General features: G+C 73.2%; 20 protein-coding genes (2 of these 20 cut by a window edge). 13 read left to right on the top strand and 7 right to left on the bottom strand.

Going from position 1 to position 57,671, the window contains the following annotated elements; translation table 11 throughout:
* Positions 1 to 939: the 5' portion of a ParB N-terminal domain-containing protein gene (locus amrb99_RS20475; protein WP_190858269.1), read on the bottom strand. Its footprint begins 207 nt before the window's first position; 939 of the gene's 1,146 nt are visible here — the first part of the coding sequence; its start codon is at positions 937 to 939; its stop codon lies beyond the left edge, outside the window.
* A gap of 1,006 nt (positions 940 to 1,945) precedes the next feature.
* On the opposite strand from amrb99_RS20475, the gene amrb99_RS20470 reads away from it, so the two are divergent.
* Positions 1,946 to 3,865, top strand: coding sequence for a BTAD domain-containing putative transcriptional regulator (locus tag amrb99_RS20470; RefSeq protein ID WP_206700025.1), 1,920 nt, complete (start codon positions 1,946 to 1,948; stop codon positions 3,863 to 3,865).
* 239 nt (positions 3,866 to 4,104) lie between these two features.
* Positions 4,105 to 6,033 (top strand): molecular chaperone HtpG, encoded by a 1,929-nt coding sequence (gene htpG, locus amrb99_RS20465; RefSeq protein ID WP_190858256.1) that lies wholly within the window; start codon positions 4,105 to 4,107, stop codon positions 6,031 to 6,033.
* A 115-nt stretch (positions 6,034 to 6,148) separates the two neighbouring features.
* On the opposite strand, the gene amrb99_RS20460 is transcribed toward htpG, so the two are convergent.
* On the bottom strand, positions 6,149 to 7,651 hold the full coding sequence (locus amrb99_RS20460) for a tryptophan 7-halogenase (RefSeq protein ID WP_190858252.1): 1,503 nt from the start codon (positions 7,649 to 7,651) through the stop codon (positions 6,149 to 6,151).
* A 212-nt stretch (positions 7,652 to 7,863) separates the two neighbouring features.
* On the opposite strand from amrb99_RS20460, the gene amrb99_RS20455 reads away from it, so the two are divergent.
* The 10 genes from amrb99_RS20455 (at position 7,864) to amrb99_RS20410 (ending at position 17,035) form a co-directional block, all read left to right on the top strand.
* Positions 7,864 to 8,100 (top strand): MbtH family NRPS accessory protein, encoded by a 237-nt coding sequence (locus amrb99_RS20455; protein WP_190858249.1) that lies wholly within the window; start codon positions 7,864 to 7,866, stop codon positions 8,098 to 8,100.
* 18 nt (positions 8,101 to 8,118) lie between these two features.
* A complete protein-coding gene (locus tag amrb99_RS20450; protein WP_190858241.1) occupies positions 8,119 to 8,433 on the top strand; it encodes a hypothetical protein in 315 nt (104 codons plus the stop codon).
* Positions 8,434 to 8,609: 176 nt separating this feature from the next.
* Positions 8,610 to 9,296, top strand: coding sequence for a response regulator transcription factor (locus tag amrb99_RS20445; protein WP_190858239.1), 687 nt, complete (start codon positions 8,610 to 8,612; stop codon positions 9,294 to 9,296).
* Between the two features lie 28 nt (positions 9,297 to 9,324).
* Positions 9,325 to 10,632 (top strand): sensor histidine kinase, encoded by a 1,308-nt coding sequence (locus amrb99_RS20440; protein ID WP_190858237.1) that lies wholly within the window; start codon positions 9,325 to 9,327, stop codon positions 10,630 to 10,632.
* A gap of 35 nt (positions 10,633 to 10,667) precedes the next feature.
* Positions 10,668 to 11,600, top strand: coding sequence for an ATP-binding cassette domain-containing protein (locus tag amrb99_RS20435; RefSeq protein WP_190858235.1), 933 nt, complete (start codon positions 10,668 to 10,670; stop codon positions 11,598 to 11,600).
* Entirely contained in the window at positions 11,597 to 13,180 is a 1,584-nt protein-coding gene (locus tag amrb99_RS20430) for an ABC transporter permease subunit (protein WP_190858233.1), read from the top strand. The genes amrb99_RS20435 and amrb99_RS20430 overlap by 4 nt, the downstream gene beginning before the upstream one ends.
* Positions 13,177 to 13,953, top strand: a complete 777-nt coding sequence (locus amrb99_RS20425) for an ABC transporter permease (protein ID WP_190858230.1) — start codon at positions 13,177 to 13,179, stop codon at positions 13,951 to 13,953. The genes amrb99_RS20430 and amrb99_RS20425 overlap by 4 nt, the downstream gene beginning before the upstream one ends.
* A 16-nt stretch (positions 13,954 to 13,969) precedes the next feature.
* Entirely contained in the window at positions 13,970 to 15,223 is a 1,254-nt protein-coding gene (locus amrb99_RS20420) for a DUF2092 domain-containing protein (protein ID WP_190858228.1), read from the top strand.
* Between the two features lie 14 nt (positions 15,224 to 15,237).
* The gene (locus amrb99_RS20415; protein ID WP_190858226.1) at positions 15,238 to 16,173 is read left to right on the top strand and encodes an ABC transporter ATP-binding protein; all 936 of its coding nucleotides are present in this window, start codon (positions 15,238 to 15,240) and stop codon (positions 16,171 to 16,173) included.
* On the top strand, positions 16,166 to 17,035 hold the full coding sequence (locus amrb99_RS20410) for an ABC transporter permease (RefSeq protein WP_190858224.1): 870 nt from the start codon (positions 16,166 to 16,168) through the stop codon (positions 17,033 to 17,035). Before amrb99_RS20415 ends, amrb99_RS20410 begins: the two co-directional genes overlap by 8 nt.
* Positions 17,036 to 17,038: 3 nt before the next feature.
* Here the strand turns inward: amrb99_RS20410 and amrb99_RS20405 are convergent, their stop codons facing one another.
* On the bottom strand, positions 17,039 to 38,944 hold the full coding sequence (locus amrb99_RS20405; RefSeq protein ID WP_190858222.1) for a non-ribosomal peptide synthase/polyketide synthase: 21,906 nt from the start codon (positions 38,942 to 38,944) through the stop codon (positions 17,039 to 17,041).
* A 333-nt stretch (positions 38,945 to 39,277) separates the two neighbouring features.
* Here amrb99_RS20405 and amrb99_RS20400 point away from each other — a divergent pair, with 333 nt between their 5' ends.
* Positions 39,278 to 40,093, top strand: coding sequence for a phenylalanine 4-monooxygenase (locus amrb99_RS20400; RefSeq protein ID WP_190858220.1), 816 nt, complete (start codon positions 39,278 to 39,280; stop codon positions 40,091 to 40,093).
* Positions 40,094 to 40,113: 20 nt separating this feature from the next.
* Here amrb99_RS20400 and amrb99_RS53235 read toward each other — a convergent pair whose 3' ends face one another.
* The 4 genes from amrb99_RS53235 to amrb99_RS20380 all read right to left on the bottom strand — a co-directional run.
* The gene (locus amrb99_RS53235) at positions 40,114 to 41,325 is read right to left on the bottom strand and encodes a cytochrome P450 (RefSeq protein WP_206700024.1); all 1,212 of its coding nucleotides are present in this window, start codon (positions 41,323 to 41,325) and stop codon (positions 40,114 to 40,116) included.
* A gap of 36 nt (positions 41,326 to 41,361) precedes the next feature.
* Positions 41,362 to 42,162 carry an alpha/beta hydrolase gene (locus tag amrb99_RS20390; protein ID WP_190858216.1) on the bottom strand — a complete coding sequence of 267 codons (801 nt, stop codon included), beginning with the start codon at positions 42,160 to 42,162 and terminating at the stop codon, positions 41,362 to 41,364.
* A 16-nt stretch (positions 42,163 to 42,178) separates the two neighbouring features.
* Entirely contained in the window at positions 42,179 to 43,765 is a 1,587-nt protein-coding gene (locus tag amrb99_RS20385) for an MBL fold metallo-hydrolase (RefSeq protein WP_190858214.1), read from the bottom strand.
* 126 nt (positions 43,766 to 43,891) lie between these two features.
* A protein-coding gene (locus tag amrb99_RS20380) for a non-ribosomal peptide synthase/polyketide synthase (protein ID WP_190858212.1) crosses the window boundary here: on the bottom strand, positions 43,892 to 57,671 show its final stretch. It continues 16,106 nt past the right edge of the window; the window shows 13,780 of its 29,886 coding nt (coding positions 16,107-29,886); the start codon falls outside the window, past its right edge — the gene reads right to left on this strand; its stop codon occupies positions 43,892 to 43,894.

Raw genomic sequence — 57,671 nt, 5'->3', positions numbered from 1 at the left:
GGACGGATCGCGCATCAGCTTCTCGACGACACCGCGCGAATCGTCGAGGACGGCGCGCAGGCGCTGGAGCGGCACGGCCGGCCGGACCGCGGCGGCGTCCACCGACACGAGCTGCGGCGCCGGAGGCACCTCACCGCCGTCGCCGACACGGCCGACGGTGACCCCACCGGCGGCGTTGTCGTTCCTGGCCGCCACGCTCCCGCTCCGCCTCTTGCGCGCGGCCGGCCTTTCCGGGACCGGCGAGTCGCCGCGAGCGAGGCGCTTGCGCACGTCGAGGACCGTCGCCGGTGAGATGCCGGCCGCGCGCGCCACCTCGCGGAGCGACGCCTCGGGCTGCTGGGTCAGCAGTTCCGCGGCGCGCCGCCGCGCGTCCCCGCTGTCCAGCGGCCGGACCCTCCCGTCCCTCCCGACACGCGCGTTCGACTGTGGTAAGTGCTCACTCGAACGTTTCCGGATGCTGGCGACGGCCCTCGCCGCCAGGCCGGAGGCCTGCCCGATGGCCCGGTCGGACATGTGCGGGTGGGAGGCGATGATGCGCTCCGCCGCGGCCCGCCGGTCGGCCTGGGACAGCGGGAGCCCGTGGGCGACGTTCTCCTGCACTGCCCGCAGGAACACGTCGGCCTCGGTGCCGTCGAAGAAGATGACGTCGATCATGTCCTTGCCGCGGAGCGACGCGGCCATGAGGCGGTGCATGCCGTCGATGACCCGCATGGTGCGCCGGTCCACCAGGATCGGCGGCAGCGGTGTCTCGGTATCGGCGAGTTGCGCGATGTGCGCCTTGTCCTCCCCGTTGAGCCGCGGCGAGTCGCCCGCGCGCAGGGACAGGACGGGAACCGAGACGACCTCGTTTCCGATTCTCGGGAGCTGGCCGTCCTGACTCGGCTTGACGGCTTCGGATCTGATGGATAGCTGAACCCGCTGACCCTCTGGCTGATTCATGCTTCTCCTTGCTCGCTACGCGGCTCGGACCTGGACCCGGCCGTCATCTTCCACGAGCAAGCTGTCGCGCTGCTTACGGACGGGTTGCCGTACCCGCCGCCTCGGCTCGTGCGGCCCGGGCGAGCCGCCGTGCGTCCTCGCGGACGCCGGTTCCCCCGGCCGCGGGCCGCGTGCGAGCCGGCTCCGCGACGGGTTCCGCACGGGCTCTGCCTGGGGATCGGCCTTCAACGGCCCGCGATTCGGCGGTCCACGCGGCGGGGCCGCCATTGCCTGTTTGTCAGATCGTGCCCCGAGTGTAAATATTCGCCCCGCATGCATTGAGGTAGGACTTGATCGCGTTGCGTGACGACCGGAAGTGTCTTTTCGTGAATTTTCGAGAGTGGACTCCGGCACCCGGAGTCTGGCCCTGCGGTTGAACGCCGGCCCGAGCCGTTCATGTGGACCAAAGGTCGTCGAAGGGATCCCCGAGCCCCGCGTTCGATATGCACGGCGGATTCCAGGTACGGAACTCATGGTGATCATCGAGCACCGCTCGCGTTCGCACACCGTACCGGCCGCAGAGGGCGTTCCGCCGCCCGTCGCAACGGTAAGTACTTACTTTGGTGGACGGTCATGCAGCGCGAAACCGCTGATCAACCAGCATGTCCACACCGGGCCCCGCCCTGGGCGACTCCCGGCCCGGCGAATTCAGGTCGACATGAATCCCACATCAAAACCGGCCGCGTCACCGGATCGGCCGCCGCGGCGCCAGCGAACCACCAGCCGCTGACCACTCGGACACCGCGCATTTTGTACCGCCAGGCCGGCGTGAGCCTCCACCCGGCCTCCTGCATCCCTACATTCCTGCAGGTCACCGATCCAACCTTGCCGAATGGCCGTAACGATCGGATCATGTGGGGCGGGTGCGCGGTGCGTTCGCGTTGCGACGGGAACTTCGACCCGTGGGAAATGACATCGATTTGAGGTAGGGCCGAAATAGCCTCGACGGCGTAGCGTAAGGGACACCATGGGGGAAGAGGGTTTCAGGCCAGGTCCCGGCCTCCGGGACGTGCTCCGCGCCTTGCGGGCGGAGGCCGGTCTGACGCAGCAGGAACTGGCATCCCTGGCAGGCCTCAGCCTCGCCGCCGTCAGAGATCTGGAGCAGGGCCGTCGCACCCGCCCGCGCCGCCGCTCGCTGGCCGCGCTGGCCGGCGCCCTGGGTCTGGACTCCGATCGGACGTCGGACCTGGCGGAGGCGGCTTCCAGCCGGGTCGCCACGGTCGAGGCACGGGCTCCCGGCGCCGAATGGAATTCGCCTGAGCGGCGGGACAGGCGGGGACTGTGGCTGGCGGCGCTCGGGCCGCTGGAGGTCTGGCGTGACGGCGCCCCGCTGCGTCTGGGACCGCCGGCACGGCGGGCGGTGCTCGGCATGCTGGCGGCGAACGCGGACACCCCGGTGCACCGGGACGTGATCATCGACACGGTCTGGGGATACGAGCGGCCGCCCACCGCGGTGAACCTGGTACAGGTCCACGTCAGCAGGCTTCGCCGGCTCCTTGTTCCCGGTGCCGGGAAGGACACGACCGGAGCTCCGTCGATCATCTTCGCCAACGGCTCCTACCGGCTCAGCCTGGAACCGGGGCAGATAGACGTGCAGGTTTTCAAGGACCTTGTGCGGCAAGCCGATATGGCGCGGAACCTGGGAATGCTCAGGACGGCGTATTCAATTTATGAGCGGGCGGCGGAGCTGTGCCGGGGGAATCCGTTCGCCGATCTCGTCATGCTCCACGAAGAGCCCGCGGTCGCACAACTCAGACGGTGGCTGGTCGATGTCCATCTGCAATACGCCGAGGTCGCCTGCGGTCTCGGGCTGCATAATCAGGTGCTTCCCAGGCTGCACGCCCTTGCCGCGGCCGATCCGTTGAACGAACGCGTTCACGCCCATCTGCTCATCGCATTGGCCGGCTCGGGGCAGCAGGCTACCGCACTTTCCGTCTATGCCGCGCTGCGTTCCCGTTTGGCCCGGGAACTGGGGATATCTCCGAGCGAAGTGCTCGAACAGGCGCACATGCGGGTGCTGCGCCAGCAGGTCCCGGTGGTGCACCTCGGCGAGGACGAGGCCGCCGCGCCGCCCCAAGCCCCGGTCGCGCCCGCGCAGATACCCGCCTATCCCAGCTATTTCACCGGGCGGCGCGCCGAACTGGACGCTCTGACCGACCTGCTGGACCGGCCGGACCACGGCGAGGACGGCAGGCCGCTCGTCACCCTGACCGGCCGGGCCGGTGTCGGCAAGACCGCGCTCGCCGTCCACTGGGCGCACCGCTTCGCGGGGCGCTTTCCGGCCGGGCAGCTGTTCGCCGACCTTCAGGGCGACACCTCCGAGCCGAGGACCGGCGAGATCCTGCACCGCTTCCTGCGGGCTCTCGGCGTGCCGGCCTCGATGATCCCACCGGACACCGGGGATCGGATCGTCCTCTACCGGCGGCTTCTGGCAGGCCGCGACATGCTGATCCTGCTGGACAACGCCGGGACGGCGGAGCAGGTCCGCCCGCTGCTACCGGACGGACCCGGCAGCATGGTGCTGGTGACCAGCAGGAAGAGCCTCGACGAGCTGGCGGTGTCGGAGGGGGCGCGCCGGATCCGGCTCGATGTCCTGACGCGGGCGGAAGCGCACCAACTGCTGGCCGAGATCGTGGGCGGCGAACGGATGCGGGCCGATCGGTCCGCGGCCCACGACCTGATCACGCTGTGCGGGTGCCTGCCGTCCGCCCTGTGCGGCGCCGCGGCGCGGATCGCCGGGAAGCCCGAGTTGACGATCCCCGCGCTGGTGGCCACGATGCGCGCGGAGTCGGGCCGGTCGGGGAACACGCCGACCGGCAACCGGCTCTCCTTCGATCCCGTCGGAGTTCTCGATACGGAACCGCCCCGGATCCTGCGGGGAATCTGAGAAAGGCTCCGATTTCCGCGATTCAAAACGGATCGCCGTTTCCTGAACGGCGCGCATCTCGCGCTGTATCGATACTTACGGGCGCCATGCGCTGCCCGCGCACGCCCTTGCCCGCCCGCGATTCATACGGGAATCGAGTTGCCGGAGAATTGGCGCCGCCGGCCGAAGCCATGCTGGCGGCGAACACACCGGAGAGTTACACTCGGCGCGTCATTGGCGGGCTGCGGACGGAGGCGGAAATGACGGTGGCGGCGGAACGGTCCGGGCAAGAGGTGTTCAGCTTCCAGGCGGAGGCCGTGCAGATCCTGGATCTGATGACCCATTCGCTGTACAGCAACAAGGAGATCTTCCTGCGCGAACTGATCTCGAACGCCTCGGACGCGATCGACCGGCTCCGCCTGGAACTGCTGGCGGCGGGCGAATCACCCGAGGCCCAGGGGCCGGCGCGGATCCGGGTCGGCCATGACAAGGACGCGGGCACGATCACGATCGCGGACAACGGCATCGGGATGAGCCGGGACGAGGTGATCGAGAACATCGGGACGATCGCCAGGTCCGGCTCCCAGGAGTTCCTGCGGTCGCTGACCGGCGACCAGCGCAAGGACGCCGCGCTGATCGGCCGGTTCGGGGTGGGCTTCTACTCGGCGTTCATCGTGGCGGAGAAGGTGGTGCTGACCACGCGGCGGTCCGGGCTGGAAGCCGGCGAGGCGGTGCGGTGGACGTCGGACGGGAAGGGCGAGTACTCGCTGGAGACGATCGAGCGCGCCGACCGGGGCACCACGATCGTGCTGCACCTCAAGGACGGCGAGGAGGACCTGCTGAACGGCTGGCGGCTCCGGTCGATCATAGAGAAGTACTCCGACCACATCAGCGTGCCGATCCTCATGCCCGGCGAGTCCGGTGAAAAGGAGGACGGAGACGAGGCCGGACCGCGGCCGGATGTGACGATCAACAAGGCATCGGCGCTTTGGGCCCGGCCCAAGGACGAATTGGCCGACCATGACTACACCGAGTTCTATCGGCACATCTCCGGCGACGCCTCCGACCCGCTCGCCTGGGTGCACGCCAAGATCGAGGGAATCTACGAGTACACGCTGCTGCTTTTCATCCCGGGCACGGCGCCGTACGACCTGTGGGTGCAGAATTCCCGGAACGGGGTCCGGCTGCATGTGCAGCGGGTGTTCATCATGGAGGACACCGGGCAGATCCTGCCCAAGTACCTGCGCTTCGTCCGGGGCGTGATCGACTCCGCCGACCTCCCGCTGAACGTGTCCCGGGAGATCCTGCAGGGCAGCCGGGCGGTCGACAACATCCGGGTCAACGCCGTGAAGAAGGTCCTGCGGCGGCTGGCGGACATGGCCGATCGCGAGCCCGAGAAGTACGCGGTGTTCTGGAAGGAGTTCGGCGCCACGCTCAAGGAGGGCGTCGCCGACGACTACTCCAACCGGGACGACATCGCGAAGCTGCTGCGGTTCACCTCGACCAGGTCCGCGGCCGACGGCGCGGACGTCTCGCTGGCCGACTACGTGGCGCGGATGAAGGACGGGCAGGAGCACATCTACTACCTGCTCGCGCCGTCGCCGGCCGCGGCCAAGGCGAGCCCCCATCTCGAGGCGTTCCGGTCCAAGGGGGTGGAAGTGCTGCTGCTGGGCGAAGGCGTCGACAACTGGGTGGTCTCCAGCCTGCACGACTTCGACGGCAGGAGGTTCCAGTCCGTGGCGCAGGGCGCCGGGGACCTGGGCGCGCTGGCGGACGAGGAGGAGAAGCAGGAGAAGGAGCAGGCGGACGCGGAGTACGCGGCGCTGCTGGGCAGGTTCAAGGCCTACCTGTCCGGGCTGGCGTTCGACGTGCGGCTGTCCACCAGGCTCACCACCTCGCCCGCGTGCATCGTGAGCAACGAGCCGGAGATCGACGTCAACCTGATGCACCGGCTCCGCGGTGCCGGGCTGCCCCGCCAGGCGGTGCTGGAGCTCAACCCGAAGCATCCGCTGATCCAGAGGCTCAACGAGAGGCTGGACGACGACCGGATGGCCGACTGGGCACACGTCCTGTTCAACCAGGGGGTGCTCACCTTCGGTGCCCGGATCGAGGATCCTGCCGCATTCGTCGGCCGGCTGACCGACCTGCTCACCGCGCTCACCGACGGCTCCGGTGGAGCGGACGGCTGATGGGCGCCGTGTAAGGAACGCCGCGGGCACGAACGGCCACCGCCCGCATGGCCGCGGATGCGGGCCATGCGGGCGGTGGCCGTCCGCACCGTGGTGCGGGCCTTCGTGCCGGCGGCTACGGCGCCGGCTTGCTTTCCGGGACGACCCAGAACATCCCGTCGCCGGACGGTACGAGCCCGCCCTCGAAGACCGGCGGTTCGCCCTCGACGTCCTCGCCGAGGATGGCGTGCGACTGGACCTGCCCGCCCTCGCGCATCGCCTGGCGGACGACCGACGACCGGAAGAGCGGGAGCATGCTCTGGCCCTTGTTGGCGATGATCTCGTCCACGGCGCCCGCGAACTCGCGTGACTCGCCCTTGAACCGCTTCGCGAGGACGTCGGCGTTGGAGAGCGCGGCCTCACCGGAGGACACGCCCCCCACCAGGTCGACGAACGACTCCAGTTCGGACGACGTCGTCTTGGTTATCTTCTTGGCGGCCCAGAAGTACGAGTCCTCGCTCTCGTGCAGGTCGTAGAACGACATCAGGAACTCGTAGAAGACGCTGAACTCCCGCCGGTACCGCAGCTCGAACTCCCGGAACGCGGTCGCCTCGTCCAGGGTCCCGGCCAGCACGCTGTTGATCGATCGCGCGGCCAGCAGGGCGCTGTAGGTGGCCAGGTGCACTCCCGAGGAGAACACCGGGTCGATGAAGCAGGCGGCGTCGCCCACGAGCACCATGCCGGGACGCCAGACCTTCGTGTTGTGGTACGAGTAGTCCTTGCGGATCCGGATCTCGCCGTACCGGCCCTCGGTGACCCGCGTGGCGTCGCTCAGGTACTCGCTGATCAGCGGGCACTGGGCGATCAGGGCGGACAGCGACTCCTCCGGGTCCCCCTGGACCTGGTCCGCCAGCTCCCGGCGCACCACGGCGCCGACGCTGGTCAGCGAGTCGCTCAGCGGGATGTACCAGAACCAGCCCCCGTCGAACGCGACGCTCAGGATGTTCCCCGAGCTCGGCGCCGGCAGGCGCTTGCCGCCCTCGAAGTACCCGAAGATCGCGAGATTGCGGAAGAACTCCGAGTACTCCCGGGTGCCGACGTCCCGGTACAGCCGGCTCTTGTTCCCCGACGCGTCCACCACGTACTTGGCCCGGACGCTTCTCTCCGCGCCGTCCGGATCCGTGTACGTGACCCCGGACACCCGGTCGCCGGTGGTGAGCACCCCGGTGACGGCGCAGTTCTCCCGCACGACGGCGCCCAGCTCGCGCGCGTGGTCGAGCAGGATCTTGTCGAACGTGCTTCGCTCCACCTGGTAGGCGTGCGAGGTCTCACCGGTCATCTTCGGCGAGACCCCGAAGGCGAACGTCCACGGCTCGGGGTTGGACCCCCACTTGAACGTTCCGCCCAGCTTGTGGGTGAAGCCGGCCTTGGCGAGCTTCTCGTTGACCCCCGTCAGCCGGCACACGCCGTGGATCGTCGACGGAAGCAGGGACTCCCCTATCTGGTAACGGGGGAAGGTCTCCTTTTCCAGAACCAGTACGCGGGTACCTTGCATCGCAATCAGCGACGCCAATGTCGAACCGCCGGGCCCGCCGCCGACGACCACGACATCGACCTCTTCGGCGTTTGCAGGGATCATGTCTCACCTTTCGGCTACGGATTGCCGAACTCGGCCATCCCGGGGCCAGATGATAACATCGCGACTTGTTACCTAAAAATGGCGCCGACCGCGCCGTTCAACTGCTGCGGCGCGCTGGTTGAACGGCGCGGCACCATCCGGGCGGTCTTACTATTGCGGCGGGAAATAAACCGCATTTCCACGCGGGGCCGAGCAGAAAGCAGGGAGGTCAGGTGCGGACAGTCAGCTTCGACTTCGATTCGCCGGAGGCCCGGTTCAAGGTCCTGATCAACCACGAGGAGCAGTACTCGCTGTGGCCGGCGGACCTCGATGTCCCGGGCGGCTGGGACGAGACGGGCGTGTGCGCCTCGAAAGAGGAGTGCGACAGCTACATCGAGGAGAATTGGACCGACATGCGGCCCAAGAGCCTCCGTTTCGCCATGGACGGCGAGCAAGCGAACGCCGAGTGACCGGAGGTGCCGTAGGAGATGAAGAAGTATTGCAAGCTTTATCAGCTGGGTGAGCTGCGCCAGTTCCCCGGCTGGGCGGACGCGGCGGCCCCGGAGGAGCGGGACATGCCCGACGACGCGTCGGTGTTCCTCTGCGACGAGCTGACGGTGCTGCTCAGCCCGGTCGGCAAGGACAAGGACAAGCGGCTCTTCACGCTGGTCACCCCGGAATGGGAGGACTTCTGCACGGACACGCTGAAGTTCGCCATTCCCGAGGACTTGGCGTTCGCCTATGCCGAGCCGGAGCCGTCCGCACCGGCCCTGGAGGCGGGAACGCAGGCGGAGTCCGCGTAACCGGTCCCGCCGGCCGGCCCGGACCGCGCGGCGGCCCGGGCCGGCCTCGTGCGCGGCCCGACCGGCTCGTGCGCGGCCCGGGCCGGCTTCGTGCGGGGCCCGTCGATCGGGCGGGCGCCACGGTATCGTTGCCTCAGGTGATCCGCTGCGACGGTACGTGAGGGTGGCGCCAGGGCATGGATGAGCCGCGTTCGGCCGTGCGGATCTTCATCGCCGACGACCAGGCCGTGGTGCGCGCGGGGTTCTCCGCGCTGATGGGCACCCAGCCGGACTTCGAGGTCATCGGCACGGCCGGCGACGGCGCCGAGACGGTGCGGCTCTGCCGGCAGCTGCGGCCGGACGTCATCGTGATGGACATCCGGATGCCCGGCATGGACGGGATCGAGGCCACCCAGCAGCTCGCCTCCGCCGCCAACGCCCCGCGCATCCTCATCATCACGACGTTCGACCTCGACGAGTACGTGTACGAGGCACTGCGGGCCGGAGCCAGCGGCTTCCTGCTCAAGGACGTGACGGCCGAGCGGCTCTTCGACGCGGTGCGGGTGATCGCGGCCGGCGAGGCGCTGCTCGCGCCGGCCATCACCCGCCGCCTGATCGACGAGTTCAGCCGGCTGCGCCCCCAGGCGCCCGCCGGGTCCGGGGCGTTCGCGGCGCTGACACCGCGCGAGACCGAGGTGCTGCGGCTGGTCGCCGAGGGCCTGTCCAACCCGGAGATCGCCGCCCAGCTGGTCGTCACCGAGGAGACGGTGAAGACGCACGTCAGCCGGATACTGAGCAAGCTCGGGCTGCGCGACCGCACCCAGGCGGTGATCGCCGCGTACGAGAACGGGCTGATCGTCCCGGGCTCGTCCGGAACGGCGTAGCCGCCGCGGCGGTGGCGATAATGGCCGCATGAGCACGGAGGGTTCCCGGCGCGTCCCGGCGGTCCGGGCCGCCGCGGCGAGGGCCGCCGCCTGGCCGCATGCCGTCCCGGCCGCCGGACTGCTGCTCGGGCTGGCCGCCGTGGCCGAGGCGGGCGTGCGCTTCGCGCTCACCCATCCGGACTACCACGCGCAGTTGTTCGTCCTCGTCGCGGCGGTCGGGCTCGCGCTCGGCACCACGCTGCCGGTCGCGTTCCTCCCGCCCGCCGCGGCCGCCGCGGCCTGCTACGCCGCGGCCGTGCTGTCACTCACCGCGTTCCGCACGCTGACCGGCGCCGGCGCATGCGCGACCCTGATCGCCCTGTACCGGCTGGGCAGGCGCCTGCCGCCGCGGCCCTGGACGCGGCTCGCCGCGTCGGCCGTGGCCGTTCCGTTCGCCGTGACCGCGATCGCCGCGGACGGGGCGGGGGTCACCGAGGTCCGGGTCCTGGCGGTGCTGCTCGCCTCGCTGGGACCGGCCGCCGCGTGGGCCGGCATCGCGGACCGGGCGCAGGGCGAGGCGCGGCGGTACGACGCCGCCCGGAAGGTCATCGCCGAGACCATGGTCGCGCACACGGCCAGGGGCGAGCGCGCGCGGATCGCCCGCGAGCTGCACGACGTCGTCGCGCACCACATCTCGATGGTCGTCGTGCGCGCCGAGACGGCCCGCCTCACCACCCCGGGCATGCCCCCCGCCGGGGCGGAGCGGCTGATGGAGATCAGCGAGGCCGCCCGGACCGGCCTCACCGAGATGCGGCGCCTGCTCGGGGTCCTGCGCGAGGACTCCGCCGACGCCCCCGAGCGCCATCCCCAGCCGGGCCTGCAGGACCTCAACACGCTCGTGGACGATGCCAGGAGCGCCTCCGGGGCGGGCACCCGCCTGATCGTCTCCGGGCCGCCCGCCGCGCTCGAACCCGGCACCGAGCTGGCCGCCTACCGCATCGTCCAGGAGGCGCTGACCAACGCGCGGCGGCACGCGCCCGGAGCGGCCGTCGATGTGGAGCTGCGCTACACCGGCGACATGCTGCGGCTCCGCGTCCGCGACGACGGCCCCGGGCTCGTCGGGGGCGGCCGGGCGGGCGGCCACGGGCTGCACGGCATGCGCGAGCGGGCCGCGTCCGTCGGCGGCGAGCTGCGCCTCGGCAGTGCCGGCAGCGGCGGCCTGCTGATCGAGGCCGATCTGCCCGTCAAGCCCGGCGCCGATCCGCCCGTCGAGCCCGGTGGGGTCCCCCTTGTGGGGGACGAGAACGCCGCGGCCGTCCCTCCCGCCAGCCACGGCGAAGGCCGCTCGCCCGCGTGACGATCTGAGCGCCCCGCGTCCGTAGCGTTGCCGTCATGGAAGCAACCATCGAGATCGCCGGGCTGCACAAGCGGTTCGGGTCGACCGTGGCGCTGGACGGGGTCACGTTCACGGTGCGGCCGGGCGAGGTCACCGGCTTCATCGGGCCGAACGGAGCCGGCAAGTCGACCACGATGCGGTCCGTCCTGGGCCTCGACACCCCCGACTCCGGCACCGCCCTGATCGGGGGCAAGCCCTACGCGAGCCTGGAGCGGCCGCTCACCAAGGTCGGGTCGCTGCTGGACGCGGGGGCGCTGCAGCCCAGCCGCTCGGCACGCAACCATCTGCTCTGGCTGGCCCACTCGCAGGGCCTGAACGCGAGCCAGGTCGACGCCGCGCTCGAGCGGACCGGGCTGGGCTCGGCCGCCAAGCGGAAGGCCGGCACGTTCTCGCTCGGCATGCGCCAGCGTCTCGGCATCGCGGCGGCGCTGCTCGGCGACCCGCCGATCCTGATCCTCGACGAGCCGTTCAACGGCATGGACCCCGAGGGCATCGTGTGGATGCGCGGGTTCCTCCGTTCGCTGGCCGCGCAGGGCCGGGCGGTGCTGGTCTCCAGCCACCTGATGAGCGAGCTGGAGGACACGGCGCACCATCTCGTGGTGATCGGCCGCGGCAAGGTCATCGCCGACACGAGCGTGGCCGCCCTGATCGCGTCCGCGTCCGCGGGCCGGGTGACGCTGCGGACCAGCGCGCGCGGCGAGGCGATGAACGTGCTCACCGACGCCGGGGGCACGGTGGCGGTCACCGACCGGGACGTCCTGACCGTGTCCGGGCTGCCCGCCGAGCGCATCGCGGCGCTGCTCAGCGGCAACGCGGTGCCCTTCTCCGAGATCTCCTCGCACCGGGCCTCGCTGGAGGAGGCCTACATGGAGCTGACCCGCGAGGCGGTCGACTACCGTGCCGAGCCGGCCACGGAGGCACGCCGATGACCGCCCCCGTGATCCCCCACCGCTCGGCCGCTCCGGCCGGGCACGCCGGCTTCGCGCAGCTGCTGCGGGCCGAGCTGACCAAGTACCGGACCGTCCGCGGCTGGGTCGTCACCATCGCGGTCGCGATCCTGGTGACCGTGCTGATCGGGATCATGACCGGGCTCAACAGCCAGAACGGCTGCGGCGAGGGCGTGTGCCACCCGACGGTCCCGACCGGGCCCGGCGGCCAGGGCGTGACGGACAGCTACTACTTCCTGCGCCAGCGGTTGAGCGGCGACGGCAGCATCACCGTCCGGGTGTCCTCGCTGACCGGCGTCCGGCAGTCGGGCCTGAGCGTCCAGGGGACGCCGCGGACGGTCCCGTCGCTGCAGACATGGTCCAAGGCCGGGCTGCTCGTCGCCGCGAGCACCAAGCCGGGCGCGCCGTACGCCGCGGTCATGGCCACCGGCGGCAAGGGCGTGCGGATGCAGTACGACTACACCCACGACATCGCCGGCAGGCCGGGCAAGGTCTCCGCGTCGTCGCCGGGGTGGCTGCGGCTGACGCGCTCCGGCAACACCCTGACCGGCTACGACTCCGCCGACGGCGCCACCTGGTCCAAGATCGGCACGACCCGGCTCGCCGGGCTCGGGTCGACGGTGGAGGCCGGGCTGTTCGTCACCTCCCCCGAGTTCACGCCACCGGGGAACCAGCAGCTGCTGTCCGGATCCGGTTCGACCGACCCCACGGCGGCGACCGCCGAGTTCGACCGGGTGGGGCTGGCCGGCGGCTGGTCCGGCGGCAACTGGAGCGGGACGTTCGTCGGCGAGAAGACCCAGGCGTACCCGATCGCGCACCTGGGCGGGCACAGGCCGACCGCCGGCGGCGGCTACACCGTGACCGGCTCCGGGGACATCGCCCCGGCCGTCAGCGGGTCCGGCAACGTGGGCGTCCAGTCCATCAACAGCATCCTGCAGGGCGTGTTCGCCGGGATGATCGCGATGGTCGTGATCGGCGCGCTGTTCATCACGACCGAGTACCGGCGCGGTCTGATCAGGCTGACCGTCGCCGCGAGCCCCCGGCGCGGCCGGATCCTGGCCGCCAAGGCGATCGTGATCGGCGCCGTCGCGTTCGTCGCGGGGCTGGTCGCCGTGGGCATCACGGTGCCGATCGGCGAGAGCCTGCTGCACGGCAACGGCTATTCGGTCATCCCGATGACGGCCGGCACCGAGGCGCGCGTGCTGGTGGGAACGGCCGCGCTGCTGGCGGTCGCCACCGTCTTCGCCGTCGGCGTCGGCGCCGTCATCCGGCACAGCGCGGGAACGGTCACCGTGGTCATCGCGACGGTGATCCTGCCCTACGTCCTCGCGATGACGTCGGTCCTGCCGGTCGGCGCAGCCCGGTGGCTCCTGCGGGTCACCCCGGCCGCTGGCTTCGCCATCCAGCAGGCGATCCCGCAGTACGACCAGGTGCGCACCGCCTACACACCACAGTGGGGCTACTACCCGCTGGCGCCATGGGCCGGTTTCGCCGTCCTCTGCGCCTGGGCCGCGCTCGCGCTGGTCGTCGGGACCGTCCTGATGCGCAGGAGAGACGCGTGAAGAACGCGCTGCACGCCGAGTGGACGAAGCTGCGGACCATCCCCAGCAATGCCTGGCTGCTGCTCGCCGCCGCCGCGCTCACCGTGGTGATAGGCGCGACGGCCGGAGCGGCCGTCAAGTGCCCCACCGGGAACTGCACCGAGGACCCCGCCAAGATCAGCCTCACCGGGATCTACCTGAGCCAGGCGGTCGTCGCGGTCGTGGCGGTGATGGCGGTCAGCGGGGAGTACGGCACCGGAATGATCCGCCTCACGCTGGCGGCGATGCCGCACCGGCTCACCGTGCTGGCCGCCAAGGCCGCCATCGTCACGGGGCCGGTCCTGGCCACCGGTGCGGTCGCCGTCCTGGGGTCGCTGCTCGCCGGGCGGCTGATCCTGCCCGGGAACGGCATCGGTCCCGCCCACGGCTACCCGTCCCTGTCCCTGAGCGACGGCCCGGTCCTGCGCGCGGCCTGCGGGTCGGTGCTCTATCTCGCGCTGATCGCGCTGCTCAGCATCGGTGTCGCCGCCGCCGTGCGCGAGGCCGCCGCGGCGATCGGCGTCGTCCTCGGGCTGCTCTACCTCTTCCCCATCCTCAGCGCGGCCCTCGGGAACACCTCGGCGTCGCGCCACATCCAGGAGATCGGGCCGATGACCGCCGGAATGAACATCGAGGCCACCGTCGGGCTGAGCGGTCTTCCGATGAGTCCCTGGGCGGGCCTCGGCGTGCTCACCGCCTGGGCCTGCGGGGCGCTCATCACCGGCGGGCTGGTGCTCCGCCTGCGGGACGCATGAAAGCGAGGAGGACGAGATGACACGGCCACCGCACCCGTCACGGCATGCCAGGTGGGCGGTTCCCGCCGCGGTCGTCGCGATGCTCGGCGGGACGCTGGCGCCGGCCGCCCTCTCCGCGGCCGCGCCACCGCCGCCGCGGCTGCCGGCGCGCACGGCGGGGCAACTCCTCGCCGCGGTCGCCGACCGGGCGTCCGTGCCGCCGCTGTACGGGACGATCAGCGAGACGGCGTCGCTGGGCCTTCCATCGCCGCCACCGGCGGCCGGCGCGTCCCCGCTCCAGTCGCTGCTCGCCGGATCGAACACGATCCGCGTCTGGTACGCGGATCCGGCGCACTACCGGCTCGAACTGCCGCAGCGCATGAAGGAGTTCGACCTGATCAGGAACGGCGGCAGCCTGTGGCTGTGGGACAGCGCCGCCAACCAGGCCGTCCACGCGGCACTGCCGGCCGACGCGCAGGCGCCGCCCGCCACGCCCCTGCCGGTCACGCCGCAGCAGGCCGCCGAGCAGGCGCTCGCCAAGGCCGGCCCGACCACGACGGTGACCACCGCCGCGCCGGTGACGGTCGCGGGCCGCCCCGCCTACCAGCTCGTGCTGGCGCCGAAGAGCGGCGGCTCGCTGATCGGCACGGTGCGCATCGCCATCGACAGCGCCCGCAACGTGCCCCTGCGGGTGCAGGTGTACGGGAAGAACGCGACCGCCCCGGCCTTCAGCGTCGGCTACAGCTCGGTCTCGTTCGCCCGGCCGTCCACGCGCTTCGCCTTCCGCCCGCCCGCCGGGGCGACCGTCCTGCAGGGGCAGGACCGGCGCAGCGGGAAGGCCGGTTCCGGCAAGGGCACCGCCGACGCCACCCAGGGCGTCCCCCTCCTGGGCGGGACGGGCCTGATCGGCAGCGGCTGGCTGGCCGTCGCCGACCTGCCCGAGTCGTCCGTGCCCGCGGCGGCCCGCAACGCGTCCAAGGGCGGGCGCGCACCGTTCAGCGGTTCCGACAAGGCGTCGGTCAAGGCGCCCGCGAACGGGCCCGCGGCGTCGCCCGACCTGGACCCGGGAACGGTGCTGAGCTCGCTGGAGCGGTTCGCCGAGCCGGTGCGCGGAGCGTGGGGCAGCGGTCGTCTGCTGCGGACCGGCGTGCTCTCCGTCCTGTTCACCGGCAACGGGCACGTCCTGGCCGGCGCGGTCGCACCCGACGTCCTCTACCAGGCGGTCGGGCGGATCGGCAAGGCCGAGTCGCAGCCTTGGCGGCACGTGGCGACCCCGGCCCCCGGCAAGTGACCGGACCATCCGGCATGGACACGTGGGCGATCGCATCGGACGGGCTCACCAAGCGGTTCGGCAACGGCCAGGTCGCCGTCGACCACCTCGACCTGGCCGTACCGAGCGGCTCGGTGTACGGGTTCCTCGGCCCGAACGGATCGGGGAAGACGACCACGATCCGGATGATGCTCGGGCTGGTCTTCCCCACCGGCGGCACGGTCACGCTGCTCGGCTCCCCCATGCCCGCCGCGGCGCCCGCGGTGCTGCCGCGGGTCGGTTCGCTGATCGACGGCCCCGCGTTCTACCCGTTCCTGACCGGCCGCGACAACCTCCTGCGGTACGACGCGGCCGGCCGGACGGCCGATCCCCGGACCGCGTCCGCGCGGGTCGGCGAGGCGCTCGACAGGGTCGGCCTGACGGCCGCGGCGAGGAAGAGGTACCGGCACTACTCGCTCGGGATGAGACAGCGGCTGGCGATCGCCGCCGCGCTGCTGCGGCCCCGGGACCTGCTCGTCCTGGACGAGCCGACGAACGGCCTGGACCCGCAGGGCACCCGTGAGGTCCGGGCCCTGATCAGGGACATCGCGGCCGGCGGGGTCACCGTCTTCGTCTCCTCGCACCTGCTCGCCGAGGTCGAGCAGGTCTGCACCCACGTCGGCGTCATGCGCGCGGGCGGGCTGGCCTTCCAGGGCTCGCTGGCGGACCTGCGCGCCACGAGCGCGGTGCGGGTCCGGGTGGAGACCGCCCGTCCCGCGGCGGCGGAGGCGGTGCTCACCCGGCTCGGCCTGCCCGGCGTGCGGACCGCCGGCGACGAGGTGTCGGCGGACCTCGCGGACGACAAGCCCGAGCGGATCTGCGCCGAGCTGGTCGCCGCCGGGGTCGGCGTCCGCGGCTTCGGCGTCACCGCGCCCGCGCTCGAGGACCTGTTCGTCGGGCTCACCGGGGAGGGGTTCGAGGTCGATGACTGAGGTCACGACGCCCGCGGCGGGGGCGCCGGCGCCGGTTCGCGCCTGGCTCCGCCTGTTCCGCTCCGAGCTGCGGCTGGTGTTCGGGCGGCGCCGCAATCAGCTGCTCCTCGCGGTGGTCGCCGCCTTCCCGGTCGCCATCGGCATCGGGATGCGCGCGCAGGCACCGCCGCCGGGCGCCACCGGGGGGCCGAACGTGGCGTTCTTCGGCCAGCTCACCGGAAACGGGATCTTCCTCGGCTTCATGGCGCTGGCCCTGCTGGTCACCCTGATCATGCCCTTCGCGGTCGCCGTGGTCGCCGGGGACTCGATCGCCGGGGAGAGCGGCTCCGGCACGCTGCGGTACCTGCTCGCGGTGCCGGCCGGGCGCACCCGGCTGCTCACCGTCAAGTACGCCGTGATCGTCGTGTTCGGCACCGCCGTCACGTTCGCCGTGACGGCGGTGGCGCTGGCCACCGGCGCGCTGCTGTTCCCGCTGGGGCCGGTGACGCTGCTGTCGGGGACCTCCGTGCCGCTGGTCGAGGGGATCCTCCGGCTGCTGCTCGTCACGCTGTACGTGGCGGCGGGGATGGCGTCGCTCGGCGCGATCGGCCTGGCCGTCTCCACCTTCACCGAGCACGCGATCGGCGCCGTCGCCGCCGTCACCGTCCTGGTCGTCGCCAGCGAGGTCGCCGACAACGTGCTGCAGTTCGCCGCGATCCGCCCGTACCTGCCGACCCACTGGTGGACCTCGTTCGACGCGCTGCTGCGGGAGCCGGCCGACACGGCGGGCGTCCTGCACGGGCTGCTCTCGTTCGGGGCGTACCTGGTGCTGTTCTGCTCGATCGCATGGGCCAGGTTCAGCACCGCCGACGCGACGGGCTGACCACTACAGCTCGAACTCCTCGTAGTCGGCGCCGTCGCCGTCGACGACCAGGGCGAGCTGGGCGATGGTGGGCTTGTCGAACACCTCCGCGATCGGGACGTCGACCCCGAACGCCTCACGGATCCGGGAGATCAGCTGGATGGCGAGGAGCGAATGGCCCCCCAGGTCGAAGAAGTTGTCGTGCACGCCCACCCGGTCCTGGTTCAGGATCGCGGCCCAGATCCCGGCGAGTTCGGTCTCGGTCGGGCTGGACGGCTCGGCGCCGCCGGTGGCGGGACGCAGCCGGCCGTCCTGCGGGCCGGGCAGCGCCGCCTGGTCGAGCTTGCCGGTGGGGGTCAGCGGCACCGCCGGGATCTCGGTGAACAGCGCCGGGACCATGAACTCCGGAAGCCGTCCGCGCAGATGCTCGCGCAGCTCCTCCACGGTCGGCGGGCCGCCGGCGTCCGCGGCCACCAGGTAGGCGGCGAGGAGCCGCTCGCCGCCCTCGCCGCGGGCGACCACGACGGCCGAGCGCACCCGCGGGTGCGCGGTCAGGGCGGCTTCGACCTCCCCCGGCTCGATCCGGTGGCCGCGCACCTTCACCTGGCGGTCGGCCCGTCCCAGGAACTCCAGCACGCCGCCGGGCCGCCACCGCGCCCGGTCGCCGGTCCGGTAGACGCGGCCGCCGTCGGCGGCGACGGGATCGGCGACGAACCGCTCGGCGGTCAGGGCGGGCTGCCGGGCGTACCCGCGGGCGACCTGCGCGCCGCCGATGAACAGCTCGCCCACCACACCGGCGGGCACCGGGTTCAGGTCGGCGTCGAGCACGTACACCCGGGTGTTGGCGACCGGGGATCCGATCGGGACGGTTCCGCCGTCCAGATGCCCGGCCGACAGCCGCAGCGTGACCACGCCGATGGTGGTCTCGGTCGGCCCGTAGTGGTTCACGATGTCCCGGGCGCCCGCCGCCGCCAGCACGTCGGCGACCCAGGCGGCCGGGGCGCCCTCGCCGCCCAGCACCAGCGACCGCGCCGGAAGCAGCCGGGCGGGTCCGCCGTCCGAGGCCAGCGCGGCCAGGTGCGAGGGCACCGCCTTGAGCCCGTCGATGCCGTGCGCCCGGACGAACCAGGCCACCGCGGCGGGATCGGTGGCCGCGCCGGCGTCCATGACGTGCAGCGCCGCGCCGGCCACCAGGCTGGTGAAGATCACGGTGTTGCCGAGGTCGGTGACGGCCGGCTGCAGCAGCGCGTACCGGTGTCCCGGTTCGCCGAGCCCGGTCCGGCGGGGCGCCCAGCTCACATAGTTGACCAGCCCGCGATGGGTGACCTCCACGCCCTTGGGGGCGCCGGTGGAGCCGGAGGTGTAGATCACGTAGGCGAGCTGGTCCGGGTGGACCTCCACCCGCGGAGCGGGCGGGTCGCCGGCCAGTGCCGCCCGCACCGCCGGGCCGTCGATCTCGATCATGCGCGACCGGACCGCGGGCAGGTTCTCCAGCGTCTCGGCCGTGCCCACCACCATGCTGGCCTTGCTGGCGGCCAGCATGTGGCCCAGCCGGTCCGGCGGAAACTCGGGGTCGAGCGGCAGGTAGGCACCGCCGGCCTGCCACACCGCCAGCATCGCCACGATCATGTCGATGCCGCGGTCCAGGCACAGGCCGACCACGGTCTCGCGGCCGGCTCCGGCGTCGCGCAGGTAGCCGGCCAGCCCGGCCGCCCGGCCGGTCAGCCGCCGGTAGGTCAGCTGCCGGTCGCCGAACGCGACCGCCACCGCGTCCGGGCGCTCCCCGGCCCGCTCGGCGATCAGCTGGTGCAGCCCGCTCGCCGCGGGGACCGGAGCGGAGGTGTCGTTCCGCCCGCGCAGCAGCTGGTCGCGTTCGGCGTTGGACAGCAGCGGCAGCCGCGACAGCGGGGTGCCCGGGCGGGCCGCGACATCGGCCAGCAGGACGCCCAGGTTGCCCGCCATCCGGCGGATCGTGTCGGCGCCGAACAGCGCCGTGCTGTAGTGCAGCGCGCCGGTCAGGGAACCGCCGGGCTCCTCCCCCAGCATCAGCCGCAGGTCGAACTTGGCGACCATGCCGGCGGCGATGCCGTCGTCCGGCCGCGCCGCCCCTGCGCCGGGGCCGCCGTCACGGCCGGCGTCGCGGCGACCGGGTTCGGCGGTGAGCGCGACATAGTTGAGCAGCACCTGGAACAGCGGGGTGCGGGAGCGGTCCCGTTCGGTGACCAGCTCGTCGACGAGTTGCTCGAACGGCAGGTCCTGGTGGGCGTAAGCGTCCAGAGCGGTACCCCTGACCTGCTCCAGCAACTCGGCGAACGTCGGGTCGCCGGACAAGTCCGCCCGCATCACCAGCGTGTTCACGAAGAACCCGATCAGCCCCTCGGTCTCGGCCCGGTCCCGGTTCGCCACCGGAGTCCCCACGACCACGTCGTCCTGACCGGTGTACCTGCGCAGCAGGACCATGAAGGCCGTCAGGAGCGTCATGAACATCGTCGCGCCACCCGTACGGGCGACCGCGCGCAGGCCGCCGGTCACCTCGGCCGGCACGGTGAACCGGATGAACTCGCCCTCCGGGGACCGCACCGGCGGGCGGGGCCTGTCGGTCGGCAGGTCCAGCACCGGAACGCCGGCCAGCCGCTCCCGCCAGTAGGCCAGCTGGGAGTCCACCACCTCACCGGTCAGCCACCCCCGCTGCCACACCGCGTAGTCCGCGTACTGCACCGGCAGCGGCGGCAGCGGATCCGGCTCGCCGCGCCGGAACGCCTCGTACAGCGCACCCAGCTCGCGCCGCAGCACCGGCCCCGACCACTCGTCGAACGCCACATGGTGCACCGACACGGCCAGCAGATGCCGGTCCGCGGCGAGCCGCACCAGGCACGCCCGGAAGACCAGGCCGGCCGCCAGGTCGAACGGGTCGGACATTCCCTCGGCCAGCAGGTCCCGCGCCGCCGCGTCCGGCTCGGCGGCGCCCGAGACGTCCAGCACGGGCAGCGGCACCGGCACCGGCGGACCGGCCTCCTGGTACGGCACCCCGTCCGGCCCGGCGGCCAGCCGCGTCCGCAGGACGTCGTGCCTGCGGGCCACCGCGGACAGGGCCGCGCCGAGCGCCGCCACGTCCGGCTCGCCGCCCAGCAGCACCGGCATCGTGATGTTGTACTCGATCGAGCCGGGCTCCATCCGGTCCAGGAACCACAGCCGCTGCTGACCGAACGACAGCGGCGAGCGTCCTCCGTTCCGGGCGGGCACGAGCGGCGGCGCCACCGTGCGCCCGGCCATCGTCTCGACCGCCGCCGCCAGGCCCGCCACGGTCGGGTGGTCGAAGAGGACGGCCACCGGCACCTCGGCCCGGCACACCTCGCGCACCCGCGCGATCACCTGCATCGCCAGGAGCGAATGCCCGCCCAGTTCGAAGAAGTCGTCCTGCGCGCCGACCCGGTCCAGGCCGAGCACCTCCGCCCACACCCCGGCCAGCAGCTCCTCGGCCGGCGTGGCGGGCGGCACGTACGAGCCGGCCAGATCGGGACGCGACGCGTCCACGGGCGGCAGGGCGGCCCGGTCCAGCTTCTGGTTGGGGGTGAGGGGCAGCGACGACAGCTCCGTGAACACCGACGGGACCATGAAGTCGGGCAGCCGCCCGGCCAGGAACCGCCGCAGCTCGCCGGCGGCCGGCAGTCCCGCGGCCGGATCCGCGGGCACCAGCCAGGCGGCCAGCCGCGCCCCGGTCTGGGTCCCGAACGCGTCGACGACCGCCGAGGCCACCGCGGGATGCGCCGCGAGCGCCACCTCTACCTCGCCCGGTTCGATCCGGAATCCGCGCACCTTGAGCTGGTTGTCGGTCCGGCCGAGGATCTCCAGTACGCCGTCGGCCCGCCGCCGTACCCGGTCCCCGGTCCGGTACAGCCGCTCGCCGCGACCGGTGAACGGGTCGGCGACGAACCGCTCCGCGGTGAGAGGCGCGCGCCCGTGATAGCCGCGCGCGACCCCGGCACCGCCGATGAACAGCTCGCCCGCTACCCCCACCGGCACCGGATTCAGCTGCCCGTCGAGCACGTACACCCGGGTGTTCCAGATCGGCCGCCCGATCGCGACCACGCCCGTCGTCGGCGGTTCGCCCGCACCGATCGGGTGGTCGGTGCTGCCGACCGTGGTCTCGGTCGGGCCGTAGTGCGCCACCACCTCCACGCCGGGGTGGCGATCCCGCCACAGCTGGACGTCCTTGCCGCGCACCAGGTCCCCGCCGACCATCAGCTGCACCGAGGGAGAGCACTCGGCGGGCAGCTGCGTCAGCACGGTCAGCAGGGCGGGCGTCACCTTCACGAAGGTGTAGTCGCCCGCGCCCACCCGTTCCCTGAGCGCCGGCAGATCCTCGTCCAGCGCCGCCACGTGGACGCAGCCGCCCGCGGCCAGGGCCCCGTGCAGCGGCGTCACCACCGCGTCGAACGCGAGCGGCGCGTGCACCAGCGACAGCCCCCGCACTCCCGGGTACGCCTCCCGGCACCGCGCCACGTAGTTGAGCACCGAGCCGTGGCTGACCTGCACTCCCTTGGGCACGCCGGTCGACCCGGACGTATAGATCACGTACGCGAGCTGGTCCGGGTGGACCCGCGGCGCGTCCCCCGGCCGCGTCGCGGCGAGCCGGTCCGAGGTCGCCGGGTCGTCGAGCCACACGGTCACCGGCGGCAGCGCGTCCGCCGGCAGCACGGCCGCCGCGGACCGGTGCCCCACCAGCACCCGGGCACCGCTGTCGGTGACGAAGAACGACAGCCGCGCGGCGGGGTACGCGGGGTCCAGCGGGAGGTACGCCCCGCCCGCCTTCCAGACCGCCAGCACCGCCACGACCATGTCCGCGCCGGGTGTGAGGCACAGCGCGACGACGGTCTCCGTGCTCACGCCCGCCTCGCGCAGGTACCGTGCCAGCCGGTCCGACCGGTCTTCCAGCTCCGCGTACGTCAGCGACCCGTCGGCGGCCAACACCGCCGGCGCTTCCGGGGACTCGGCCGCGCGCACACTGACCAGTTCGTGGACGCCGCCGGCCCGCGGGAGCGGAACCGCCGTGTCGTTGGAGGTCACCAGGAGTTCCCGGCGCTCGGCCTCCGTCAGCAGCGGGAGATCGCTCACCCGCGCGTCAGGGTCGGCCGCCACCGCGCCCAGCAGGACCACCAGGTGGCCCGCCAGCCGGTCGACCGTGGCCGCGTCGTACAGCGCGGTGCTGTACTGGATCTCCCCGGTGAGCTCCGCTCCCCGGTCCACCGCCGTCAGCGTGAGGTCGAACTTCACCGCCCGCGCGTCGTGCCGCCCTGGGGCGCCGGAGCTGGCGCGGCGTGCCGCGGTGCCGGAGGCCGGGACGCCCTGCCCGCCGCCGGCGCCGGCCGGGCCTGCGGCCACGTAGTTGAACAGCACCTCGAACAACGGGGTGCGGGACCGGTCCCGCACGGTCACCAGCTCGTCCACGAGCTGCTCGAACGGCAGGTCCTGGTGCGCGTACGCACCGAGCGCGGCCTGCCGCACCCGGTCCAGCAGCTCGCCGAACGTGGGGTCCGCCGCGGTGCTGGCGCGCATCACCAGGGTGTTGACGAAGAACCCGATGAGGTCCTCGGTCTCGGGCCGGCCGCGGCCAGCGACCGGGGTCCCCACCACGATGTCGTCCCGGCCCGCATGCCGGCCGAGGACGGCCATGAACGCCGCCAGCAGCGTCATGAACATCGTCGCGCCGCTCTCGCGGGCCACCGCCCGCAGCCCCTCCGCGGTGGCCGCGGGGATGGCGAACCGGGTCACGGCGCCGGCGTTCGACCGCACCGGCGGACGCGGCCGGTCGGCCGGCAGTTCGAGCAGCGGGAGGTCCGCCAGCCGCTCCCGCCAGTAGGCGAGCTGGCCCTCCAGCACCTGCCCGGTCAGCCACCGGCGCTGCCACACCGCGTAGTCCGCGTACTGCACCCGCAGCGGCGGCAGCGGGTCCGGCTCACCCGCGCGCAGCGCCGCGTACAGCGCCTCCAGCTCGCGCCGGAAGATCGGCACCGACCACTCGTCGAAGACGACGTGGTGCATGCACAGCGCCAGCAGGTGCCGGTCCGCGCCCAGCCGGACCAGGCAGCCGCGCACCAGCGGCCCGGCCAGGTCGAACGGCGCCATGGCGCCGGCCTCCAGCAGGTCCGCCGCCGCACGCCGCGGATCGGCGGCGCCGGAGACGTCGACGACCGGGAGCGCGAACGGCGCCGGCGGGTCGACCACCTGGTACGGCACCCCGTCGTCGCCGGTCACCAGCCGGGTGCGGAGGACCTCGTGCCGCGCCGTCACGGCGGCCATCGCGGCCCCGAGCACCGCCACGTCGACGCCGCCGAACTCGACCGGGACCGCCAGCACGTACTCCGGGGACCCGGGCTCCAGCTGGCCGACGAACCACAGCCGCTGCTGCCCGAACGACAGCGGCAGCCGGCCGTCCCGGCCGACCGGCACGACCGGCGGCGCGGGCGCCTCCGCCCCGCCGCCGGTGATCACCTGGGCCAGCCCGGCCACCGTCGGGTGCTCGAACACCGCGGTCACCGGCACGTCGACCCCGAGCGCCGCGCCGATCCGGAAGGCGACGCGCGTCGCCAGCAGCGAATGGCCGCCGAGAGCGAAGAAGCCGTCCTGCGCGCCGACCCGGTCGACGCCGAGCACCTCGGCCCAGATCCCCGCGAGCAGCCGTTCCAGATCGCCGCGCGGCGCCACGTACGTACCGCCCGGCTCCGGGCGGGTCAGGTCCGGTGCGGGCAGCGCGGCCCGGTCCGCCTTCCCGCTGGGCGTCAGCGGCAGGGCGGACATCTCGGTGTAGACGGCCGGGATCATGAACTCCGGCAGCCGCGCGGCCGTGTGCGCGCGCAGCTCGCCGGCCGGGGGGATCCCGGCGGCGGCATCGGCCGGCACCAGCCACGCCCCCAGCCGCGCCTCCGCTCCCTGCCCGACCGGGGCCGCCACCGCCGCGGCCACGCCCGGATGGGCGGCCAGCACCGCCTCCACCTCACCCGGCTCGATCCGGAATCCCCGCACCTTCAGCTGCTCGTCCACCCGCCCGGCGAACTCCAGCACCCCGTCCGGCCGCCAGGCCGCCCGGTCCCCGGTCCGGTACAGCCGCGACCCGTCCGCCGCGAACGGGTCGGCGACGAACCGCCGCGCGGTGAGGGCCGGCTGCCCGCCGTAGCCGCGCGCCACGCCCGCGCCGCCGAGGAACAGCTCCCCGGTGACCCCGGCCGGCACCGGGCGCAGCCGCTCGTCGAGCACGTACGCCCGCACGTTGGCCACCGGGCGCCCGATCGGCACCGTCGCCCCGTCATCCGGGCCCGGCACCCCGGTGACGCACATGACGGTCGCCTCCGTCGGCCCGTAGCCGTTGACCAGCCGCAGGCCCTCGCGTCCCCACCGCCGCGCGACCTCGGTGTCGAACCGCTCGCCCGCGCCCACCAGCGTGCGCAGCCCGGGGAGGCCGTCCGGACCCAGCACCGACAGCAGCGACACCGGCAGCGTCGCCACGTCGACGCCGCCCGCCCGGATCAACCCGGCCAGCGCCCGCGGGTCGGACCGCTCCGCCGCCCCCGCGACCACCAGCGTCCCGCCGGCCGCGGGCGTCACCACCAGCTCCAGCACCGACCCGTCGAAACTGAACGACGCGAAGTGCAGCACCCGCGTGCCCGGGCCCGCGCCCAGCACGGGCCGCAGCGCCACGGCCAGGTTGACCAGGTTGCCGTGCGTCACCTGGACGCCCTTCGGGACGCCCGCCGACCCCGACGTGTAGATCATGTACGCGGCCGAGCCGGGCGCCACCGGCACCGGGGCCGGCTCCGCCGCGGCGCCGATCTCCCGCCGGACCGCCGGGTCGTCGAGCCAGACCGTCCGCACGCCGTCCAGCGCGGGCAGCCGGTCCCCGGCGACCGCGCGTTCGGCGAGCACCACCCGCGCCCCGCCGCCGGTCAGCATCAGTTCGAGCCGGTCGGCCGGATAGGCGGGGTCCATCGGCAGGTAGGCGAGCCCCGCCCGCCACACTCCCAGCACCGCCACGAAGGCGTCCGTGCCCCGCCCGGTGCACAGGCCCACGAGCGGTCCGGGACGCATGGCCAGCAGGTGGCCGGCGAGCCGCCCCGCCCGCTGCCACAGCGCCCGGTACGTCAGCGCCTCGCCGCCGGCCACGACCGCCACCGCGTCCGGGCACCGCGCCACCTGCGCCGCGACCAGCTCGTGCACCCCGCCCGCCTCGGGCAGCGCCGCGGCCGTGTCGTTCCAGCCGTGCAGCAGCCGATCCCGCTCGGCCGAGGTCAGCACCGGCAGGTCGCCGACCAGCCGCTCGCCGTCCGCGGCCACCGCGTCCAGCAGCACCTGGAACTGCCCCGCGAGCGCGTCGACGGCCGCATCGGCGAACCGGCCGCGGTCGTAGGAGAGCGTGATCGTGAGCTCCCGCCCGGAGTTGACGATCACGGCGAGCGGGTAGCTGATGTCCTGGCGGCCGGCGCTGCCACCGACCCGCAGGCCGCCGCCGCTCGCGGCGGCTCGCCGTCGCTGCAGCTCGCGGACCGGGTAGTTCTCGAACACGAACAGCGTGCGCACCAGCGGCCGCCCCGCCGGAACGTCGCTGCACTCCTGGATCCGCGTCAGCGGGAGATGCTCGAACCGCCGGGCCTGTACCTGGGCCTCCTGCAGCGTTTCGAGCCACTCCCCCACCGGAGCGGAGTGCTCTATCCGAACCCGGGCGGGCGTCGTGGTGATCAGCAGCCCGACCATCGACGACATCCCCGGTATCTGGTCGCCGCGCCCGGACGAGGTCACCCCGTACAGCACGTCGTCGGAGCCGGAGTACATCCCCAGCAGCAGTGCCCAGGCCCCCTGCACCACCGTGTTCATCGTCAGCCGCGAGCGCCGCGCGAACGCTTCCAGCCCGGACATGGCCTCGCCCGGCAAGCGCACCTGCACGTCCCGCCGCCCGTGCCGCCCGGTCGCCCGCTCGATGCCGAGCACCGGCGCCGCCGGCACCCCCGCCAGCCGGTCCCGCCAGAACCGCTCCGCGGCCTCGGTGTCCAGCTCCGACAGCCAGGCGACGTAGTCGCGGAACGGCCGGTGCTCCCGGATCGGCGGCGCCGTCCCCGCGCGCAGCGCGTCGTAGGCCTCCAGTACCTCTTCCAGCACGATCGGCAGGCTCCAGCCGTCCAGGACCAGGTGGTGCAGGCTGAGCACCAGCTGGGCCCGCCCCCGGCCCATGCGCAGCAGCGCCACCCGCACCAGCGACGGCGCGTCGAAGTCGGCGCCCCGCTCCCGGTCCGCCAGCAGGAACTCGTCGACCGCCCGCTCCTGCTCCGGACCGGTCAGGCCGGACAGGTCCACCTCGCGCCACGGCGGCTCCACCGCACGCGACACCACAAGCACCGGGTCGGCCAGCCCCCGCCACACGACGCCGGCGCGCAGCACCGCATGCCGTTCGAACGCGGTCCGCCACGCCTGCCGCAGCAGCTCCGCGTCCAGCTCGCCCTCCAGCAGCAGTCCCGTCTGCGACCAGTACATCCCCGCGTCGCCCGACAGCCGCGAGTCCAGCAGCAGCCCCTGCTGCAGCGGGGTCAGCGGGAAGATGTCCTCGATGTCCGTCGACACCGCGGCGGTGACCCGTTCCAGCGCCTCGGCGTCGAGGCCGGCCAGCGGGAAATCGGACGGGGTCCAGCCGCCGGCGCCCGGAGCGCAGCAGTGCTCGATCAGCTCGGTCAGCACCTCGATGTAGCGGTCGGCCAGGCGGCCGACGGTCGCGTGCCGATGAACCTGCGAGGAGTAGATCCACACCAGTTCCAGCACGCCATCGGTGATGCCCCCGGTGATGTCGATCAGGTAGGCGCGCGGTGCCCGCGGGGGCTGCTCCTGCCCGCGCGGCCCGCCGGCCGGACGGAACCGGCCGCCCGCCAGGCCCGCCCCGCTGCGGGCCGATCCGGACTGGCCCTGGTAGTTGAAGCTGACCTGGGCGCCGCTCGCCGGCACCGCACCGGCCACATGGTGCAGCAGCCCGTACCCGAGCCCGTGCCGGGGAACCGCCCGCAGGTGCTCCTTGGTCCGGCACAGCGCCGCGCCCAGGCCGTCCTGCGCCCCGGTCAGCGCGACGGGGTAGATGCTGGTGAACCAGCCCACCGTCCTGGACACGTCGAAGCCGGCCCCGACGTCCTCGCGGCCGTGGCCCTCCGCGTCCACCACCGAGGCCGGCGCGCCCGTCCACTCGTTGAGGACGATGCCCAGCGCGGTGAGCAGCACGTCGTTGATCTGCGTGCGGTAAGCGGCGGGGACCCGGTGCAGCAGCCGGGCGGTCCGGTCGGAGTCGAGCGCCACCCTGATCTGGCCGGCCGAGCCGACCGTGTTCGCGCCGTCGTGGTCGCGCGGCAACGGCCGGGCCGCGCCCGCGACGGCCGTCCAGTGCTCCGCCTCGGCCGCGACCTCCGCCGACGCCGCCAGCTCCGCCAGCCGCCGCGACCATGCCGGGAACGAGGTGGTCTTGGCCGGCAGCCGGACCGGCTCGCCCCGTTCGGCCTGCTCGTACGCGGCCGACAGGTCCGCCAGCACGATCGGCCACGACACGGCGTCGATCACCAGGTGGTGCGCCACCACCAGCAGCTGCTGCGGCCGGTCGCCGCGCTCGAACAGCACCAGCCGCAGCAGCGGGCCGTCCTCCAGCGCCAGGCCGGCCTGCGCCCGGGTGGCCGCCTCCGTCCGAGCGGCCTCCGTGCCGTCGTCGCCCAGGTCGGCCACCCAGACGAGGTCGGCGCTCTCGACGGCGGCCACCCGCGCCTGCCACCGCCCGTCGTGCGCGGTGAACCGCGACCGCAGCGCGTCGTGGTGGTCGGCCAGCGCCTCGGCCGCCACTTCGAGCAGCCTGCGGTCGATCCGCCCGCCGGTCGCCTCGAGCAGCCTGGACTGGTTGAGATGGGACGGCTCGGGCAGCTCCCAACCGAAGAACGCCCGCTGGACCGGGGACAGCGGGTACTCCCCGCCGATCCGGTCCTGCCCGGCGTCGGCCGCCTGCGCGCCTGCGGCGACCGCGGCCAGCTCCGCCACCGTCTGGTGGTCGAACATCTGCGCCGCGGTGACGTGCACCCCCACCTCCCGGGCCCGGGCCACCACCTGGATGCTGGTGATCGAGTCGCCGCCGAGGTCGAAGAAGTTGTCGGTCACGCCGACCCGCTCGGTCCGCAGCAGCTCGGCCCACACCTGCGCCAGCACCCGCTCGGTCTCCGTCCGCGGCGCGACGAACCGCCCCACCTCGGGCCGGTCCGTGCCGGGGGCCGGCAGCGCGGCGCGGTCCACCTTCCTGCTCGGCGTCAGCGGCAGCGACGCCAGCTCGGTGAACACCGCGGGGACCATGAACTCCGGCAGCCGCCGCCGGGTGAACTCGCGCAGCTCGGCGGTGCCGGGGACGCCGGTGGCCGGGTCCGCGGCCACCAGGTAGGCCGCCAGCCGCTGGTCGGCCTCCGGCCCGAAGGCGGTCACCGCCGCCGCCGACACGTCCGGGTGGGCCGCCAGGACCGCCTCGACCTCGCCGGGCTCGACCCGGAATCCGCGCACCTTGACCTGCTCGTCCGCGCGGCCGATGAACTCCAGGAGCCCGTCGGCCCGCCACCGGGCCCGGTCCCCGGTCCGGTACATCCGCGAGCCGTCCCCCGCGACGGGGCAGGCGACGAAGCGCTCCGCCGTCAGCGCGGGACGTCCGCCGTATCCGCGCGCCAGCCCGGTACCGGCCACGTACAGCTCGCCGGGGACCCCGGCCGGGACCGGGTTCAGCGTCGCGTCCAGCACGTACAGCCTGGTGTTGGCGATCGGCGACCCGATCGGCGGGGCGGGCGGGGGCTGCTGCGGTTCCGGGCCTTCCGGGCCTTCCGGGGTGCCGGTGTCGCACCGGGCGATCGTGGCGCAGACGCTCGTCTCGGTGGGGCCGTAGGCGTTGAACAGGCGCCTGCCGCGCCCCCAGGTCCGGGCGAGCTCCGCGTCGAGCCGCTCCCCCGCGGTGACCAGCGTGCCGACCCCGGCGAGGCCGTCCGGCGGCAGCGCCTCCAGCAGCGAGGGCGGCATCGTCGCGACGCCCACTCCGGCGCCGGCGATCAGGGCGGCCAGCCGGTCGGGTTCGGCGCGCTCCCCCGAGGTCGCGACCACCAGCCTCGCTCCCGTGGCCAGCGCCATCACCAGCTCCCAGACGGAGGCGTCGAAGCTGGCAGAGGCGAACTGCAGCACCACGTCGCCGCGATCCACGCCGAGCGCGCGCTGCTGTGCCATGGCGAGGTTGACCACGCCCTCGTGCGGCACCTGCACGGCCTTGGGCGTGCCGGTCGAGCCCGAGGTGTAGATGACGTACGCGAGCTGGCCCGGACGGACCGCGGCCGGCAGATCCGGCAGGTCCGGCAGGTCCGCGTCCGTCAGGTCCGCGTCCGGGTCGTCGAGCCACAGCGCCGCCCGCACCGCGGACGGCGCGTCTCCGGTATCCGCGACCAGGTCCGCCGCCGCCCGGCGTTCCCCGATCAGCACCCGTGCCCCGCTGTCGGTGAGCATGAACCGCAGGCGTTCGGGCGGGTACTCCGGGTCCAGCGGCAGGTAGGCGCCGCCCGCCTGCCACACCGCGAGGATCGCGACGATCAGGGAGACGTCGCGGCCGAGAGCGAGGCCGACCACCGTGCCCGGTCCCGTTCCGGCGTCCCGCAGCAGCGCCGCCAGCCGCCCCGCGCGCGCCATCAGCCCGCCGTAGGTCAGGCAGCTCTCACCGGCCACCACCGCCACCGCGTCCGGGTGCTGCCGCGCGCGCGCCGCGATCAGCTCGTGGATGCTCGTCTCGGCGGGCGCCGCGACCGTGGAGTCGTTCCACTGCCGGACCAGCACGTCCCGCTCGCTCGCCGTCAGCAACGGCAGGGCGCTGATGTGCCGGTCCGCGTCGGCGGCGACGGCCTCCAGCAGGGTGGTCATGTGCCGGGCCATCCGCTGCATCCTGGACGCGTCGAAAAGCGCGGTGCTGTAGTGCATCGACCCCATCAGGCCGGCCGGGGAGTCGGCCACCGTGACCACCAGGTCGGCGCGCACCGGCAGCGCCTCCTCCGCGGTCCCGCCCGGGTGCGCGGTGTCCAGTCGCAGCCGCGCCCCTGTACCGGTGACGTCGTCGTCGGGGCGTGCGTCGGCGTAGCTGAACGCGACCTGGAACAGCGGCGTCCTCGACCGGTCCCGCGCGGTCACGAGGGCGTCCACCAGCTGCTCGAACGGGAGGTCCTGGTGCGCGTACGCGTCGAGGGCCGCGGACCGCACCCGGGCGAGCAGCTCGGTGAACGCCGGGTCCCCCGACAGGTCGGTCCGCAGGACCAGGTCGTTCACGAAGAACCCGATGAGGTCCTCGGTCTCGGCGCGGTTCCGGTTGGCCACCGGCGTGCCCACGAGCACGTCGTTCTGCCCCGAGTACCGGCCGAGCAGCACCGCGAACGCCGACAGCAGCGTCATGAACATCGTCGCGCCGCCCTCGCGCGCGACCTCCTGCAGCCGCCGCGTCGCCGCGGCCGGGACGGCGAAGCTCGCGAAGGCGGCGGCCGTCGAGCGGACCGGCGGGCGGGGCCGGTCCGCCGGAAGGTCCAGTTCCGGCGCCCCGGCGAGCCGGTCGCGCCAGTACGACAGCTGCCCGTCGAGCACCTCGCCGGTCAGCCACCCCCGCTGCCAGACGGCGAAGTCGGCGTACTGCACGGCGAGCGGCGGCAGCGGATCCGGCCGGCCGTCGCGCAGCGCCCGGTACAGCACGCCGAGCTCGCGCCGCAGGATCTCCGCCGACCACTCGTCGGAGACGATGTGATGCACCGCCAGGGCCAGCAGGTGGTGCTCCCGGTTCACCCGGATCAGGCAGCCGCGGACCAGCGGGCCCGCCGCCAGGTCGAACGGCGTCATCGCGGCGGCGACCATCAGGCGGTGCGCCGCCGCCGCGGGGTCGGCGGCCCCCGTCACGTCGGCGACCGGCAGCGGGAACGGCGCGGGCGGGTCGACCACCTGGCCGGGGACGCCGTCCGAGCCGGCGACCAGCCGGGACCGCAGCACCTCGTGCCGCCGGACCAGCGCGGTCAGTGCGGCCTCCAGCGCCCGGACGTCCAGCTCGCCGCCGAGCGGGATCGGCATCCGCACGTTGTACTCCACCGACCCCGGCTCGACCTGGTCCATGAACCAGAGCCGCTGCTGCGCGAACGAGAGGGGCAGCGGCCCGGTCCGGGGCACCGGGACCACCGGCGGGGCCGCCGCGCCGGCGGCGGTCTGCTCGATCACCGCGGCCAGGTCCCGCAGCCTCGGCTGGTCGAACAGCGCCGCGAGGGGGATCTCCACCCCGAACACCTCGCGCACCCGCGAGGCCACCCGGGTGGCCAGGAGGGAATGGCCGCCCAGCTCGAAGAAGTGGTCGTCCGCGCCGACGCGCTCGGTGCCCAGCACCTGCGCCCAGATCCCCGCCAGCAGTTCCTGGGCGGGTGTCGACGGGGCCACGAACACCCCGAGGTCCACCCGGTCCGACTCGGGGACGGGCAGCGCCGACCGGTCCAGCTTCCCGTTCGGCGTCAGCGGGAGCGAGGCCAGCTCGACGAAGACCGACGGGACCATGAACTCCGGCAGCCGCCGCCCGGCGAACTCCCTCGCCTGCGCCAGGACGGCCGCCCGGCTGCCCAGCGGCCGGCTGGCATGGGTCGCGAGCGCCGGGGAGCCGTCCGCCGCCGGAAGGTAGCAGGGTGCCGCCCGGCCCGCGTCCGGACCGGTGAACACCACGTCGAAGCGGCCGTCGTCGGCGCCGGACGACCAGGTGACCGCCACCTGGTAGCCGGCCTCGGCTCCCAGCGCGTAGAAGTCCTCGGGGTCGGCGCCCGGCACCGCCTCCTCGGCCTCCCCGCCGTCCAGGGCGCGGACGGCGGCGAGGTCGGCGGCGAGCCGGTCGTTCGGTACCCCGCTGATCCGCAGGAACCGCGGGTGCCGCCGGGCCAGGTAGTCTCCGACCGCGGCCGGGGCCGCCAGCAGGTTCCACGGCAGGCACGGCACCTCGGGCTCCGCCTCGTCCGGCGCCGGTCCGCCGGTCTCGAGCGCGGGGGCCTGCTTGGTGAGGACCACGTCGTACCGGTAGCGGCTCAGCTCGTTGCGGAACCGCCCGCGCTTCAGCAGGACGTCGATCCGGTCGATGCCGGGCAGCCCGCGCGCGGCCGCGGCGAAGAACTCCGGGTCGACGAGCAGTTCCTTCTCCCGGGCGATGCTCCGCTCGGCCGCGGCGCGGACCACCACGGGGTCGTCACCGCGGCCGCGCTCGATCGCCGTGTGGAACAGCCGCAGCAGGCGAAGGTTGCGGACGTCGCCGAGGAAGACCGCCCCGCCCGGCCGCAGCAGCCCCAGGGCCTTGCCGAGCACCTCGGTCAGGTACTCGGCGCTCGGGAAGTACTGCACGACCGAGTTGACGACGATCGTGTCGAAGTAGCCGGCCGGCAGGCCGCCGACGTCGTGCGCGGCCTGGGCGCGCAGCTCCACCCGCCCCGCGAGCCGCGGGTCGGCCTCCACGTTCGCGCGCAGCAGGTCGATGGCCTCGGCGGAGAAGTCCGTCCCCCAGTACGTCTCGCACCGCGGCGCCAGCCGGGCCAGGATGAGCCCGCTGCCCGCACCGATCTCCAGCACCCGCCGCGGGCCGAGCGACAGGATCCGCTCCACCGCCGCCTCGCGCCACTCCGCCATCTCCTCGACCGGGATGGCCGCGCCGTCATAGGAGCTGTTCCAGCCGGTGAAGTCCTCGCCGAACTCCTGGTCCTTGGTGCCGGCGTACAGGTCGTCGTAGATCTGCCGCCACTCACCGACCTGCCGGCCCTCCGCGGACCTGTCCCGGTCCTCGTCCGCCTCCGCGGCGCCCGGCACCAGGTACGCCACCAGCCGCCGGTCGCCCGGCCGGTCCTCCCGGGCGACGACGACCGCCCGCGCCACTCCCGGGCACTCCGCGAGGACCGCTTCGACCTCGGCCGGCTCGATCCGGAACCCGCGCACCTTGAGCTGCTCGTCGGCGCGGCCGACGAACTCCAGCACCCCGTCGGCGCGCCAGCGCACCAGGTCACCGGTCCGGTACATGCGCGACCCGCCGCCGGTGAACGGGTCGGCGACGAACCGCCCGGCGGTCAGCGCCGGGCGGCCGCCGTACCCGCGGGCCAGGCCGTCGCCGGCGATGTACAGCTCGCCCGCCACCCCGGCCGGGACCGGGTTCAGGGAGCCGTCCAGCACGAACAGCCGGGCGTTCCACACCGGCCGCCCGATCGGCGGCGCGCCGCCGTCGGGTTCGAGCGGATCGCTGATCGTGCCGCAGACCGTGACCTCGGTCGGCCCGTACGCGTTGACCATCCGGCGGCCGGGCGCCCACCGCGCCACGGCCTCCGCCGGGCACGCCTCGCCGCCCACGATCAGGGTGCGGAAGATGGTCGGGGACACCACCGGCACCCCCGCCAGCGCGGCCGGCGGGATCAGCGCGAGGCTCACCCCCCGCTCCTCCAGCGTCCTGGCCAGCACCTCGCCGATCAGGCGCACGCCCGGGGCGAGCACCAGCGTGCCGCCGGACAGCAGCGCCATGCAGAGCTCCCAGAACGCGGCGTCGAAGCTCAGCGAGGCCAGCTGGAGGACCCGGTCGCGCCCGTCGAGCCGGAGCTGCTCCTCGCTCACCCCCGCCAGGCCGGCGATCCCGGTGTGCGTCACCACCACGGCCTTCGGCAGCCCGGTGGACCCGGACGTGTAGATCAGGTAGGCGGGGGACGCGGGCAGCAGCGGTCCCCGGCGGTCGCCGCGCCCCAGGTCCGTCCCGGCCAGCCCGGCCACCTGCCGGACGACCTCGGGGTCGTCCACCACGATGTGCGCGGTGCCCGCGCCCCCGCCGGCGGCCGTGTCGGGGGCCGTGTCGGGGGCCGTCGCGGCACCGGTGACGACGAACTTCGGCTTGGCGTCGGCCAGCATGAACGCCACCCGCTCGGCCGGATATCCCGGGTCGACGGGCAGGAAGGCCGCGCCGGCCTTCACGATGGCGAGCACGGCGGTGACCATGCTCACGTCCCGGTCCAGGGCGACCGCGACGACGTCCTCCGACCCCGCGCCGGCTCGCACGAGGTGGCGCGCGAGCCGGTTCGCGTCCGCGTTCAGCCGGGCGTAGGTGAGCTGGACGTCCCCGCAGGAGACGGCCGTCGCGTCCGGGGTCCTCGCCACCTGCGCCTCGAACAGGTCCGGCAGCGTGTCCGCGGCCACGGGTGCGACGCCCTGGTTCCAGCCGGACACGAGTTGCGCGCGCTCGCCGGCGGCCAGGACCTGGATCTGGTGGACCCGCGTGTCCGGACGGGCCGCCACCGCTTCGAGGACCCGCATCAGGCGCCCCGCGACGGCCTGGACCGTCGGCTCGTCGAACAGGTCGCACGCGTACTGCAGATGGCCCGCGAGTCCCGCGGGCCTGCCCGCGTCGTCGAACTCCTCCGCGAGGAACAGCGTCAGGTCGAACTTCGCGGCACCGACCCCGGCCGGGTACGGCTCGGTGTCCAGCCCGGCGAACCCCTGCTCCGCCCCGGTCGGCGGGACGTTGCGGAACGCCAGCATCACCTGGATCAGCGGGATCCGGGACAGGTACCTGGCCGGGTTCAGCACCTCGACCAGGTACTCGAACGGGATGTCCTGGTGGGCGAACGCGCCCAGGTTCACCTCGCGGACGCGGGCCAGCAGCTCGCCGAACTCCGGGTCCCCGGACGTGTCGGCGCGCAGCACCAGCGTGTTGACGAAGAACCCGACCAGGTCGTCCAGCGACTCGTCGGTGCGGCCCGCGATCGGCGAGCCCACCGGCACGTCCGTGCCCGCGCCGAGCCGGGTGAGCAGCGCCGCCAGGCCGGCCTGCACCACCATGAACATCGTGACCCCGTGGGTCCGCGCCAGCTCCGCGAGCGTGGCGTGCAGGCGCGCGCCGCCGCGTACCGGCACCGCCGCGCCCCGGTGCGACCCGATCTGGGGATGCGGCCGGTCGGCCGGCAGTTCGATCTGTTCCGGCAGCCCCGCCAGCGAGGTCATCCAGTACGACAGCTGGGCCGCCGCCGCCGACTCCTGGTCCTCGACGCTCCCCAGCATCTCCCGCTGCCACAGCGTGTAGTCGGCGTACTGCACCGGCAACGGCGCCCACTCCGGCTCCCGCCCGTCGCGCCGCGCGGCGTAGGCCATCGACAGGTCGCGCCCCAGCGGCCCCATCGACCAGCCGTCGGACGCGATGTGATGGACGACGAGCACCAGCACGTGCTCGCGCGGGCTCACCGCGAGCAGCACCGCCCGCACGGGCGGTTCGACCGAGAGGTCGAACCGGTACCGGCTGACCTCGGCGACGGCGGCGGGCAGCTCCTCCGGGCCCACCCGCCGCACGGACAGCAGGTCCGCCGCGGCTTCGGGAGGAAGCACCCGCTGCCAGGCGACTCCGTCGTCCACCGGGAAGGTGGTCCGCAGGCTCTCGTGCCGGGCCACCAGGTCCGCGAGCGCCGCGGCGAGCGCCGCCCGGTCCAGTTCGCCGGACAGCCGCATCGCCACCGGCACGTTGTAGGTCTCGCTCGGCCCCTCGAGCTGCGCCAGGAACCAGAGCCGCTGCTGGGCGAACGACAGCGGCACCCGGTCGGGGCGGCGCCGCGGCCGGAGCGCCGCCCGCGCCGTGCCCGCGCCGTCCAGCTGGAGCGCCAGCCCGGCGGGGGTGGGGCTGTTGAACAGCGTCCGGACGCCGAGCTCCGCGCCGAGGGCCGACCGGATCCTGCTCATCAGCCTCGTCGCGAGCAGCGAGTGGCCGCCGAGCGCGAAGAAGTCGTCCTCGGGCCCGGCCGCCGGAACGCCGAGGACATCGGCGAAGAGGCCGCACAGGATCTCCTCCTGCACGGTCCGCGGCTCCCGCCCGCCGGACACCGGGGCCTCGGGCGCCGGGAGCGCCGCACGGTCCACCTTTCCGGCCGGCGACAGCGGGAAGGCCGCGAGCCCGGTGTAGACCGAGGGGATCATGTAGTCCGGTAACCGCTCGGCGGCGAAGGCGCGCAGTTCCGCGTCCGGCGGAAGGCCGGCGCCGTCCCCGGCCGGGACCAGCCAGGCCGCGAGCCGCGCCCGAGCATCCTCGCCGGTGACCGCCACCACCGCGGCCGCCACCGCCGGATGGGCGGCCAGCACCGCCTCCACCTCGCCGGGCTCGACCCGGAACCCGCGGAGTTTCACCTGCTGGTCGATCCGGCCCCAGAATTCCAGCCGCCCGTCGGCGCGCCACCGCACCAGGTCCCCGGTCCGGTAGAGCCGGGACCCGTCGGCGGCGAACGGGTCCGCGACGAACCGCCCCGCCGTCAGCGACGGCCGGTCATGGTAGCCGCGGGCGACCCCGTGCCCGGCGATCAGCAGCTCGCCCTGGACCCCCACCGGTACCGGGTTCAGCCGCGGGTCCACGACGTACACCCGCGTGTTGTCCACCGGGCCGCCCAGCGTCACGTCCGCCGGGTCGTCGATCCGCCTGCACGTCGACCAGATGGTGGTCTCCGTCGGCCCGTACATGTTCCACAGCTCCGCCGTGCGGTCCAGGATCTGCCCGGCGAGCTCCGCCGGGAGCGCCTCGCCGCCGCACAGCGCGCGCAGGCCGGGTGCGCCGGGCCAGCCGTCGTCGACCAGCATCCGCCAGGTGGCGGGGGTGGCCTGGAGCACCGTGACCGCCCGCCGCCCGATCTCCGCCGCCAGCTCCCCGGGCGCCGCGGCGGCCCGGCTGCTCGCGATCGCCAGCCGCGCTCCGGTCAGCAGCGGGAGCCAGATCTCCAGGCCGGCGATGTCGAACCCGGCGGTGGTCACCGCGAGCAGCACGTCGGAGCCGTCCACCCCCGGGCGCCGGCTCATCGAGGCCAGGAGGTTGTGCAGGCTCCGGTGCTCGACCACGACGCCCTTGGGCCGCCCGGTCGAGCCCGACGTGTAGATCATGTAGGCGGGCCGCCCGGGCCGCGACGGAGGCGCGGGCGCGATCGGCGCCGCGGCCGTCGCCGCCCGCACCGCGGGATCGTCAAGCCAGAGCGGCCGGGTCCCGTCCGGCAGGTCGCCGTCGGCCGGCAGCGCCGCCGCGGCCGCGCGGTCCGCGACCAGCACCGCCGCACGGCTGTCGGCCAGCATGAACGCCAGGCGTTCCGCCGGGTGGTCGGGATCCAGCGGCAGATAGGCGGCGCCGGCACGCCAGATGGCCAGCATCGCCACGACGAGGTCGATGCCCCGCGGGAGGCACAGCGCCACCACGGTGCCCGGCCCGGCGCCCGCCTCGCGCAGGCGCGAGGCGAGCCGGCCGGCCCGTTCGGCCAGCGCCGCGCGGGTCAGCGAGGAGTCCCCGGAGACCACCGCGACCGCGTCCGGGTCCTGCGCCGCGCGCTCCGCGATCGCTTCGGGCGTCCCGACCGGCTCGGGCGCGGCCACCGCGGTGTCGTTCCACTCCCGGACGACCTGCTCCCGCTCACCGGACGACAGCATCGGCAGCCCGCTCGCGCGGGCGCCGGGCGCGCGGCCGACGGCGTCCAAGAGCGCGGTCAGGTGCCGGGTCATCCGCTGCATCCGGGCGGAGTCGAACAGCGCCGTACTGTAATGGAACGACCCGGCAAGGCCGTCGCCGCGCGGGGCCAGCATCACCGACAGGTCGTACTTCACCGGCTGCGGTCCGGCCGGCTCAGCCGATTCAGCGGGTCCGGCCGGCTCGGCCGGCTCGGCCGCCCTGAGCCCCTCGGGTCCCTCGCCCGATTCCGGGCCGCCCGGTCCCGCGTCGGCCGCCTCGGCCAGGTAGCTGAAGAAGACCTGGAAAAGCGGGGTGCGGGACGGGTCGCGCTCGGTGACCAGCTCGTCGACGAGCTTCTCGAACGGCAGGTCCTGATGGTCGTAGGCGTCCCGGGCCAGCTCCCGCACCCGGCCCAGCAGTTCCCGGAACGACGGGTCCCCGGTCAGGTCGAGGCGCATCACCAGGTTGTTGACGAAGAACCCGATCATCTCTTCGGTGCCGGCGCGATTGCGGTTGATCAGCGGCGTGCCGACGACGACGTCGTCCTGACCGGTGTAGCGCGCCAGCAGCATCCCGAAGGCGGCCAGCAGCGCCATGAACATGGTGGCGCCGGTCTCGTCCGCGACCTCGCGCAGGGCGGCCGCGGTCTCCGCCCCGACCGTGAACTCCGCGACGGCCCCGTCGGCCGAGCGCACCGGTGGACGCGGCCGGTCCGCGGGCAGCGCGAGCTCCGGCGCCCCGTCCAGCTTCCGCCGCCAGTAGTCGAGCTGCCCGTCCAGCACCTCGCCGGAGACCCACTGCCGCTGCCAGAGCGCGAAGTCGGCGTACTGCGCCGGAAGCGGGGGCAGCGGGTCGGGCCGGCCCGTGCGGAAAGCCTGGTAGAGCGCCAGCAGCTCGCGGCGGAAGATCCGTCCCGACCACTCGTCGAAGACCACGTGGTGCGCGGTCACGATCAGCACGCACTCGGCGTCCCCGATCCAGACCAGGCAGGCGCGCAGCAGCGGTCCCGCCGCCAGGTCGAACGGCGTCAGCCGGGCGGCCGCCATCAGGCGCCGCGCGGTACCGGCCGGGTCCTGCGCCCCGGAGACGTCGACGACCGGGAGCGCCAGTGCCTCCGGCGCGCCGACCACCTGGTGCGCCGTCCCGTCGGACCCCGCCACCAGCCGCGTCCGCAGCACCTCGTGCCGCCGGATGATCGCGCTCAGCGCCCCGCCCAGGGCCCGGACGTCGACCGCGTCGCGCAGCGGCACCGCCATCGGCACGACGTACTCCACCGAGCCCGGCTCCAGCCGGTCGAGAAACCACAGTCGCTGCTGCCCGAAGGACAGCGGGAGCGGCCCGTCCGGGCGCGGCTCCCATTCCTGAGGCGAGACCTGCTTCCCTCGCAGCCGTAGCTTCAGCAATTGACGCCGTGCCTCGGAATGCATCAACTGTCCTTCCTTGCCGCGGCTGCACACTGGGCCGCTGCGGACCATATCGACGGGCAGCGACGCTCGCTCGCTTGCAGTAGCGAAACCGATTCCGGTCTGTGCGGTATCCGTTCCGGCAGGTCATAGTGCCATGGCGACCATAGTCCAAATGACGTTATATCGAAACGCGCCGGCCGTTTGTCTGCGGCATGGCACACGTTGAACACCTCGGGGCCGGCACACCCGGTATACGCTCGGCCCACCACACCGCGCCAATCGCCGCCGAAGATGCGGACGCCGCCAATATGGGCGGCTTATCCGACAGGCGCCGCCAACAGAAACGAGAAGCGTATGCCTGACGAATTAATGCACATCTCCGAAGGTTACGGCAAGATCGACGGCCGCTGCGCGGACCGGCGCGAGGACATCAAGAAGCGGATCTCGGGGCACCGGCCCGGCGCCCGCCTGCCGAAGGTGACCTACGACGCGGAGGAGAACGCCCTCTGGGAGACGGTGATCAGCCGGCTCCACAAGATCCATCCCACGACCGCCTGCCACCGCTACATCCAGGCGGCGGACCGCCTGGTGCTCCCGCTGGACCGCGTCCCCGACCTGCAGACCGTCTCCGACGAGCTCCGCGACCACACGGGCTTCCAGCTGCTCCCGGCCGGAGACCTCGTCCCGCCCAAGGACTTCTACTGCGGCTTCACCGACAGCTACTTCTACAGCACCATGTACATGCGCTGCCCCGCGGTGCCGTTCTACAGTCCCGACCCCGACGTCCTGCACGAACTCGTCGGCCATGCCGTCATGCTCACCGACCCCCTCTTCGCCGACCTCTACCGGCTCTTCGGCGAGGCGGTCTCGCGGGCCCGGACCGGCGAGCAGATCGACCAGATCAGCAAGGTCTTCTGGTTCACGATGGAGACCGGCCTCGTCCGGGAATCGGGAAACCTGCGCGCCTACGGTGCGGCGCTCCTCTCCTCGGCCGGCGAACTGGAAGGCATGGACGAGGTCAGCCTGACGCAGTTCTCCATCGACAAGATGCTGCGCCAGCCGTACGACATCTACCAGTACCAGCATGTGCTGTTCGTGGTGGACTCCATCGACGTCCTCGCTCGCGAGATCCGCGGTTTCCTCGGCGACCTGCTGAGCGCCGGCGCCTGACCGCGCCCGACCGCGCCGTTTCACTCGTCCGGATCGGCCAATGCGGCGGCGTCGCCACCGAGCTCTATCTGCAGGCTGCTCATGCCCTGCAGGAAATTGGAATAGAGATAACGCTCCGGCGCCGTCTGCCGCATGCCGACGGCCGCGACGCGCAACGCGTCCAGCATCGCCGTTATCTCCGCCCGTCCCAGGTAGCCGCCGAGGCAGAAATGGCGGGCGTACCCGAGCGCCACGTGCTTGTTCGGCGCCCTGCCGAGGTCGAACCGGCCCGGATCGGGGAACACGGCCTCGTCCCGGTTGGCGGACGCGAACCACAGGGTGACCAGGTCGCCGGCCGCGATGCGCTTGCCGCCCAGCGTCGTGTCCGCGAGCGCGGTCCGGCCGAAGTGCATCGTGGGAGTCGTCCAGCGGAGCACCTCCTCGCACGCCGCCTCCGGGGTCACGGCACCGCTCTTGAGGGCCTCCCACTGGTCCGGGTTGTCCATCAGCGCCTTGACCGCGCCGATGATCGCGAGGCGGTTGGTCCCGTCTCCGCCCATGACGAGGCTGTAGCAGTTGAGGATGATCGTGATGTCGTCGAGCCGCTTGCCGCCCACCTCACCGGTCGCCATCAGGCTGATGGGATCCGACCCCAGGGACTTGCGGCGCTCCGCCACCAGGCCGGAGAAGTAGATCAGGATCTCCCGCCGCGCCGCGGGGTCCTCCCCGCTCTGCGATTCGTAGTCCAAGGACAGCGCCGACTTGGTCAGCTTGAAGACGTACTGCCGGTCGCCGGCCGGAACGTCCAGCAGGTCGCAGATCGTCTCCAGCGGCAGAACCGAGGCGATGTCCCGGGCGACGTCGCAGCCGCCCCGCTCGATCGCCTCCGCGAGCAGGCGGCGCGCGGTCCGGCGGACCCGGTGCACGACGGGTTCCAGGACACGCGGGGCGAACGCCTTGAGCAGCAGCTTGCGCAGCTCGGTGTGGTACTCGCCGTCGGACACGGCCAGCATCCGCCCGCCGCCCGAATCGCCCCCGTTCAGCATGGTGGCGAGGACGTTGCCCTTCTCCGACGTGTACACGGTGTCGTCACGGAGCACGTCGAGCACGTCCGCGTAACGGCTCACCACCCAGAAGCCCGGACCGTAGTCGCTTTCCGGATGCCAGTGCACCGGATCCCGCTCCCGCAGCCCGCGCCAGATCTCGTCCATGTCGTGCGCGGCGAACGTCCGCGGATCCGCGAGATTCGGCACGGCAACGCCTGCAATATCGGCCATAGTGTTTCCCGCTCAGTTCTTGTTGAGAAATTCGATGATGGCGTCGTTGACCTCGGCGGGACGCTCCAGGTAACCCGAGTGCCCGCCGCCGGCGATCTCCACGAAGTCGCAGTCCGGAATGGCGTCGGCCACCTCCGCGCCCAGATGCGGCGGTGTGATCAGATCGTCCGCGAACGCGATCACCCGGCACGGAGCCGTTATCGCGCGCAGGGCGGCCCTCCGGTCCGCGCCGGTCTCGATCCACGCCTGGCCCGGCGCGGTGCCGTTCGGAGCGGCCAGCCGGTACGCCCCGAGCCACGGCGAGACCGCGGCGTCGTCGTTCAGGGTCGCCGGGGAGAGCATCTGCAGGGCGGTCATGGCCGCCTGGTGGTCGGCGGGCGGCGCGGTCCCGCTCGCGAGGACCGCCCGTTCCGCCCTCTCCAGCGCCGCCCGGACCGTGTCGGAGCGCGACTTCGTCGATATCAGGACCGCGCAGCGGACGAGGTGCGGCCAGCGGATCGCGAGCTCCTGCGCGATCATGGCCCCGAGCGAGGCCCCGACGATCCGGCACGGTGCCGCCTGCAACGCCTCGATGACGCCTTTCGTGTCGGCCACCAGATCGTCGATGGAGTACGCGCCCGGGGGGACGTCGGACGGCGGGATCCCGCGGTTGTCGAGGGTGATGGCCTGGTAGCCGGCGCCGACCAGCGCGGGTGTCTGGTGCATGGTCCACACCCGCCCGGCCGCCGCCTGGCCCATGATCAGCAGCACCCGCTCGCCGCGGCCGTGCCGCTCGTAGCAGAGCCGGATTCCGTTGGTGTACACGTACGGCATGGCGGGCCCGCACTCCCTACCAGCGGATCTCGTGCTGCCCGTACAGGTGGTCGGCCTTGACTCCGTTGTCGGCGCACCAGTTCATGAACTCCGCCACCTGCTTGAGCTGGAAGGAGTCCTCGTTGTAGCTGGTCGCCATCACGTGCCCGACCAGCCAGTCCTCCTCCCCCATGGCGTACACGTAGGCCTCGTCGGCCCCGAGCTCGGTGACGATGGCGCCGGCCTGCTCGGCGTTGGAGCCGGACATCGTCCGCGAGTCGCTCATCTTCTTGGTCATCGGGCGGGTCAGCAGGGCCTGGTAGACCCACGTCAGCGGGGCGCCCGCGCACTCCATCCCGAGGAAGGCGACGTCGACCGGGCCCACGTGGGCGCGGATGTTCCGGTAGAGCGCGGGGTCGATGCCGGACGAGTCCGCGCCGACGAAGACCGTCCGCCCGCCCAGCCGCACGCAGTAGGTGCTCTTCGCGCGGATGTCCAGGTCGGCGTGCTCGCCCAGGAAGGGCGTCGCGATGACGCTCCCCCCGGGGAAGTCCACCTGCGCGTAGTCGTCCACCTCGACCACCGGCAGGCCGAGGCGGGTCAGGTAGAGCGCGAGGGACGGATCGCTCAGGTTGCCGCGCGAGGACCGCGGCACCACCACGGTGCCGACCCGGCCGCGCAGCTGCATCAGCGTCTCGGGGACGACATGGTCCTGGTGCCCGTGGGTGAGCAGCACGAGATCGATGTGGTCCGGCAGGTCGCGGTAGGTGTAGCGGCCGGCCGCCGTGCTGTCGGCGCTGACCCAGGGGTCGGTGACGACCGCGGCCTCGGGCGTCTGCATCACCAGGCTGGCATGCCCGAAGTAGCGGATCCGCGCTCCGTCGTCGACATGCCTGCTCGGCGCCAGGTCCGGCGCGTCGCACAGCAGCCCGGCCAGGAAGGCGCTCTGCTCGTCGTCGAGCTCCAGCGCGTCGCGGAGCCGGCCGAGCGTCGTGGGGGCGAGCCGGGCGCCGAACAGCTCTTCCAGGCCGGGGTGCCGGAACGGGAGATGGAGGTCGAGCACGTCCGGCCCCGGGAGCCGCGGCGTGCTCATGATGAAGGGCCGCTCGATCCCCGTCTCGATGGACAGCTGCACCGACTGGCGGTCCTCGTCGTACAGCTCGCTGGAGTACACGACGGGTTCGAGATAGCGGAGCTGCGCCTGGTTGTTGGTGTCGTACGCCACCTCCACCAGGCCGGAGAGGTCCGCCGGCAGCTTCGGGTACAGCGGCGTCAGGTCGAATCCCGTCGCCTGCTGGCGCACCATCTCCTCGGCGTCGGACACGGCCTCGGCGAAGCGGAGCATCGCGGCCCGGTCGCGTTTGATCGACGCCAGCAGGTCGCGGACCTCGCCGCTGCGCTCCTCGTCGATGTTGACGAAGAATCCGCCCCTCATTTCCGGGTCCCTGCTGCTGTTGATATGGACCTTCGGCGCCTGCAGATACGCTTCCAGCATCGGCACCTGAAGATAGGCGAGGTTCATCGACGCCTGCACCGGCGCCAGCGTGTTCAGGGAAACGTAAAACCTGTCCACCAGCGGTTCGATGATGACGTTCGGCCGGAGAAACCTCGGCTCATTCTCCATCTGCGCTCCAGTCGTTTACCAACGGCTTTCGGGTCGCCGATCGACGCGGCAATATCATCACACGCGCCCGGGCCGGCCACTAAGCGTTTAACTGCGGCACCGCACCAGTTGCGAAGCGGTTTCCGGCTACCCGGCGCCGTGCGCCCGGGTGATCTCGGCGCTCAGCAGCGCGCCGATGGCCGCCGCGCCCTCGCCGCGGACCAGCGAGCCGTGCCTGCCGGGAACCTCCACGGTCTCCGGCTCGGCGCCCAGCATCGTCCCCCACTGCTCGATCACGAGCCGCTTCTCCTCCGGCGGGTCCTCGCGCGGGATCAGCAGCACCACCCGTCCGTCGTAGCGGTACTCGGGCCGGTGGTGGAGCAGGGCGCAGTAGTGCTCGAAGGCCACGCGGTAGGTCTGCATGGACCGCGCGCCCCTCAGGCCGTCCTTGTCACCGGCCCGGATCGCCACCGCGACCGGATCGTCCTTGGGACGGACCCGGAGGATCCGCTCCTCGACCGCCGCCGGGAGCCGGGTTCCGGGAGGGGCGTCGATGGTCTCGTCGATGGCGCGCAGGAGCCTGCGCTCCGCGCGGGTGAACGGGCGCTTCCTGACCCCGTCCGGCGGCGGCATGATCGGCGGCCCGATCAGGATCGCGCCCGCCACCCGCTCGCCCTTGGCGGCCGCCTGGCGCGCCATCTCGACGGCGACGTAGCAGCCGCCCGACCAGGACGTGAACAGGTACGGGCCGTCGGGCTGCAGCTGGAGCACGTCGCTCAGGTAGGCCGACGCCATCCGCTCCACCGAGCCGATCGGCCGTTCGCGGCCGGCCAGCCCGCGGCCGAGCAGCCCGTGGAACTGGTGGCCCTCGTCCAGGTGCCCGGCGACCTCGGCGTACGCCGCGACCTCCCCGGTCATGCCGTGGACGGCGAACACGGCCGGCTCGACCGTGCCGCTCCTGATCGGCACGGCGGAGCGCAGGTGCCGCTCCCTGGCCTTCAGCCGGGTGGCGGCCCCGGCGATCGTCGGATGGTCGAAGAACTCGCCGATGGCCAGTTCGTACCCGCCGGCGCGGATCCTGGAGACCACCTGGGGCACCAGCAGCGAGTGCCCGCCGAGTTCGAAGAAGTCGTCGTGCACGCCGACGCCTTCGGTGCCCAGGACCTCCGCCCAGATCCGGGCCAGCAGCTGCTCGGCGAAGCCGGTCGGCGCGACGTACTCCGCCACGTCCGGCCGATCGGCCTCGGGGGCCGGCAGCGCCGCCCGGTCGAGCTTCCCGTTCGCGGTCAGCGGCAGCGCGGCGACCTCGACGAACGCCGACGGGATCATGAACTCGGGCAGCTGGCCGCGGACCTGCTCCCGCAGCCGGCCGGCCGAGAGCGGGTGGTCCCCGTCCGCCGGGACGAGGTAGGCGACGAGCCGGCGGTTCGAGCCTTCGCCGAAGGCCAGCACGACCGCGGAGCGCACGCCGGGCTGGGCGGCGAGCACGGCCTCGATCTCGCCCGGCTCGATCCGGAACCCGCGCACCTTGACCTGGTCGTCGGCCCGGCCGAGGAACTCCAGGGTGCCGTCGGCGAGCCAGCGCACCCGGTCCCCGGTCCGGTACACGCGGGCGCCGTCGCCGCGGAACGGGTCGGCGACGAACCGCCCGGCCGTCAGCGCCGGCCGGCCGTGGTAGCCGCGGGCCAGCCCGGTGCCGCCGATGAGCAGCTCGCCGGGGACGCCCACGGGCACCGGGTTCATGCACCGGTCGACGACGTAACCGCGCATGTTGGCCATCGGGCGGCCGATCGGGACGACGCCGTCGGCGATGCCGGTGACCGCTCCCCAGGTGGCGAACGTGGTCCCCTCGGCCGGGCCGTAGAAGTGCAGCAGCCGGCCGGGGCGGCCCTCCGTCAGCATGCGCCGCACGTTCTCCGGATCCGCCGCCTCGCCGCCGAACAGCAGGTTCCTGACCTTGTTCAGGCCCTCGGGCGCCTGCGCCGCGAGCTGATGCAGCAGTGCGGTGATGAGGAAGACGACGGTCATCCCCTGCTGCCGGATCTGGGTGTTGAGCCGCCGCGGCAGCAGCAGCACGTCGCGGTCCACCCCGGCGAGCGTGGCGCCGCGGGCGAGCGCTCCCCAGATCTCGTAGACGGCCGCGTCGTAGGACGTGCTGGTGGTCTGCGCCACCACGTCGCCGGGCTCGATACCGGGGTAGTCCCCCGTCGCCAGGGCGATGATGTCCCGATGGGTCACGGCGATGCCCTTCGGGCGGCCGGTCGAGCCCGACGTGTACACGACGTACGCGAGCTGCCCGGCATGTCCCGCCGCCGGCCGGCCGCCGGCCGGGCACCGCCGGATCGCCGCCTCCGTCGCCGGATCGTCCAGCCGCAGGACGAGGGGCCCCGTGCCGTCGCCGGCGCCCGGCTCGAACCGGCCGCCGGACGTCACCAGCACCCGCGCGCCGCTGTCGGCGACCATGTACTCGAGCCGTCCCTGCGGGTAGTCCGGGTCCAGTGGCAGGTAGGCGCCGCCGGCCTGCCAGACCGCGAGCATCGCCGTCACCATGTCCAGGCCCCGCTCCAGGCACAGCCCAACCGTGGTCTCCGCCCCGACCCCCAGGCCGCGCAGGTAGGCGGCCAGCCGAGCCGACCGCTCCAGCAGCGCGCCGTACGTCAGCGCGGCCCCGCCGTACACGGCCGCGACCGTGTCCGGATGCCGGGCGGCGTGCCCGGCCACCAGCTCGTGTACCCCGCTCGCCGCGGGGACCGGCCGCTCCGCGCCGGTGCTCCACTCCGTGAGCCGGCGGCGCTCGTCCGGGGTCAGCGTCCGCAGCCGGGACAACGGCAGGTCCGCACCGTCGGCCAGCTCCCCCAGAAGCATCACCAAGTGGTCCACCACGCGGCTGATCAAGGCCGCGCTGAACAGCGTAGTGCTGTACTGGATCTCGCCGGTCAGGCCGCCGCCGGCGTCGCCGACCACGAGCGTCAGGTCGAACTTCACCGGAACGGCGCCGGCCCTGATGTCGGTCTCCCGGCCGGCCGTGTCGTGCGGATCGCCCGCGACATGGTTGAACATGACCTGGAACAGCGGGGTGCGGGAGCGGTCCCGAACGGTGACCAGCTCGTCCACCAGGCGCTCGAACGGCAGGTCCTGGTGGGCGTAGGCGTCCAGCGCCACCCGCCGCACCCGCCGCAGCACCTCGGTGAAGGCCGGGTCGCCGGCCAGGCTCGCCCGCATCACCAGCGTGTTCACGAAGAACCCGATGAGGCCCTCGCTCTCCGCCCGGTCCCGGTTCGCGACCGGCGTGCCCACCACGATGTCGTCCTGGCCGGTGTAGCGGCCCAGCAGCACCATGAACGCCGCCAGCAGCGTCATGAACATCGTCGCCCCGCCCTGGCCGGCCACCTCGCGCAGCCCGGCGGCCGTCTCCGGCGGCACGTCGAACCGGAGGAACGCCCCCGCCGAGGACCGCACCGGCAGCCGCGGCCGGTCGGCGGGCAGCTCCAGCACCGGCGCGCCCGACATCTGCGCACGCCAGTACGCCAGCTGGGACTCGAGCACCTCGCCGGACAGCCGGTCGCGCTGCCACACCGCGAAATCGGCGTACTGCACCGGCAGCGGCGGCAGCGGATCCGGCCGGCCCCGCCGCTGCGCCTCGTACAGCGCCGACAGCTCCCGCCGCAGGATCCGGCCGGACCAGTCGTCGAACAGCACATGGTGCACCGACAGCGCGAGCATGTGGCGCCCGCCGGCACGCCGCACCAGGCACGCCCGCACCAGCGGGCCGACCGCGAGGTCGAACGGCGCCCGGGAGTCCGCGGCCAGCAGCGCTTCGGCCTCCCGCCGCGGGTCCCGCGCGCCGGACACGTCGGCGACCGGCAGCGGGAACGGCGACGGCGGGTCGATGACCTGGAACGGGACCCCGTCCTGGCCCGCCACCAGCCGGGTCCGCAGCACCTCGTGCCGCGCCACCAGCGCGGTCAGCGCCGCGCCCAGTGCCGCGACGTCGAGGTCCTCGCCGAGCCGCACCGGCAGGGCGACCACGTACTCCGCCGAGCCCGGCTCCATCTGGTCGAGGAACCACAGCCGCTGCTGCGCGAACGACAACGGCAGCCGCCGGTCGCGGGCGACGGGCAGCACGGGCGGCGCGGACGGGCCCGCCGTCATCGCCCCGATCGCCGCGGCGAGCCCCGCGACCGTCGGGTGGTCGAACAGCTCCGCGAGCGGCACGCCGACGCCGAGCACCTCCCGTACCCGCGAGATCACCTGGATCGCCAGCAGGGAGTGCCCGCCCAGTTCGAAGAAGTTGTCCGCCGCCCCCACCCGGTCGAGCCCGAGCACCTGGGCCCAGATCCCGGCCAGCAGTTCCTCGGTCCGGGTCGCCGGCGCGACGAACTCGCTCGCCGTGTCGCGGGAGAGGTCGGGAGCCGGCAGCGCCCTGCGGTCCAGCTTCCCGTTCGGGGTCAGCGGCAGCGACGCCAGCTCGGTGAAGACCGTCGGCACCATGAACTCCGGCAGCCGGCCCGCCAGGAACTCGCGCAGCTCTCCCGCGGTCGGCACGGTGGAGGTCCCGGCGTCCGCCGCCGCGGCGGGCACCAGGTAGGCGGCCAGCCGCTGCCCGCCGGAAGCGTCCTCGGCCACGGCCACCACCGCGTCGCCGAGCGACGGGTGGTCCTTCAGCGCGGCCTCGATCTCCTCCGGCTCGATCCGGAACCCGCGGACCTTGACCTGGTCATCGGCCCGGCCGAGGAACTCCAGCACCCCGTCGGAGCGCCACCGCGCCCGGTCGCCGGTCCGGTAGAGCCGTCCGCCGTCGGCGGTGAACGGGTCGGCGACGAACCGTTCCGCGGTCAGCGCGGGCCGGCCCAGGTAGCCCCGCGCGACCCCGACGCCGCCGATGTACAGCTCCCCGGTGACGCCCGCCGGCACCGGCCCGCCGTCCGGGGCGAGCACGTACAGCCGGATGTTGTCCAAGGGCCGCCCGATCGGCACGCGGGCGTCCGGCTGGGCGTCCGGACCCACGGTGAACGACGAGACGTCGATCGTCGCCTCGGTCGGCCCGTACACGTTGTGCACGGGCACGCCGAGCCGTTCCGCCACCAGGGCCGTCACTTCCCGGGTCAGCTGCTCACCGCCGCACACGACCGCCCGCACCGAACGGGCCCGGGCGAGCGGCGGCTGCTCCGCGATCAGTTTCAGCACCGTCGGCACCACGGCCAGCACGGTCGCACCGCCCCTGGCCGCGACGCCGGCCAGCAGCTCCGCGTCGGCCCGGCCGCCGGACGGCGGCACCACGACCAGGCACCCGCCGGCCGCCAGCCCCGGGTGCAGCTCGATGCCGAACGCGTCGAAGCTCGGCGACGACGAGACGAGCATCCGGTCGCCCGGCCCCATCTCGAACCGCCGGCCGAACCAGCTCACGTAGTTGACCAGGGACCGGTGCTCGACCATCACACCCTTCGGCCGGCCGGTCGACCCCGAGGTGTAGATCAGGTAGGCGAGCTGCCCGGGGATCGGCCGGTCGCGCAGCGGCCTGGCGGGGCCGGCCGAGAGTTCCGCGCTGGTGCCCGGATCGTCCAGCCACACCGCGGCGACGCCCTCGGGGAGTCCCTCCGCCGCCAGCCCGGCCGCCGCGCCCCGGTCGCTCACCAGGACGCGCGCACCGCTGTCGGACAGCATGAAGGCCAGCCGCTCCGCCGGGTACGCCGGATCCAGCGGCAGGTACGCGCCGCCCGCCGCCCACACGGCCAGCACGGCCACCACGAGCTCCGGCCCGCGGTCCAGGCACAGCCCCACGACGGATTCCGGCCCGGCGCCGAGGCCGCGCAGGTGACCCGCCAGCCGCTCCGCCCGCGCGGCCAGCGCGGCATACGTGAGCGTCGCGTCCCCGGACACCACCGCCACGGCGTCCGGCCTCGCGGCGCATTGCCGGGCGACCATCTCGTGCACGCCCGCCTCCGCCGGCGCCGGCGTCGCCGTGTCGTTCCACGCGGTGAGCAGCTCGTCCCGTTCGCCCGCGGACAGCAGCGGCAGCTCCGACACCCGCCGCCCGTCGTCCGCCGCGATGCTCTCCAGCAGGACGGTGAGGTAGCCCGTCATCCGCTTGATCGTGGCCGCGTCGAACAGGACGGTGCTGTAGAGGATCTCGCCGAACAGCACCCCGTCGCCCTCGCTCATCGTGAGCGTCAGGTCGAACTTCACCGCGCGTTCGGCGGGCGCGCCGTCCTTGCCGCCGCCGCCCCGGCCGCGGCTGGGCCTCGCCCGGCCGCTGTCCGTCGTGCGGGTGACATAGGTGACCATCACCTGGAACAGCGCCGTCCGCGCCCGGTCCCGGTCGCCGGCCAGTTCGTCCACCAGCTGCTCGAACGGCAGGTCCTGGTGGGCGTAGGCGTCGAGCGCCATGGCCCGCACCCGGCCGAGGACCTCGCCGAACGACGGGTCCCCGCCCAGGTCGGCGCGCATCACGAGCGTGTTGACGAAGAACCCGATCAGGCCCTCGGTCTCGCCCCGCTCCCGGTTCGCCACCGGCGTCCCCGTCACCACGTCGTCCTGCCCGCAGTACCGGCCGAGCAGCACCATGACCGCCGACAGCCAGACCATGAACGTCGTCGCGGTCGCCTGCCGGGCGACCTCCGCGAGCCGCGCGGACACCTCGGCGGGGACGGTGAACTGCTCGGCGGCGCCCGCCGAGGAGCGGACCGCCGGCCGGGGCCGGTCGACCGGCAGTTCCATCGTCGGCGCGCCCGCCAGCTGGTCGCGCCAGTAGCCGAGCTGGGCCTCGAGGACGTCACCGGTCAGCCACTTGCGCTGCCACACCGCGAAGTCGGCGTACTGCACCGGCAGCGGCGGCAGCGGGTCCGGCTCCCCGGCGCGGAACGCCCGGTACAGCACCTCGAGCTCCCGGCGGAGCACCCGCTCCGACCACTCGTCGAACGCCACGTGGTGCACCGAGACGAGCAGGACGTGATCGTCCTTGGCCACCCGGACGAGGCACCCGCGGATCACCGGGCCCGCCGCCAGGTCGAAGGGCGCCTTCGCGTCCGCCATGACCAGAGCGAACGTCGCACCCGCCGTGTCGGCGGCGCCGGAGATGTCCGCCACCGGCAGCGAGAACGGCGACGGCGGGTCGATCTCCTGGTACGGCACTCCGTCCGGCCCTGCCAGCAGCCGGGTGCGCAGCGCTTCGTGGCGGCGCGTGATGGCGCCCAGCGCCGCGTCCAGCGCGCGCAGGTCGAGCGGCCCGCGCAGCCGGATCGCCGTCGGGACGTTGTACTCCACGGACTCCGGGTCGAGCTGTCCGAGGAACCACAGCCGCTGCTGCGCGAACGACAGCGGCAGCCGGCCGTCCCGCGGCACCGGCACCACCGGCGGCGCCGCCACGCCGGTGGCGGTGTCCTCGATCAGCGCGACGAGGCCGGCGACCGTCGGGTGGTCGAACAGCGACGCGACCGGAACCTCGGCGTCGAACACCTCCCGGATCCGGGAGATCAGCCGCGTCGCCAGGAGCGAGTGCCCGCCGAGCTCGAAGAAGTCGTCGTGGCCGCCGACGCGGTCGACGCCGAGGACCTGCGCCCAGACGCCCGCCATCAGCTCCTGCGCCGTGGTGGCCGGTGCCACGTAGGTGGCGCTCGGCTCCGGCCGAGCGGCCACGGTGACCGTCAGCGCGGCGCGGTCGATCTTGCCGTTGGGCGTCAGCGGGAGCGCGGCGAGCTCGGTGAACAGGGCGGGGATCATGTAGTCGGGCAGGTGCCGGGCGAGGTGCTCGCGCAGCTGGGCGGTGTCCGGGATGCCGGCCTCCGGGTCGGCGGGGACGAGCCAGGCGGCGAGGCGGCGCTCGGTGTGGTCGCCGTAGGTGGTGACGGCCGCGGTGGTGATGGCGGGATGTGCGGTCAGGACGGCTTCGATCTCGCCGGGTTCGATGCGGAACCCGCGGACCTTGACCTGCTCATCGGCCCGGCCGGTGAACTCCAACAACCCGTCAGCCCGCCACCGGGCCCGGTCCCCCGTCCGATACAGCCGCGACCCATCGTCAGCGAAGGGATCGGCGATGAACCGTTCGGCGGTCAATGCCGGACGCCCGTGATAGCCGAAGGCCAGCCCGGCACCACCGATGAACACCTCACCGCTCACCCCGGCCGGAACCAGACCAAGACGATCGTCCAGAACCCGCACCCGCGCGTTGTGCACCGGCGCCCCGATGGGCGGCACACCAGACGCGGCCGGGTCCAACGCGACGGTGGTGGTCATCACCGTGGCCTCGGTCGGGCCGTAGGTGTTCACCAACCGCACATGCCGCAACCACGCCTGAGACAACGGCTCGGTGAGCAGTTCCGCCCCTGTCAACACCGTCGCCAGGCCCGGCATCGCCCCTGGATCCACCACCGCCAGCAACGACGGAGTCACACTCATCGCCTGCACGCCCGCCGCCCGCATGAGTGCTGTCAGGCGGGCGGGTTCGGCACGCTGCGCCGCCTGCGCCACCACCAACGTCCCGCCACCGGCCAGGACGGCGGCGACGTCCAGTACCGCCGCGTCGAAACTGAACGAGGCGAACTGCAACACCCGCACGCCGGGACCAGCACCCAACACCGGTCCCACACCCGCCACCAGATTCGCCACCCCACCATGCCCGACCAGCACACCCTTGGGCCGCCCCGTCGACCCCGACGTATAGATCACATACGCCAACCCCCCACCAGCCCCGCCATCACGCACCACCGGGGACGCCGCAATAGCCGCCGCCGTCCCCGGGTCATCCAGGACCACGCGTTTCACCGCAGGGGGCACCGTCCCCAGCACGGCCGCCGACTCGGTCATCCCCACCACGACGTCAGCGCCGCTGTCGGCGAGCATGAACTCCAAACGATCCGCCGGATACCCCGGGTCCAACGGCACATACGCCGCTCCCGCCAGCCACGCCGCCAGCACGCCGACCACCATCTCCGCCCGGCGCGGCACACAAAGGCCCACGACCGACCCGGGAGCGACACCCAACCCCCGCAGATAGCCCGCCAGCCGCTCGGCCGTGCTCACCAACCGGCCATAAGTCAGACTTACGTCTCCGACGACCACCGCCACCGTGTCCGGCCGCACCCGGGCGTGACCCAGGACCGAACCCACCACACCCGACTCGACCGCAGCCTCACCACCAGCACCCCAACCCAGCAACTCCGCCCGCTCCCCCTCCGACACCACCCGCAACTCCGACAAACGCCGCTCCCCACCACCCCCGGCAACCCCCTCCAACAACACCCCCAAATGACCCACCAACCGCGCCACACTGCCCGCATCGAACAAAGCAGTGCTGTACTCCACCGCACCCGCCAGGCCACCGTCCGGACGGTCTTCCAGGGTCACCGACAGGTCGAATTTCACCGGCAGCGCACCATCGAGCCCGATGCTCGCCGGCTCGTTTCGGCCTTGGGCCCCACCTTGCGACACCGCGCGCGGGGCCGTGTCGGCGGCGTCGTACCCGAAGAACACCTGGAACAGGGGCGTCCGCGACCGGTCCCGTTCGGTGACCAGCTCGTCCACGAGCTGCTCGAACGGCAGGTCCTGGTGGGCGTAGGCGTCCAGCGCCGTGCCTCTGACCTGCTCCAGCAGCTCGGCGAATGTCGGGCCGCCGGACAGGTCCGCGCGCATCACCAGCGTGTTCACGAAGAACCCGATCAGACCCTCGGTCTCGGCCCGATCCCGGTTCGCCACCGGCGTCCCCACCACCACATCGTCCTGACCGGCATACCGCCCCAGCAGAACCATGAACGCCGACAGCACCGTCATGAACATCGTCGCGCCGCCCTCGCGCGCCACCGCGCGCAGCCCCTCGGCCATCTCCGCGGGGAAGGCGAATGCCTCAGCCGCCCCCACAGTGGACCGCACCGGCGGGCGGGGCCGGTCGGTCGGCAGGTCCAGCACCGGGATCCCGGCCAGCCGCTCCCGCCAGTACGCGAGCTGGCCTTCCAGCACCTCGCCGGTCAGCCAGCGCCGCTGCCACACCGCGAAATCCGCGTACTGCACCGGCAACGCCGGCAGCGGATCCGGCTCGCCCCGCCGGAACGCCTCGTACAGCGCGGCCAGCTCACGCCGGAAGATCCCCGCTGACCATTCATCGCTCACCACGTGATGCAGCGACAGCACCAGCACGTGCTCGTCGCCCGCCACTCGCACCAGGCACGCGCGGATCAGCGGCCCGGCCGCCAGGTCGAACGGCTCCACCGCATCCGCGCCCACCAGCAGGCCCGCCGCCTCGCGTGGGTCGGACGCGGCGGACACGTCGACCACCGGCAGCCAGAACGGCGACGGCGGATCGATCACCTGGAACGGCACCCCGTCCTCACCCGCCACCAGCCGCGTCCGCAGCACCTCATGGCGAGCCACCAGCGCCGACAACGCCGCCGTCAAAGCCCCCACGTCCACCGCCGCCGGCAACCGCAACGGCATCGGGACGTTGTACTCCACCGACCCCGGCTCCAGCCGATCCAGGAACCACAGGCGCTGTTGCGCGAAGGACAGCGGCAGCGGCTCGTCCCGCGGAACGGGCTCTATCGGCGGCACGACCGTACCGGCCGCCGCGTCCACCACCTCGGCCAACTGACCCAGCGTCGGAGCGTCGAACAGAGCCGACACCGCGATCTCGACCCCGAACATCGACCGGACCCGCGACACCACCCGAGTCGCCAACAGCGAGTGCGCCCCCAACTCAAAGAAATTGTCCTCCACCCCCACCCGCTCCACCTTCAACAACTCCGCCCAAATCCCCGCCAGCGCACGCTCGGTCTCCGACCGCGGCTCCACAAAAACGCGCCCCACCAACCGCCCCGCATCCGGCGCCGGCAGCGCAGCCCGATCCAACTTCCCATTACGGCTCAACGGGAACTCGGAGATCTCGGAGAAGTAGGCCGGAATCATGTACTCCGGCAGCCGCCTACCAGCAAACTCACGCAATTCAGCGACAGAAGGCACACCGGAATCCGGATCGGCAGGCACCAACCACGCGACCAACTGCGGATCCTGCTCACCGGCCTCCGCAGTCCCCGCGTTTCCTCCGATGACGGCGACCGCGGCGGCGCTGATCTGGGGGTGAGCGGCCAGTACGGCCTCGACCTCGCCGGGCTCGATCCGGAACCCGCGCAGCTTGACCTGCTCATCGACCCGGCCCGCGAACTCCAGCACCTCGCCTGGACGCCACCGCGCCCGGTCTCCCGAGCGGTACAACCGCGACCCGTCACCCGCCAGCGGATCGGCGACGAACCGCTCGGCACTCAGCGCCGCACGCCCCGCATAACCCCACGCCAACCCCGCACCACCGATGAACAGTTCGCCGGTCATCCCGGCGAGCACAGGCTTGAGGCGCTTGTCCAGGACGTGCACCTGGACCCCGGGCAGCGGCGCTCCGATGGACACCACCCCGCCCGCAGCCGCGATCGCGGCCGGGTCCACCGGTCCTGCGGTCGCGCATACCGATGCCTCGGTCGGTCCGTAGGCGTTCACCACCACGCACTGGTCCGCCCACCGGGCCACCGCCTGCTCATCGACCCGCTCGCCCGCCAACACCAACGTCACCAAACCCGCGAACTCCGCCGGGTCGACCACACGCGCCACCGACGGCGGCAACGTCACCACACCCACACCGGCGGCAGCCACCAACGGCCCCAACCGGCCCACATCGATCCGGGCTTCCTCACCCACGATCACCAGACGCCCACCGTGCCCGAGCGTCACCCACACCTCCGACACCGCCGCGTCGAAGCTGAACGAGGCGAACCCGGCCACCACCGCACCCGGGTCAATCCCGAACACCGGGCCTTGGCCCGCCACCAGATTCGCGACACCACCGTGGTCGACCAGCACACCCTTCGGCCGACCCGTCGACCCCGACGTGTACATCACATACGCCAGGCCCTCGCCGGCCGCAGCGTCACGCACCGCCGGTGCGGACGCCAGAGCCGCCGCCGTCATCGGGTCATCGAGCTCGACTACCCGGACGCCCCGTCCCACCGGGACATCCCCCACCACCGACCCAACGCCCACCACAACACCGGCACCACTGTCAGCGAGCATGAAACCCAGCCGGTCCGCCGGATAACCCGGGTCCAACGGCACATACGCCGCACCCGCCAACCACACCCCCAACACCGCCGCCACCATCTCCACATCACGCGGCACACACAAACCCACCACCGACCCCGGACCAACCCCAAGGCCCTGCAGATAACCCGCCAAACGCCCCGCACGCCCCAACAACCAGCCATAAGTGACGCTTACGTCCCCGACCACCACCGCCACCGCATCCGCCCGCACCGCCGCCTGGCCCAGAACCATCGCGACCACGCCACTGCCGGCCTCTTCGTCCGCCTCGGACGGTTCGTCCTGCTCGCTCGGGGCGTCCATCGCCAGATCCGAGACCCACTGGCCCGCGTCGGTCGCGATGCTTTCCAGCAGCGCTCCCAGGTGAGCCGCCATGCGCGCCGCCGTGGCGGCGTCGAACAGGTCGGTGCTGTACTCGACCGCCCCGGTGAGGCCCGCGTCCCGTTCGGCCAGGATCAGCCGCAGGTCCGCTCGCGCGATCACGGCGGCGGGCATGGGGTCCGCGTTGGTGAGCGCGCTGACCCGGCGCTGCTCGTTCCGCTGGTCGCCCGGGGCGTCAACGGCGGTGTCATAGTTGAACAGCACCTGGAACAGCGGGGTGCGGGAGCGGTCGCGTTCGGTGACCAGCTCGTCGACGAGCTGCTCGAACGGCAGATCCTGATGGGCGTACGCCTCGAGGGCCATCTGCCGGACCCGCCCCAGCAGCTCGGCGAACGTCGGGTCGCCCGACAGGTCGCCCCGCATCACCAGGTTGTTCACGAAGTAGCCGATCAGCTCCTGGGTCTCGCCGCGCTCCCGGTTCGCCACCGGGGTGCCGATGACGATGTCGTCCTGGCCGGTGTAGCGGGCCAGCAGCACCATGAACGCCGCCAGCAGCGTCATGAACATCGTCGCGTCGCCGTCGTGCGCCACAGCACGCAGGCCCTCGGTCACCTCCGCGGGGACCGTGAACTCGACGACCGCCCCCGACGTGGAGCGGACCGGCGGGCGGGCCCGGTCGGCCGGCACGTCCAGCACCGGCAGCCCGGCCAGCTGCTCCCGCCAGTAGGCCAGCTGGGATTCCAGCACCTCGCCGGTCAGCCACTGCCGCTGCCAGACGGCGAAGTCGGCGTACTGCACGGGCAGCGGCGGCAGCGGATCCGGCTCTCCCGCGCTGAACGCGGTCTGCAGCGCCGTGAGCTCGGACTGCAGAACGCGCCCGGACCATTCGTCGAAGGCGGCGTGGTGCACGCACAGCACCAGCAGTCGCCGGCCGGCGCCCAGCAGTGCCAGGAAAGCGCGGATCACCGGTCCGGCGGCCAGGTCGAACGGCGTGGCCGCGTCGGTGGCGATCAGCTTCTCCAGCGCCCGCCTCGGGTGTGCCGCGCCGGACACGTCGACGACGGGCAGCGGGAAGAGGGCCGGCGGGTCGATGACCTGGTACGGGACGCCGTCCTGGCCGGCGAGCAGCCTGGTGCGCAGCACTTCGTGCCGCCGCGTCACCGCCGACAGCGCCGCTTGCAGCGCGGCGGCGTCCACCGCCGCCGGCAGCCGCAGCGGCATGGGCACGTTGTACTCGGCCGATCCGGGTTCGAGCTGGTCGGCGAACCAGAGCCGCTGCTGGCCGAACGACAGGGGGAGCTGCTGATCGCGTGAGACGGGGACCACGGGCGGGACCGCCATTCCGGTGGTGGTTTCTTCGATCACGGCGCCCAGGCGACGGATCGTGGGCTGATCGAAGAGGGTGGCGACTTTGATGTCGGTGCCGAACACCTCCCGGACCCGGGAGATGATCTGGACGAGCAGGAGCGAGTTCCCGCCCAGTTCGAAGAGGCTGTCGGTGGCGCTGATCGGGCTGATGCCGAGCACCTGCTCC

The organism is Actinomadura sp. RB99 (assembly GCF_014706005.1).
Lineage (GTDB): Bacteria > Actinomycetota > Actinomycetes > Streptosporangiales > Streptosporangiaceae > Spirillospora.
The sequence above is the reverse complement of the archived record's forward strand: the minus strand, read 5'-3'. Positions and strand labels throughout refer to the sequence as shown.

What these genes read in the sequence shown, in the direction of transcription:
- amrb99_RS20470 (WP_206700025.1), top strand. Translation starts at nt 1,946, where the DNA reads ATGGGGGAAGAGGGTTTCAGGCCAGGTCCCGGCCTCCGGGACGTGCTC.
- htpG (WP_190858256.1), top strand. Translation starts at nt 4,105, where the DNA reads ATGACGGTGGCGGCGGAACGGTCCGGGCAAGAGGTGTTCAGCTTCCAG.
- amrb99_RS20460 (WP_190858252.1), bottom strand. Translation starts at nt 7,651, where the DNA reads ATGATCCCTGCAAACGCCGAAGAGGTCGATGTCGTGGTCGTCGGCGGC.
- amrb99_RS20450 (WP_190858241.1), top strand. Translation starts at nt 8,119, where the DNA reads ATGAAGAAGTATTGCAAGCTTTATCAGCTGGGTGAGCTGCGCCAGTTC.
- amrb99_RS20445 (WP_190858239.1), top strand. Translation starts at nt 8,610, where the DNA reads ATGGATGAGCCGCGTTCGGCCGTGCGGATCTTCATCGCCGACGACCAG.
- amrb99_RS20440 (WP_190858237.1), top strand. Translation starts at nt 9,325, where the DNA reads ATGAGCACGGAGGGTTCCCGGCGCGTCCCGGCGGTCCGGGCCGCCGCG.
- amrb99_RS20435 (WP_190858235.1), top strand. Translation starts at nt 10,668, where the DNA reads ATGGAAGCAACCATCGAGATCGCCGGGCTGCACAAGCGGTTCGGGTCG.
- amrb99_RS20430 (WP_190858233.1), top strand. Translation starts at nt 11,597, where the DNA reads ATGACCGCCCCCGTGATCCCCCACCGCTCGGCCGCTCCGGCCGGGCAC.
- amrb99_RS20420 (WP_190858228.1), top strand. Translation starts at nt 13,970, where the DNA reads ATGACACGGCCACCGCACCCGTCACGGCATGCCAGGTGGGCGGTTCCC.
- amrb99_RS20415 (WP_190858226.1), top strand. Translation starts at nt 15,238, where the DNA reads ATGGACACGTGGGCGATCGCATCGGACGGGCTCACCAAGCGGTTCGGC.
- amrb99_RS20410 (WP_190858224.1), top strand. Translation starts at nt 16,166, where the DNA reads ATGACTGAGGTCACGACGCCCGCGGCGGGGGCGCCGGCGCCGGTTCGC.
- amrb99_RS20405 (WP_190858222.1), bottom strand. Translation starts at nt 38,944, where the DNA reads ATGCATTCCGAGGCACGGCGTCAATTGCTGAAGCTACGGCTGCGAGGG.
- amrb99_RS20400 (WP_190858220.1), top strand. Translation starts at nt 39,278, where the DNA reads ATGCCTGACGAATTAATGCACATCTCCGAAGGTTACGGCAAGATCGAC.
- amrb99_RS20390 (WP_190858216.1), bottom strand. Translation starts at nt 42,162, where the DNA reads ATGCCGTACGTGTACACCAACGGAATCCGGCTCTGCTACGAGCGGCAC.
- amrb99_RS20385 (WP_190858214.1), bottom strand. Translation starts at nt 43,765, where the DNA reads ATGGAGAATGAGCCGAGGTTTCTCCGGCCGAACGTCATCATCGAACCG.